Source organism: Streptomyces sp. NPDC050504, assembly GCF_044458065.1.
In the GTDB taxonomy this organism is placed as follows: domain Bacteria; phylum Actinomycetota; class Actinomycetes; order Streptomycetales; family Streptomycetaceae; genus Streptomyces.
In genome coordinates this window covers 1-57,671 of record NZ_JBITHO010000011.1, presented here as the reverse complement: position 1 = coordinate 57,671, position 57,671 = coordinate 1, and the positions used below count along the sequence as shown (strand labels likewise).

42 protein-coding genes, 1 tRNA gene and 1 pseudogene (1 of these 44 running past the window's edge) are annotated in these 57,671 nt (G+C 71.9%); 17 read left to right on the top strand and 27 right to left on the bottom strand.

What is annotated here, in order from left to right; genetic code table 11:
* The 6 genes from ACIBNE_RS33755 to ACIBNE_RS33730 all read right to left on the bottom strand — a co-directional run.
* A protein-coding gene (locus ACIBNE_RS33755) for an amino acid adenylation domain-containing protein (RefSeq protein ID WP_399278465.1) crosses the window boundary here: on the bottom strand, window positions 1-1,474 show its 5' end (the start). The gene continues 8,873 nt to the left of window position 1, outside the view; only the first 1,474 of its 10,347 coding nucleotides appear in the window; the start codon lies at window positions 1,472-1,474; the stop codon falls past the left edge of the window.
* Window positions 1,471-5,241: a condensation domain-containing protein gene (locus ACIBNE_RS33750; RefSeq protein WP_399278463.1), complete on the bottom strand. Its 3,771-nt coding sequence runs from the start codon at window positions 5,239-5,241 to the stop codon at window positions 1,471-1,473. Before ACIBNE_RS33750 ends, ACIBNE_RS33755 begins: the two co-directional genes overlap by 4 nt.
* Entirely contained in the window at window positions 5,238-11,873 is a 6,636-nt protein-coding gene (locus tag ACIBNE_RS33745; RefSeq protein WP_399278461.1) for an amino acid adenylation domain-containing protein, read from the bottom strand. The genes ACIBNE_RS33750 and ACIBNE_RS33745 overlap by 4 nt, the downstream gene beginning before the upstream one ends.
* Window positions 11,874-11,961: 88 nt before the next feature.
* On the bottom strand, window positions 11,962-12,192 hold the full coding sequence (locus ACIBNE_RS33740) for an MbtH family protein (RefSeq protein ID WP_399278459.1): 231 nt from the start codon (window positions 12,190-12,192) through the stop codon (window positions 11,962-11,964).
* The gene (locus tag ACIBNE_RS33735) at window positions 12,189-14,756 is read right to left on the bottom strand and encodes a condensation domain-containing protein (RefSeq protein WP_399278457.1); all 2,568 of its coding nucleotides are present in this window, start codon (window positions 14,754-14,756) and stop codon (window positions 12,189-12,191) included. The genes ACIBNE_RS33740 and ACIBNE_RS33735 overlap by 4 nt, the downstream gene beginning before the upstream one ends.
* Window positions 14,757-14,758: 2 nt before the next feature.
* The gene (locus tag ACIBNE_RS33730) at window positions 14,759-16,516 is read right to left on the bottom strand and encodes a carbamoyltransferase (protein ID WP_399278455.1); all 1,758 of its coding nucleotides are present in this window, start codon (window positions 16,514-16,516) and stop codon (window positions 14,759-14,761) included.
* A 264-nt stretch (window positions 16,517-16,780) separates the two neighbouring features.
* Between ACIBNE_RS33730 and ACIBNE_RS33725 the strand changes: the two genes are divergently transcribed.
* The gene (locus ACIBNE_RS33725) at window positions 16,781-18,034 is read left to right on the top strand and encodes an MFS transporter (RefSeq protein WP_399278453.1); all 1,254 of its coding nucleotides are present in this window, start codon (window positions 16,781-16,783) and stop codon (window positions 18,032-18,034) included.
* Here the strand turns inward: ACIBNE_RS33725 and ACIBNE_RS33720 are convergent.
* Window positions 17,994-18,713 carry a LuxR C-terminal-related transcriptional regulator gene (locus ACIBNE_RS33720; protein WP_399278450.1) on the bottom strand — a complete coding sequence of 240 codons (720 nt, stop codon included), beginning with the start codon at window positions 18,711-18,713 and terminating at the stop codon, window positions 17,994-17,996. The genes ACIBNE_RS33725 and ACIBNE_RS33720 overlap by 41 nt on opposite strands.
* Window positions 18,714-18,757: 44 nt before the next feature.
* Between ACIBNE_RS33720 and ACIBNE_RS33715 the strand changes: the two genes are divergently transcribed.
* The 5 genes from ACIBNE_RS33715 to ACIBNE_RS33695 all read left to right on the top strand — a co-directional run bounded on the left by ACIBNE_RS33715 (window position 18,758) and on the right by ACIBNE_RS33695 (window position 25,724).
* Window positions 18,758-19,342: a TIGR00730 family Rossman fold protein gene (locus tag ACIBNE_RS33715; protein ID WP_399278448.1), complete on the top strand. Its 585-nt coding sequence runs from the start codon at window positions 18,758-18,760 to the stop codon at window positions 19,340-19,342.
* A gap of 230 nt (window positions 19,343-19,572) precedes the next feature.
* Window positions 19,573-21,198: a flavin monoamine oxidase family protein gene (locus ACIBNE_RS33710; RefSeq protein ID WP_399278446.1), complete on the top strand. Its 1,626-nt coding sequence runs from the start codon at window positions 19,573-19,575 to the stop codon at window positions 21,196-21,198.
* A 1-nt stretch (window position 21,199) separates the two neighbouring features.
* Window positions 21,200-22,183 carry a DMT family transporter gene (locus ACIBNE_RS33705; protein ID WP_399278444.1) on the top strand — a complete coding sequence of 328 codons (984 nt, stop codon included), beginning with the start codon at window positions 21,200-21,202 and terminating at the stop codon, window positions 22,181-22,183.
* Window positions 22,184-22,304: 121 nt separating this feature from the next.
* The gene (locus ACIBNE_RS33700) at window positions 22,305-23,366 is read left to right on the top strand and encodes a protein kinase family protein (RefSeq protein WP_399278923.1); all 1,062 of its coding nucleotides are present in this window, start codon (window positions 22,305-22,307) and stop codon (window positions 23,364-23,366) included.
* Window positions 23,367-24,251: 885 nt separating this feature from the next.
* Window positions 24,252-25,724, top strand: a complete 1,473-nt coding sequence (locus ACIBNE_RS33695; RefSeq protein ID WP_399278442.1) for a LuxR C-terminal-related transcriptional regulator — start codon at window positions 24,252-24,254, stop codon at window positions 25,722-25,724.
* A 10-nt stretch (window positions 25,725-25,734) separates the two neighbouring features.
* Here the strand turns inward: ACIBNE_RS33695 and ACIBNE_RS33690 are convergent, their stop codons facing one another.
* The 11 genes from ACIBNE_RS33690 to ACIBNE_RS33640 form a co-directional block, all read right to left on the bottom strand.
* Window positions 25,735-27,306, bottom strand: coding sequence for an MmgE/PrpD family protein (locus ACIBNE_RS33690; RefSeq protein WP_399278441.1), 1,572 nt, complete (start codon window positions 27,304-27,306; stop codon window positions 25,735-25,737).
* Window positions 27,303-27,887 carry a flavin reductase family protein gene (locus ACIBNE_RS33685; RefSeq protein WP_399278439.1) on the bottom strand — a complete coding sequence of 195 codons (585 nt, stop codon included), beginning with the start codon at window positions 27,885-27,887 and terminating at the stop codon, window positions 27,303-27,305. The genes ACIBNE_RS33690 and ACIBNE_RS33685 overlap by 4 nt, the downstream gene beginning before the upstream one ends.
* 4 nt (window positions 27,888-27,891) lie before the next feature.
* Window positions 27,892-28,833 (bottom strand): diacylglycerol/lipid kinase family protein, encoded by a 942-nt coding sequence (locus ACIBNE_RS33680; protein ID WP_399278437.1) that lies wholly within the window; start codon window positions 28,831-28,833, stop codon window positions 27,892-27,894.
* A 90-nt stretch (window positions 28,834-28,923) separates the two neighbouring features.
* Window positions 28,924-30,297 (bottom strand): cytochrome P450, encoded by a 1,374-nt coding sequence (locus ACIBNE_RS33675; RefSeq protein ID WP_399278435.1) that lies wholly within the window; start codon window positions 30,295-30,297, stop codon window positions 28,924-28,926.
* A 17-nt stretch (window positions 30,298-30,314) separates the two neighbouring features.
* The gene (locus ACIBNE_RS33670) at window positions 30,315-31,643 is read right to left on the bottom strand and encodes an NAD(P)/FAD-dependent oxidoreductase (protein ID WP_399278433.1); all 1,329 of its coding nucleotides are present in this window, start codon (window positions 31,641-31,643) and stop codon (window positions 30,315-30,317) included.
* A complete protein-coding gene (locus ACIBNE_RS33665; protein ID WP_399278431.1) occupies window positions 31,640-32,809 on the bottom strand; it encodes a flavin-containing monooxygenase in 1,170 nt (389 codons plus the stop codon). The genes ACIBNE_RS33670 and ACIBNE_RS33665 overlap by 4 nt, the downstream gene beginning before the upstream one ends.
* A 12-nt stretch (window positions 32,810-32,821) precedes the next feature.
* Window positions 32,822-33,298 (bottom strand): hypothetical protein, encoded by a 477-nt coding sequence (locus ACIBNE_RS33660; protein WP_399278429.1) that lies wholly within the window; start codon window positions 33,296-33,298, stop codon window positions 32,822-32,824.
* A gap of 13 nt (window positions 33,299-33,311) precedes the next feature.
* Window positions 33,312-33,830 carry a type II toxin-antitoxin system RatA family toxin gene (locus ACIBNE_RS33655; RefSeq protein WP_399278427.1) on the bottom strand — a complete coding sequence of 173 codons (519 nt, stop codon included), beginning with the start codon at window positions 33,828-33,830 and terminating at the stop codon, window positions 33,312-33,314.
* The gene (locus tag ACIBNE_RS33650) at window positions 33,823-35,118 is read right to left on the bottom strand and encodes an aspartate aminotransferase family protein (RefSeq protein WP_399278425.1); all 1,296 of its coding nucleotides are present in this window, start codon (window positions 35,116-35,118) and stop codon (window positions 33,823-33,825) included. The genes ACIBNE_RS33655 and ACIBNE_RS33650 overlap by 8 nt, the downstream gene beginning before the upstream one ends.
* Window positions 35,119-35,126: 8 nt before the next feature.
* Window positions 35,127-36,263 carry an acyl-CoA dehydrogenase gene (locus ACIBNE_RS33645; protein WP_399278423.1) on the bottom strand — a complete coding sequence of 379 codons (1,137 nt, stop codon included), beginning with the start codon at window positions 36,261-36,263 and terminating at the stop codon, window positions 35,127-35,129.
* Window positions 36,250-37,701 carry an aldehyde dehydrogenase family protein gene (locus ACIBNE_RS33640; RefSeq protein ID WP_399278421.1) on the bottom strand — a complete coding sequence of 484 codons (1,452 nt, stop codon included), beginning with the start codon at window positions 37,699-37,701 and terminating at the stop codon, window positions 36,250-36,252. Before ACIBNE_RS33640 ends, ACIBNE_RS33645 begins: the two co-directional genes overlap by 14 nt.
* A gap of 377 nt (window positions 37,702-38,078) precedes the next feature.
* Here ACIBNE_RS33640 and ACIBNE_RS33635 point away from each other — a divergent pair, with 377 nt between their 5' ends.
* The 4 genes from ACIBNE_RS33635 to ACIBNE_RS33620 all read left to right on the top strand — a co-directional run bounded on the left by ACIBNE_RS33635 (window position 38,079) and on the right by ACIBNE_RS33620 (window position 40,805).
* Window positions 38,079-39,083: a bifunctional lysylphosphatidylglycerol flippase/synthetase MprF gene (locus tag ACIBNE_RS33635; RefSeq protein WP_399278419.1), complete on the top strand. Its 1,005-nt coding sequence runs from the start codon at window positions 38,079-38,081 to the stop codon at window positions 39,081-39,083.
* A gap of 10 nt (window positions 39,084-39,093) precedes the next feature.
* Window positions 39,094-39,178, top strand: a tRNA-Phe gene (locus tag ACIBNE_RS33630).
* Window positions 39,179-39,215: 37 nt separating this feature from the next.
* On the top strand, window positions 39,216-39,710 hold the full coding sequence (locus ACIBNE_RS33625) for an SRPBCC family protein (RefSeq protein WP_399278417.1): 495 nt from the start codon (window positions 39,216-39,218) through the stop codon (window positions 39,708-39,710).
* 39 nt (window positions 39,711-39,749) lie between these two features.
* The gene (locus ACIBNE_RS33620) at window positions 39,750-40,805 is read left to right on the top strand and encodes a hypothetical protein (protein ID WP_399278415.1); all 1,056 of its coding nucleotides are present in this window, start codon (window positions 39,750-39,752) and stop codon (window positions 40,803-40,805) included.
* A gap of 96 nt (window positions 40,806-40,901) precedes the next feature.
* Here ACIBNE_RS33620 and ACIBNE_RS33615 read toward each other — a convergent pair whose 3' ends face one another.
* From ACIBNE_RS33615 to ACIBNE_RS33605, 3 genes are read right to left on the bottom strand one after another with little or no spacing between them, the layout of a single operon-like run.
* Window positions 40,902-41,810: an alpha/beta hydrolase fold domain-containing protein gene (locus ACIBNE_RS33615; RefSeq protein WP_399278413.1), complete on the bottom strand. Its 909-nt coding sequence runs from the start codon at window positions 41,808-41,810 to the stop codon at window positions 40,902-40,904.
* Window positions 41,807-42,670: an SDR family NAD(P)-dependent oxidoreductase gene (locus tag ACIBNE_RS33610; RefSeq protein ID WP_399278411.1), complete on the bottom strand. Its 864-nt coding sequence runs from the start codon at window positions 42,668-42,670 to the stop codon at window positions 41,807-41,809. Before ACIBNE_RS33610 ends, ACIBNE_RS33615 begins: the two co-directional genes overlap by 4 nt.
* Window positions 42,667-44,115, bottom strand: a complete 1,449-nt coding sequence (locus tag ACIBNE_RS33605) for a flavin-containing monooxygenase (protein ID WP_399278409.1) — start codon at window positions 44,113-44,115, stop codon at window positions 42,667-42,669. The genes ACIBNE_RS33610 and ACIBNE_RS33605 overlap by 4 nt, the downstream gene beginning before the upstream one ends.
* Before the next feature lie 301 nt (window positions 44,116-44,416).
* On the opposite strand from ACIBNE_RS33605, the gene ACIBNE_RS33600 reads away from it, so the two are divergent.
* Both ACIBNE_RS33600 and ACIBNE_RS33595 read left to right on the top strand, forming a co-directional pair.
* Complete coding sequence (locus ACIBNE_RS33600; RefSeq protein ID WP_399278407.1) at window positions 44,417-45,979, top strand: flavin-containing monooxygenase; 1,563 nt, start codon at window positions 44,417-44,419, stop codon at window positions 45,977-45,979.
* Between the two features lie 116 nt (window positions 45,980-46,095).
* Window positions 46,096-47,547: an MFS transporter gene (locus ACIBNE_RS33595; protein WP_399278405.1), complete on the top strand. Its 1,452-nt coding sequence runs from the start codon at window positions 46,096-46,098 to the stop codon at window positions 47,545-47,547.
* A gap of 65 nt (window positions 47,548-47,612) precedes the next feature.
* Here the strand turns inward: ACIBNE_RS33595 and ACIBNE_RS33590 are convergent, their stop codons facing one another.
* On the bottom strand, window positions 47,613-48,293 hold the full coding sequence (locus ACIBNE_RS33590; protein WP_399278403.1) for a TetR/AcrR family transcriptional regulator: 681 nt from the start codon (window positions 48,291-48,293) through the stop codon (window positions 47,613-47,615).
* Between the two features lie 302 nt (window positions 48,294-48,595).
* Between ACIBNE_RS33590 and ACIBNE_RS33585 the strand changes: the two genes are divergently transcribed.
* Together ACIBNE_RS33585 and ACIBNE_RS33580 are read left to right on the top strand one after the other, a co-directional pair.
* Entirely contained in the window at window positions 48,596-49,333 is a 738-nt protein-coding gene (locus ACIBNE_RS33585; RefSeq protein WP_399278401.1) for a BTAD domain-containing putative transcriptional regulator, read from the top strand.
* A gap of 62 nt (window positions 49,334-49,395) precedes the next feature.
* Window positions 49,396-50,073 (top strand): SGNH/GDSL hydrolase family protein, encoded by a 678-nt coding sequence (locus tag ACIBNE_RS33580; protein ID WP_399278399.1) that lies wholly within the window; start codon window positions 49,396-49,398, stop codon window positions 50,071-50,073.
* A gap of 21 nt (window positions 50,074-50,094) precedes the next feature.
* On the opposite strand, the gene ACIBNE_RS33575 is transcribed toward ACIBNE_RS33580, so the two are convergent.
* Window positions 50,095-50,637, bottom strand: a complete 543-nt coding sequence (locus ACIBNE_RS33575) for a hypothetical protein (protein ID WP_399278397.1) — start codon at window positions 50,635-50,637, stop codon at window positions 50,095-50,097.
* A complete protein-coding gene (locus ACIBNE_RS33570) occupies window positions 50,634-51,191 on the bottom strand; it encodes a hypothetical protein (RefSeq protein WP_399278395.1) in 558 nt (185 codons plus the stop codon). Before ACIBNE_RS33570 ends, ACIBNE_RS33575 begins: the two co-directional genes overlap by 4 nt.
* A gap of 394 nt (window positions 51,192-51,585) precedes the next feature.
* Here ACIBNE_RS33570 and ACIBNE_RS33565 point away from each other — a divergent pair.
* The 3 genes and pseudogenes from ACIBNE_RS33565 to ACIBNE_RS33555 all read left to right on the top strand — a co-directional run.
* Window positions 51,586-51,714 (top strand): annotated as a pseudogene (locus tag ACIBNE_RS33565) (DnaB-like helicase C-terminal domain-containing protein); the annotation flags it as partial.
* Window positions 51,715-52,679: 965 nt separating this feature from the next.
* Complete coding sequence (locus ACIBNE_RS33560; RefSeq protein WP_399278393.1) at window positions 52,680-52,946, top strand: hypothetical protein; 267 nt, start codon at window positions 52,680-52,682, stop codon at window positions 52,944-52,946.
* Between the two features lies 1 nt (window position 52,947).
* Entirely contained in the window at window positions 52,948-53,703 is a 756-nt protein-coding gene (locus tag ACIBNE_RS33555; protein WP_399278391.1) for a hypothetical protein, read from the top strand.
* 635 nt (window positions 53,704-54,338) lie between these two features.
* Here the strand turns inward: ACIBNE_RS33555 and ACIBNE_RS33550 are convergent.
* The 3 genes from ACIBNE_RS33550 to ACIBNE_RS33540 form a co-directional block, all read right to left on the bottom strand.
* Window positions 54,339-54,815: a hypothetical protein gene (locus tag ACIBNE_RS33550; protein ID WP_399278389.1), complete on the bottom strand. Its 477-nt coding sequence runs from the start codon at window positions 54,813-54,815 to the stop codon at window positions 54,339-54,341.
* A 190-nt stretch (window positions 54,816-55,005) separates the two neighbouring features.
* Window positions 55,006-56,238, bottom strand: coding sequence for a helix-turn-helix domain-containing protein (locus ACIBNE_RS33545; protein ID WP_399278387.1), 1,233 nt, complete (start codon window positions 56,236-56,238; stop codon window positions 55,006-55,008).
* 299 nt (window positions 56,239-56,537) lie between these two features.
* Entirely contained in the window at window positions 56,538-57,179 is a 642-nt protein-coding gene (locus ACIBNE_RS33540) for an HAD family hydrolase (protein WP_399278385.1), read from the bottom strand.
* Window positions 57,180-57,671 lie beyond the last annotated feature (492 nt).

Below are 57,671 nucleotides of genomic sequence, written 5' to 3'. Positions count from 1 at the left end.
CCAGGGCGCTGGAGCGCCGGTTCACCTCGGCGAAGGTGAGCCGCCGCTCCCCGCAGACCAGGGCGAGGGCGTCCGGGGTGCGGGCGGCCTGCGCCTGGAGCAGGTCGGGCACGGTGCCGGAGGGGAAGGCGCGCGCGGTGTCGTTGACCTCGTGCAGCACGGTGTGCCGCTCGGCGGGGTCCAGCACGTCCAGGAGCCCGACCGGCAGGTGCGGGGCCTCGACCACGGCGGTCAGCGCCCGCCGGACGTGGGCGAGCAGCCGCTGGGGCGCCCGCGCGTCGAACAGGCCCGGGACCACGCTCAGTTCGATCCGCAGCCGGGCGCCGAGCGCGGCGCTGAGGGTGAGCGGGTAGTGCGCGGCGTCGCGCGAGTGGACGGGCACCAGCCGCAGGCCCTCGCCCCCGGGCTCCCGCTCGGTGTCGGGGTAGTTCTCGAACACCGTGACGGTGTCGAAGAGTTCACCGGTCCCGGCGATCCGCTGGATCTCCCCGAGCCCGATGTGCTGGTGGGGCATCAGGTCGGCCTGCTCGCCCTGGAGCCTGCCGAGGAAGTCCGCCACCGGCTCGGCCGGATCCAGCCGGCACCGTACGGGAAGGGTGTTGATGAACAGGCCCACCATCGTGTCCGCGCCCGGCAGCTCGGGCGGCCGCCCGGCGACCGTGGCGCCGAACACGACGTCGTCGCGGCCCGTCCAGCGGTTCAGGAGCAGCGCCCACACGCCCTGGACGACGGTGTTCACCGTCAGGCCCCGGGAGCGGGCGAAGCCGGTGAGCGCCGCGGTCTGCTCCTCGGTCAGCTCGCCGCTCACGGCCACCGGGTAGGCGCCCTGCCGCGCGCGGTCGGCCGGGGCCACCAGCGTGGCGCCGTCCACGCCCGCCAGGGCCGTGCGCCACGCCTCGCGGGCCCCCTCGCCGTCCTGCGCCGCCAGATGCGCGAGGTAGTCGCGGTACGGGGTGGGCCGCGGCAGCCCGTGCGCCCGCCCGTCCCGGTACAGCGCGAACAGCTCCCGCAGCAGCACCGGCATCGACCAGCCGTCGAGCAGGATGTGGTGGTTGGACAGCACCAGGCGGTGCCTCTCGTCCCCGGTCCTGATCAGGGTGAACCGCAGCAGCGGCGGCCGGTCGAGCCGGAAGCGCCGCTGCCGCTCCTCCCGTACGATCCGCTCGGCCTCGGCGGCCGGGTCGGCGTCGCCGCGCACGTCGAACTCCTGCCAGGGCAGCGGCACGTCGCGGCCGATGACCTGGAGCGGGCGCTCCAGGCCCTCGTGCCAGAAGGCCGCCTTCAGGTGCGGATGGCGCTCCAGCAGGCCGTCGGCCGCCGCCCTGAGGGCCGGGGCGTCCAGCGCCCCGTGCAGGTCCCAGACCTGCTGCACCTGGTAGACGTCCTCGGCCTCGTCGTCGTACAGGGCGTGGAAGAACAGGCCCTCCTGCAACGGCGCGAGCGGCAGGATGTCCGTGATGTCGGATCGTCTCATCGTGCGGTCCTCCACGCGGCTTCCAACTGATCGATCTGCTTCTGACTGAGTCCGGCCAGGGGGAGGTCGGACGGGGTGAGCCCGCCCGCGCCCGGCCCCCGCGCGTGCCGGGCCAGCGCGGCCAGGCACCGGCGCCAGGACTCGGCCAGCGCGGCGACGGCCGCCCGGTCGAGCACCGCGTCCGCCCAGGTCCAGGTGGCGCTCAGGACGGGCCCCGCGGCTTCGTCGCGCACGGCGGCCGTCAGCTCCAGCGGGTGGGCGAGCGGCATGTCCAGGTCGCTGTCCCCGCCCGGCAGGCCCTGCTCGGGAGCGGGCCCCCAGTCGGCCGTGCCCGCGGCGGACGCGGCGGAGAACCGCCCCAGGTAGTTGAAGGCCAGCTCGGGGGCGGGGAGCCGGGACAGGCCGGGCCCGGTGGCCGCGTTGAGGTGGCGCAGCAGCCCGTGGCCGATGCCGTCGTCCGGCACGGCCCGCAACTGCTCCTTCACCCGCTTCACGGCGTGCCCGGCGTCCGCGCCGCCCGCCCGCACCTCGGCGTGGTCGACCGCGCCCGCGTCCAGCAGGACCGGGTGGACGGCCGTGAACCAGCCCACGGTCCGCGACAGGTCGAGCCCGAGCCCGTCGTGCCTGCCGTGGCCCTCCACGTCGACCAGCACGCCGCCCGCCGCGTCCCGGCCCCGCTCGCCGCGCCACTGCCCGACGGCCAGCGCGAGCGCGGCCAGCAGCACCTCGTCCACGCGCGCCCGGTAGGCGGCCGGGACCTCGGTGAGCAGCGGCCCGGTGTCGGCGGCCGACAGGCTCAGGGTCAGCGAGCGGGCGGTGCGCACCACGTCGCGGGCCGGGTCGGGGGCCACGTCGGTCACCGCGCCCGCGCCCCGCTCCAGCAGCCCGCTCCAGTAGGGGAGCTGGGCGGTGACCTCCGGGGCCTCGGCGCGCCGCAGCAGGTGCCGGGCGAAGCCGCGGAAGGAGGCCGCGGGGCGCTGGAGGGCCGGTGCGCGGCCGGCCGCCGCGGCGGCGTGGGCGGCCGCCAGGTCGGCGGTGACGATCCGCCAGGACACGGTGTCCACCACGAGGTGGTGGGCCAGCAGCAGCAGGCGTCCGGGAGCGGCGTGCCCGGCGTCGAACCACACCGCCTGGACCATCACCCCCTCCTCGACGGCCAGGCGCCCCTGGGCCCCGGCCGTCTCCCGGTCGAGCACCTCGCGCAGGCCCCCGCCCGCCGGGCCCGCCACGTCGACGCGGCGCAGCACGCGCTCCACCGCCCCGGCGTCGTACGGCGGCACTTCGAGCGACCACCGCCCGCCCGCGCGCACCAGCCGTGCGCGCAGCACGTCGTGGCAGTCCAGGACCGCGCCGAGCGCCGCGCGCAGGTCCTCGCCGCGCAGCCCGGCGGGGACCTGGAGCAGCACCGACTGGTGGTAGTGGTCCACCGGGCCGCCCAGCTCGCGCAGCCAGTGCATGATCGGCGTCAGCGGTACGGCGCCGGAGGCGGCGGAGCGCGGTTCGCGCGCGATCCCCGCCCCGGGGCCCGCCGCGTCACCGGCGACGCGGGCGAGACCCGCGGCCGTGGGGTGCCGGAAGACGTCGCGGGCCAGCAGGGCGAGGCCCTCCTCGCGGGCCCTGGCCACCAGTTGCAGGGCCAGGATGCTGTCGCCGCCCAGGTCGAAGAAGTTGGCGTCGGGGCCGACCTCCGCGTCCGGCCGGTGCAGGACGCCCGCGATGAGCGCGGCCATCGTGCGCTCGCGCTCGGCCGGGGCGCCCTCGGCGCGCCGCCGCGCGGCCACCTCCTCGGGGTCGGGCAGCGGCAGCGCGGAAAGGTCCGGCGCCCCGTCGGGGGCCGACGGGATCGCGTCCACCACCACGACGACCGCGGGCAGCAGGTGGCCGGGCAGCTCCCGGGAGGCCGCCTCGCGGACCCGGTCGCCCACCGGCGCGGCCCCCGCCACGTACCCGACGATCCACGGCCTGCCGTCGGGCCGCCGGGCGATCCGCACGGCCGCCGCGCTCACCCCGGGCTGCCCGGCCAGCGCCGCCTCGATGCGGCCCGGGTCGACGCGCACGCCCTCCAGGTCCGCCAATTGCCCCACCCGGCCGTGCAGTTCGATCTGTCCCGCGGTGGTGAAGCGGGCCAGCCTGCCGGTGGGGGAGCCGTCCAGGGACAGCTCGCCCACCGCGCCCACGGGCACGGGGCGCCCGGCGGAGTCGAGGATGCGCGCCGGGTGTCCTGGCAGCGGCCGCTCCAGCACCGAACCCCAGGGGCCCAGGACCGGCAGCGGCGAACTCCCCGTCGCCGGCGGCGGGTTGCCCCAGCTTCCCCGCAGAGCCCGCTCGTCGGGGCCGCCCAGGTCGACGTCCGCGACGGGCAGCTCCGGCCGGTCCGCGCACGCCGCCACCATGCTCCGCAGGTGGTCGGCCAGCCGGGCCGCGGTCGCCCGGTCGTAGAGGTCCGTGCGGTACTCCACGACCACGGTCAGCCCCGCGTCGTCGTCGGTGACCCCGACCACCAGGTCCACGTCGACCGCCGAGCCCTCGGGGGCGAGCGGATCGACCCGCACCCCGTCCAGCCGCAGCAGGTCCATGCTCTCGGTGGTCGCGCCGTCCACCTGGAACAGCACCTGGAACAGCGGGTGGCGCGCCGCGTCGCGCAACGGGCGCACCGCGTCCACGACCCGCTCGAAGGGCGCGTCCTGGTGGGAGAGCGCCGCCAGCACGGTCGCGTGCTGACGCTCCAGCAGCTCCCCCAGCGTGGCGCCGGGCGGCACCTGCGAGCGCAGCGCCACGGTGTTCACGAACGGGCCCAGCACGTGCTCGGCCAGCGGATGCGTACGGCCCGAGACCAGCGAGCCCACCACGAGGTCGTCGGCCCCCGTCCACCGGTGCAGCACGGCGGCGAACGCCGTGAACAGCCCGGTGAACACGGTGACCCCGGCCTCCCGGCAGCGGGCGCGCAGCCGCTGCGACAGCGCCCGCTCGAAGGTGACCGTCACCCGGTCGGCGGCCGGGTCGTGCACCGGCGGCCGGGGCCGGTCGGCGGGCAGGTCGTGCTCGACGGCGCCCGCCAACTGCTCCTGCCAGTACGCCAGATGGCGCTTCCCGGCCCCGGCGTCCGCCCGCTCGGCCTGCCACCGCGCGTAGTCGCCGAACTGCGGCCGCTCCACGGCGGGCGCGGGGGCCCGCCCCCGCACCCGGGCCGCGTAGCACAGCCCCAGCTCGTCCCACAGCAGCCGCTCCGACCACGCGTCGAAGACGATGTGGTGCGCCACCAGCACGAGCCGCACCCTGCGCGGGCCCAGCACCAGCAGGGCCGCGCGCAGCGGCGCGTCCCGCGTCAGGTCGAACGGCCGGTCCGACAATTCGCGGACCAGGTCGTCGGCCCGCTCCTCGCCGTCCGCCTCCACCACGTCGAGCACCGGACCCTCGGAGGCGGGCCGCACGCGCTGCTCCCAGCGCTCTCCGTCGACCGCGAACCGGGTGCGCAGCACCTCGTGCCGCTCCACCAGGTCCCCCACGGCCGCCGCCAGCGCCGCCCGGTCCAGGTCGCCGTACAGGTCGCACACCAGCGGCACGTGGTGGCGGGCGCTGCCCGGATCCACCTGGTGGGCCAGCCACAGCCGCCGCTGCGGCGAGGTCATCGGGAACACCGGGGGAGCCCCGTCGCGGGGCGCGGCCCGCAGCTCGGGCCCCTGCGCGCGGGCCGCGAGCCGCTTCGCCAGCAGGGCCCGCTGGGCGGGGCTCAGACCGGTCAGCCGGTCCAGGGCGTCGGCGCTCACGACGCGTCCCCGATCGGCGAGAGCAGCACGTCGGCGGCCTCGGGGCCCAGCTGCTCCGTCAGGTCGCCGGCGAGCAGGGAGGCCAGCTCGGCCAGGTCGCGGGCGCGCAGCACGTCGGCCAGGGTGATCTCGATGCCCAGCGAGCGCTGGAGGCGGAAGGCCAGCTGCGTGGCGAGCAGCGAGTTGCCGCCCAGCGCGGTGAACGCGTCGTCGCGGCCGACCCGCTCCACGCCCAGCAGCTCCTCCCACGCCATGGCGAGCAGCTCTTCGAGCGGGGTGCGCGGCGCCCGGTGGACCCGCTCGTCGGCGGCCGCGCGCGCCCGGGGACGCGGCAGCGCCGAACGGTCGACCTTGCCGTTGGCGTTCAGCGGCACCGCGTCGATGCGCATCAGGTGGGCGGGCACCAGGTACTCCGGCAGCCGCTCGGCCAGGTACGCGCGCAGCTCCTCCTCGGTGACGGCCTCCCCGGTCACGTAGTAGCCGACCAGGCGCCTGGTGGACCGGTCCTCGCCGACCACCGCGGCCACGGCCTGGGCGACGGCCGGGTGCTCGGCGAGGGCCACCTCGACCTCGCCCGGCTCCACCCGGTAGCCGTTGATCTTCACCTGGTCGTCCACCCGGCCCAGGAAGTCCAGCGCCCCGCCCGGGAGCCAGCGGCCCAGGTCACCGGTGCGGTACAGCCGGGCGCCCGGCTCGTCGGAGAACGGGTCGGGCAGGAACCGCTCGGCGGTCAGCGCCGGGCGCCCCGCGTAGCCGCGCACCACGCACGCCCCGCCGATGTACAGCTCGCCCGTCACCCCGGTCGGCACCGGGTTCAGCGCCTCGTCCAGCACGTACATCGTCGTGTTGGGGATCGGACGGCCGATCGGGACCAGCTCGCCCGCGACCCGCCCCTCGGGGAAGTGGACGCTGTTGCCGACGGACGCCTCCGTGGGCCCGTACTCGTTCAGCAGCACCGAGTCCGGGTCGATGCGCCGCCAGGCCTCCAGGTTGCGGGAGGGGAAGGCGTCCGCGCCGACCGCCAGGGTCGCGGCGAGCGAGCGCGCCTGCTCGGCGGAGAGCAGCTGGCCGAGCAGGTCGAGGTGGCCGGGCGTCAGCTTGACGAAGTTGAACGGGGCCAGCTCGGCGAGCCGCGCCGCCATGTCGACGGAGTCCAGGTCGTCGTGGACCATCACCAGCCGCTCGCCCGTGACCAGCGGCGTGTACAGGTTGGGCACGATCATGTCGAAGGCGATCGAGGAGAACACCGGGGCGCCGCCCGCACCGCGCGACGCGTAGCCCTCCACGCACCAGCCGAGGTAGTTGACGACCCCGAAGTGCGCGACCTGCACGCCCTTGGGGCGGCCCGTGGACCCCGAGGTGTAGATGACGTACATCAGGTTGTCCGGCGAGCCGGTACGGCCCAGGTCGCCGTCCGCGAACCCGGCCAGCTCGTCGGCCAGGGCGTTCGTGCGCAGCGTGTGCCAGGGCCCGTCGGGCACCCGGTCGGCCAGCGCGTCGTCGGTGAGCACCAGATGGGCACCGGCGTCCTTGAGCACGTACTCCAGCCGGTCGGCCGGGTAGCCGGGCTCCATGGGCAGGTAGGCGGCCCCCGACTTGAGGATGCCGAGCAGCACCACGGCCAGCTCGACGTCGCGGTGCAGGCACACGCCGACCACCGTCTCCGGGCCCGCGCCCCGCCCCCGCAGCAGCCGGGCGAGCCGGTTGGCGCGGGCGTTCAGCTCCCGGTAGGTGAGCCGCCCCGAGGCGCCCTCCACCGCGACGGCGTCCGGCACGCGCCGCACCTGCTCCTCGAACAGCTCGTGCACGCAGCGGTCCACCGGGTAGTCGCGCGCGGGGCCGTTCCACTCCTGGAGCACCCGCCGCTCCTCGACCGGGCCCAGCGGCGAGAACTCCTCGTGGCGCCCGTCGTCGCGCACCATGGCGGCCAGCACCGCCAGGTAGCAGTCGCGGATCGACTCGGCCTGCGCGTCGGCCACCTTCGCCGTGTAGTAGTCCAGGCGCAGCAGGACGCGCGGGGAGCGCGGGTCGCGCAGGAAGCCGGTGGAGAGCGAGTAGTTGGTCGGCTCGGCGCGGTAGTCGCCGGTGGACTCGACGCGGTTGCCGAGCACCGAGACCCCGGAGCCGAGCACGTCGGCCATCACGTGGAAGTGGTTGTAGACGAAGGTGTTGTCGAACAGCTCCGGCTGCCCCAGCGCCCACTGCACGTGGGCCAGCGGGTAGCGCCGGTGCGGCAGCAGCTCCTCCTCCGCGCGGTAGACGCGGCGCACCAGCTCCCCCCAGGTGCCGCCCGCGATGTCCACCCTGATCGGCGGCATGTTGAGGAACATCCCGCACACCTCGGTGCTGTCCACGTCCTCGGGGCGGCCGTTGGCGGTGATGCCGGTGACCACGTCGTGCCGGCCCGTCGCCGCCCCGATCACCTTGAGGTGGGCCGTGAGCAGCACGGTCTTCAGCGGCACGCCCGTGCGGGCGGCGAGACCCAGCAGCCCCTCCACGACCGGCTCGGGGATCAGCGCTTCGAGCGAGCGGTGCGTGGCCGAGCGGTTGGACGTGAACCGCCAGTGCCGCACCCCGTCCTCGGTGCTCCCGTCCAGCGAGGTGTCGTCGGTGAGCGACGCGGTCGGCGCGGCGGAGTCCTCGGGCCACAGCGGCAGCGTGACGGGCGAGTAGTCCGCGTACTTCTCCAGCCAGTACCGCTTCTCGTCCTCGTCCGCGGTGATCTGCCGCTCCAGCCGGATGAAGTCGCGGAAGGAGGAGCGCGGCGTGGGCGCCGGGAGGCTCGCCGGGTCCGCCAGCAGCTCCAGGTAGCGGCTGAAGACCTCGGCGTGGAAGGTGAACAGGCTCCAGCCGTCGAAGATCGCGTGGTGCTCGGTGAGCGACCACTGGAACGTCTCGTCGGTGCGGCGGTGCAGGAACAGCCGCAGGAACGGCGGCCTGGCGAGGTCGAACGGCCGCTGGCGCTCCGCGTGGAACAGGTCGAGCAGGCGGTCCTCCTGCTCCTGCTCCGACATGCCCCGCAAGTCCTCGACGACGACCGGGAGTTCGGCCTCGGCGTGGATGAGCTGGAGCGGCTCCTGGTAGGAGCCCAGGTCGAAGGAGGCCCGCAGGATGGGGTGCCGGTCCACGGCGTCCTGCATGGCGCGGCGGAACAGGTCCGCGTCGAACGGGGCGCGCAGGTGGAAGCTGTTCAGGTTGTGGTAGGGCAGGTTCTCCCTGTCCAGCTCCATGTGGTAGACCATGCCGGTCTGGAGCACCGACAGCGGATAGGCGTCCTCCAGGCCCTCGGGCAGCGCGGCGCGGTCCTCGGCGGCGACCAGCTCGAAGGGCGCCACCGGGGCCTCGACCGTCGCGGGGTCGATCTCCCTTGCGTGCGGGGCGAGTTCGGCGATGACGGGCGTGCTGAACAGGTCCTGGAGGGTGATCTCCCAGCCGCGCTGGCGCGCCAGGCCGATCACCTGGAGGCTGCGGATGGAGTCGCCGCCCAGGTCGAAGAAGCTGTCCCGCACGCCGACCCGGTCCAGGCCCAGCACCTCGGCCCAGACCTCGGCGAGCGCCCGCTCGGCCGCGTCGCGCGGCGCCGCGTACTCCTGCGCCAGCTCGGGGCGCGAGGAGTCGGGCGCGGGCAGCGCGGACCGCTCGACCTTGCCGTGCGCGGTCGTCGGCAGCTCGTCCAGGAAGACGAAGGCGCCGGGCACCATGTGCTCGGGCAGCCACGCGGCCAGGTGCTCGCGCAGCGCGCTGGCGGTCACCTGCTCGCCGTCCGCCTGCCCGCCGGTCACCGCGTACCCCACCAGCCGGGGCGCGCCGCCGTCGGTCCGCACCGTCACCGCGGCCGCCCGCACCGCGGGGTGCCGGGCCAGCGCGGCCTCGACCTCGCCGGTCTCGATGCGGAAGCCGCGCACCTTCACCTGGTCGTCGTTGCGCCCCAGGTACTCAAGTCCGCCCGAGGCGTCGAAGCGCCCCACGTCACCGGTGCGGTACAGCCGGGCGCCCGGCACCCCGGAGAACGGGTCGGGCACGAAGCGCTCCGCCGTCAGCGCGGGCCGGTCCACGTAGCCGAGCGCCACGCCGTCCCCGCCGACGTACAGCTCGCCCGGCACCCCCGCGGGCGCCGGCATGCCCCAGTGGTCCAGGACGTACACCCGCAGGTCGGGGATCGGCACGCCGATCGGGCTGCCGCCGCGCGCCACGTCGGCGGGCGTGAGGGGACGGTAGGTGACGTGCACGGTCGTCTCGGTGATGCCGTACATGTTGACCAGGCGCGGGGCGTCGCTGCCGTGCCGCGCGAACCAGCGGCCCACGCTCGGCAGGTCCAGCGCCTCGCCGCCGAACACGACCACGCGCAGGCTCAGTCCGCCGCCGCGCGCCGCGTCGACCGCCTCCAGGGAACGGAACGCGGACGGCGTCTGGTTGAGGACCGTGACCTTCTCGCGGCGCAGCAGCTCGTGGAACTCCTCGGGCGCCCGGGTGGTGGCGTGCGGCACGACCACCAGGCGCCCGCCGTGCGCCAGCGCCCCCCAGGTCTCCCAGACGGAGAAGTCGAAGGCGTACGAGTGGAACAGCGTCCACACGTCCTCGGGGCCGAAGCCGAACCAGGGCTCCGTCGCCGACAGCAGGCGGGCCACGTTGCGGTGCCCGACGCGCACGCCCTTGGGCAGGCCCGTGGAGCCGGAGGTGTAGATGACGTACGCGACGTCGTCGCCGTCCACCTCGGCCCCGGGATCCGTGCGCGGGCGCGCCGCGACGGACTCCGCGTCGGCCGCGGGGTCAAGCACCCGCCAGTCGCCCTCGGGCAGCCGCGCGGCGGGCCCCTCGGGGGCGAGCACGACGCGGGCGCCGGAGTCCTCCAGGAGGTGGCGCAGCCGCTCGACCGGGTAGTGCGGGTCGAGCGGGAGGTAGCCCGCCCCCGACTTCAGGACGGCCAGCAGCGAGACCACCAGGCTCGCGCCGCGCTCCTCGCACACCCCGACCAGATCGCCGCGCCCCACCCCGGCGGCCCGCAGGTGGTGGGCCAACTGGTTGGCGCGGGCGTCGAGTTCGGCGTAGCTCAGGGACAGGTCGCCATCGGTGACCGCCACCGCGTCCGGCGCCCGCCGCGCCCGTTCGGCGACCCGCAGGTGCACCGGCTCGGCGCTCGCCCGGGGCTGCCCGGCCGCGGCCGTCAGGGCCGCGCGCTCGGCCGGGTCGAGCAGGTCCGCGTCGCCGATCCGCAGGCCGGGGGCGGCGACGAACGCGGCCAGCGCGCGCAGGTAGCGCTCCGCCGTCGCGCGCACGGTCGCCTCGTCGAACAGGTCGGTGTTGTACTCCAGCTCGATGCGCGTCCCGGTGTCGGCGGCTGTCACGTTCCAGGTCGTGTCGAACTTGGCGGTGCCGCGCTCGGGCACCAGCGGCGTCAGCACGGCCGCGCCGAGGCGGGGCAGCGGCGCCTCGTGCTGGAGCCCGAACACCGTCTGGTACACGGGGCTGTGGCTGAGCACGCGCTCCAGGCCCAGCGCGTCGACCATCCGCTCCAGCGGCACGTCGGGGTGGGCGTGCGCGTCGGCGACGGCGCCGCTGACCGCCCGTACCACCTGGGCGAAGGACGGGTTGCCCGCCAGCGCGACGCGCAGCGGGAGGGTGTTGACCAGCGGGCCCACCATGCCCTCGGTCTCCCGCTCGCCCCGGGCGGCGAACGGGGAGCCCACCACCAGGTCCTCCTGCCCGGTGGTGCGGGCGAGCACGGCGAGGAACCCGGCGAGCAGCACGCTGAACTCGGTGGTGCCGTGCGTGGCGGCCGCGAGCCGCACCGCCTGCGCGGTCTCCTCGGGCACCTCGACGCCCAGCGTGCGGCCCTGGAAGGTCTGCCGCGGCGGGCGGGGCCGGTCGGCGGGGAAACCGGAGAAGTGCGGGGCGTCTGCCAACCGGTCCTTCCAGTAGGCGAGTTGGTCGGCGCGGCGGCCCTCGGCCCAGGCCTGCTGCTCGTGTGCGGCGTAGTCGGCGTACTGCTCCACGGGCGCGGCCTCCCACGTGCCGCCCGCCTCCAGCGCGGTGTACGCGGCGCAGAGGTCCTCGACCAGGACGGCCGACGACAGGCCGTCGCACGCCAGGTGGTGCACCGTCAGCACCAGCAGGTGGTCCTCGGGGGCGAGTTCCACGAGCAGCACGCGCAGCGGCTTGCCCTCGGCCAGGGACAGCGGGCGCTGCACCTCCTCCTCGGCCAGCGTGGCGGCCGCGGCCAGCCGCCGCCCGGCGTCCAGCGCGCTCAGGTCGCGGCGCTGGAACGGCGTGTCCGCCACCGCGCGCACCACCTGCACGGTCTCGCCGTCCACGGTGGAGTACCCGGTGCGCAGCACGGAGTGCCGCGCCACCACCTCGGCCACGGCTCCTTGGAGGAGACCCGCGTCGAGGGGGCCGGAGATCCGGTGGGCCCAGCCGACGTTGTACGTCGCCGTGCCCGGCTGCCACTGCTCGAAGAACCACATCTGGCGCTGGGCGAACGAGAGCGGTGCGGTGGCGGACCTCCCGGGCCGTCGCCCGGCCGGGGGGTCCGTCGGGTCCTGGGCCGGGGCGTCGATGCCCTCGGCCGCGAGGAGGAGGTCGAGGATGTCCTTGTCGCTGGGCTCTTCGGACTGCCGCGTCCCACTGACCATGGTTGAAACCGTGCCCTTCAGCGTGCTGGGGAGAGGAAAATGGCGGACGGAGGTGCTCGTACGGGGTGGGGTGCCGGGGCCGGCCGGCTCACGCGGCGGCGGCCGCCGCGCGCTCGCGGACACCGCGCGGGCGCATGTCGGTCCACACGGCGTCGATGTGCAGCAGGCACCGCGACTTCGGGCCCCGGGTGCCCTCGTCGCGCCACCCGGCCGGGTTGGCCCGCTCGGCGGGCCACACGGAGTACTGCTCCTCGTCGTTGACGACGACCTTGTACTGGGCTTCGGTCCCGGCTTCGGTCTGGGCTTCGGTCCGGCTCATCGTGATGACTCCCTGTCGTGGTTCGTACGGGTGGGCGCGGCGGCGCCCCGGTCGGCTCCGGCCAGCAGGGCGCGGCGCTGCTGCGGGGTCATGTCCCACATGCGCAGCACCGCCCCGGCCACGCGCCGGACCAGCCCCGGGTCGTCGGCCGCCGCCAGGACGGCGCCGGCCTGCCCGGAGACGGTGTGGGTGCGGAACAGCGCGGCCACGGGGACCGCGGTGCGCAGGGTTTCCCGCAACGCGGCCCGCAGGCGGGTCACGTCGAGGGAGCGGCCGCCGAGGGCGAAGAACTCGCTGTAGGGGCCGAGCGATTCGGCGGGCACGGACAGCACGTCGGCCCACAGCCGCACGAGCACGCGGACCACGGGATCGTCGGCGCCCGCGCCCCCGGTGTTGTCGGCCCCAGTGCTTTCGGTCCCGGCGCCACGCAGCACCGGCGGCGCCCCGAGCGCCCGGACGGCCAGTGCGGCGACCCGCTCCCGGGGTCGGTCGAGCAGGGACTCAAGCAACCGCTGGAAGTCCCGCGCGAACCGCTCGGCCCACGCGCCGTCGAACAGGTCGGCCGCGTAGGTCAGCAGCCCGCGGACCTCGCCGCCGTCGAGCGTCACCGTCAGGATCAGGTCGAGCTTGGCGGCGCCGGTGTCGACGAGGTCGTGCGTCCACTCCAGGCCGCAGGGCGCGGCCACCCGGGCCTGCTCGGCCAGCTCGAACGCCACCTGGTACACCGGCGGCCTGCCCTGCCCGCGCACCGGCGCGAGCTCCCCGAGCAGCGTCTCGAACGCCACGTCCTTGTGCGCGAACGCGGCGAGCACCCGGGTCCTGGCGCGGTCCAGCAGCTCCTCGAAGTCCGGCTCGCCGGTGGCGTCGCCGCGCAGCGGCAGCATCGTGAACAGCGGACCGATGAGGGACTCCGTGTCCGTACGGTCCCGCAGCGCCACGTTCGTGCCGACCGCAAGCCGGTCCTCGCCCGTGCGGTGGTGCAGCAGCGCCTGGAACGCGGTGAGCAGCACGCAGTACGCCGTGGTGCCGTGCTCGCGGGCGAAGTCCTCCACCGCGCGCGCCAACGGCGCGTCCAGGGCGAACGGCACACCGGCCCCCGCCCCGGCCGCCGCGCCGGACGGCGGCTTCCCGGTCGCCAGGTCGAGCAGCGGCGGCACGCCCTCCAGCTCGGCCCGCCAGAACCGCAGGGCCCGCTCGCGCGCCTCCCCGGTCAGCTCCGCCCTCTCGTGGGCGGCCACGTCCCCGTACTGCACGGCCGGTTCGGGCAGCCGCACCGCACGGCCCTCGCGCGCCGCGTCGTACGCCTCGGCCAGCTCGCCCAGCAGGACGCCGAACGACCAGCCGTCGTGCACGAGGTGGTGCAGGTCGAGCAGGAGCACGTGGCGCTCGGGCGCGAGCCGCAGCAGGCGGGCCCGCACCAGCGGCCCCGCCGCGAGGTCGAACGGCTCCCGCACGAGCCGCGCCATGAGGTCGCGGGCCGCCTCGTCGGGATCCTCCTCGCCGCTCAGGTCGTGGCCCTGCCAGGGCAGCGCCACCTCGTCGACGACCTCGGCCCTGGGCACGCCGCCGTCCTCGACGAAGACGGTCCGCAGCACCTCGTGCCGCCGCAGGACGACGGCCAGGGCGCCGCGCAGCACCTGGGCGTCGAGGGCGCCGCGCACCGCGAGGGCCCACGGCATGTGGTACGCGGACGTGCCGGGCACCGTCTGCTCGTGCAGCCAGATCCGCTCCTGGGCGTACGACACGGCGGGCGGCGTCCCGGCGGGCCGCGGCAGCGGGGCCGCGGACCGCACCTGCCCGTACCGCGCGCCCAGGGCCCGCTCGACGGTCTCGGCCACCGTGCGCACGGTCACCGCCGTGGACATCAGCTCCCGGGTCCGCTCGATGCCGAACAGCTCGTGCAGCCGGTTCGAGGCCCGCACCGCCGCGAGCGAACCCCCGCCCAGCGCGAAGAAGTTCTCGTCGCGGCCGATGACGCGGAAGTCCTCGAAGCCCAGCAGCGGCGCCCACAGGCGGGCCACGGTGCGCTCCACGGGCCCGACGGGCGGCTCGGACGGGGCCGCCGCCTCCGGGGCCGCGACCGGCTCGGGGACCGGGACGGCGCGGCGCGCGGCGAACGGCGGCCGGTCGGTGCCGGTGTGGCGGGCCGACCGCTCCCGGGCGGCGACGAGGTCGGCCAGGAAGTCGTCGATGCCCGCGCGGGTGTAGCGGTCGCTGTCGTACTCCGCGGTCAGCGTGTCCGCCTCCAGGAGCAGCACCACGGCGCTGTCCAGCGCCTGGGCCCGCTCCCGCAGTCCGGCGTCCGCGTCCCGCAGGTCGGCGACCACCAGGGGGGCCGCAGGACCCGTGCCCCGGGCCCCGTCGGCGCCGAGCACGTCGACCACGGCGTCGGGGCGGCCGGTGTAGTGGCCCAGCACGGCCCGTACGGCGTCGGCCAGCGGCGCGCGGTCCGTCTCGACCCACGGGGTGGAGCTGCGGTCCCTGAAGTGCTGCGGCGCGAGCGGCGCCGGGCGGTCGGGGGGCAGCGCCACCGCCGTGCCGCCGGACGGGGAATCGGCGCGCACGCTCAGCGCCCCTCGTCCGGGTCGGCCGTGCGCGTCACGAGGACGTCGCCCAGCACCAGGTGGTCCAGGCGCGAGCGCAGGTACGTGCTCAGCGCCAGCGCGGGGTCGGCGATGACCGGCTGGCCGCGCAGGTTGAAGGAGGTGTTGAGCAGGACGGGTACGCCGGTCAGCGTCCCGAAGGCCCCGATCAGCTCCCACAGCCGCTCGTTGTCCGAGCGCCGCACCACCTGGATGCGGGCCGTGCCGTCCACGTGGGTGATGGCGGGCAGCGCGGAGCGGAACTCCTCGCGCGTGCGGACGGTGAACAGCATGTGGGCGTGGCGCGCCGACTCGCTCCGGGTGATCTCGAAGTACTCGTGCGCGTCCTCCTCGCGCACCACGGGGGCGAACGGGCGGAAGTCCTCGCGCTGCTTGATCAGCCCGTTGAGCCGGTCGCGCATCTGCGGGTCGCGCGGGTCGGCGAGGATGCTGCGGTTGCCCAGCGCACGGGGCCCGAACTCCATCCGGCCCTGGAACCAGGAGACCACGTCGCCGTCGGCGAGCAGCTTCGCCACGTCCGTGACCAGGTGCGCGCGCTCCTCGTAGGGACGCGTGACGCACCCCGGAGCCCCGGCGAGCAGCGCGTCGATGTCGGCTGCCGGGAACTCGGGACCCCAGTAGGGCATCGTCATCCGGCCGGGCGCGGCCGTCCCGGGCTGCGACTGGTGCACGTGAAGGGCCGCGCCGAGCGCCGAACCGTCGTCACCGGCGGCGGGCTGGACGAAGACGTCGTCGAACAGCCGGCTGCGGGAGATGACGCCGTTGGCCGTGCAGTTCAGGGCGACCCCGCCGGCCAGGCACAGCCTGCGCAGGCCGGTGCGCTCGGAGAAGTGCCGCAGCACGTGCGTCAGCGCCCGCTCCAGGGCCGTCTGCACGGCAGCCGCCATGTCCATGTGCCGCTGCTCCAGCGGCTCGCCCTTCTCGCGCGGCGGACCGAAGAGCCGGGTCAGGCCGCGCAGCGAGCCCGCGTGGGTCTCGTGCTCGCGCCAGTCCCGGTTCTCGCCCAGCAGCGGCACGGAGAACGTGCCGTCGGGGCCGAGCCGCACCAGCTCGTCCAGCAGACCGGCGTGGCGCTCGCGGTCGCCGTACGGGGCCAGGCCCATCACCTTGTACTCGTCCATCGCGAACTCGAACCCCAGGTGCAGGGTCGCCGCGCCGTACAGCGAGCCGAGCGAGTGCAGCGCGGGAACGGTGTGCAGCACCTCCAGGTCGCGGCCCCGCCCGGCGGCGACGGTCAGGCTCTCCGTCTCGCCCATGCCGTCGGCGACCAGCACCAGCGCCTCGTCGAAGCCGCTCAGGTGGAAGGCGCTCGCCGCGTGCGCGAGGTGGTGCGGGACCGGGACGAAACGCGTCTCCCAGTCCAGGTCGGGCCAGCGCTCCGCGAGCTGGGCCCGCATGACCTCGGGGGAGTACACCTCGTCGAACCTGCGGCGCGTGTACGCGCTCGCGTCGTCGAGCTCGGAGGGCCGGTAGTCGAATCCGTACGCGACGCGGTCGACGTCCGCCATGTCGATCCCCGCCCGGCGCAGGCAGAATTCGATGGAACGGACCGGAAACGCACCGGTCGCCTTCTCACCGGTGAACCGCTCCTCGGCGGCGGCGGCCACCACGCCGTCCTCCGTCACCAGGGCCGCCGCCGAATCCAGTCCCTGGACAATTCTGTAATGCCGCGGATCGAGCCCCGGCAGCTCCCGCCTCTTGAAGGCGATGCCGTTTCCCATTCCGCTGATTCCGATAACTCGCATGGGTTCCCGCCTCGTTGTCGACTGACGGGGCCGACAGTAGGCCGACGGGAATGCGCCGTCCCCCGTCTCAAGACGGGGACGGAACTCCACCTGTGGAATGGGGCGGCGCCCGCACCGGGCGCGTTACTTTCGGCCGTCGGCGGCACCGGGCCGCACGGACCACCCGCGTCGGGCGCACGGCCAACGGCCGAGCGCCCCCGGGTACTTCAGCCTTTCAGCCGAGAACCCGGAAGGAACCGCATGGTCACCGAATCCCCGCCCGAGACAGGTGCGCCGACCACACCGCGACGGGGCGGGTTCGCCCGCCTGTGGACCGCCACGACCTTCACCGCGCTGGCCGACGGCCTCTACCTGATGGTCCTGCCGCTCGTCGCGCTGGACCTCACCCAGTCGCCCAGCCTCGTCTCCGGCATCCGCGTCGCCCAGACCCTCGCGGGCTTCGCGATCGGCCTGATCGCCGGGTACCTGGTGGACCGCTACAACCGCAAGCGCCTGACCATCCACGCCAACGTCGTCCGCGGCGCCTGCATGCTCGCCCTGGCCGTCGCCGCGGGCGCGGACGGCCTCACCCTGCCGATGCTGTACGCGGCGGCGTTCCTGATCGGGGTCGCCGAGACCATCACCGACACCGCCGAGCAGGCGCTGGTCCCGATGGTGGTCGACAAGGAGCGGCTCGGCCGGGCCAACAGCCGCATCTACGGGGCCCAGACCGTACTGAACGACTTCGTCGGCGCGCCGCTGGGCGCGGCCCTGCTGGCCCTGTCCACCGCCGTCGCGCTCTACACCCCGGCAGGCCTCTACCTGGCGGCCTGCGTCGTCCTGCTGCCGCTGGCCGGCCGGTTCACCGCCCAGCACACCGAACCGCTCGGCTCCATCTGGACGGGCATCGGGGAAGGGGTCCGCGAACTGCGCAAGGACCGCGACCTGTTCGGCCTCGCCGTGTTCCAGAGCGGCACGCAGTTCGTCAACATGGCCTTCTTCGCGGTGTTCGTCGTCTTCGCGGTCGGCTCCTCGTCCGCGATGGGCCTGTCCGAGTTCGGCTACAGCCTGCTCATCACGGCCGCCGCGGCCGGCGCCGTGACGGGTTCCGTCTGCGCCGACCGCGTGATCGGACGACTGCCCGGCCGCACCGTCCTGCTCCTGATGACGGGCGGCCTCGCCCTGTGCTTCGGCGTACCGGCCGCCTCGTCCCAGCCCCTGGTGGTCGGCGCCGCGCTCGCCGTCTCCGGCTTCGTGACGGCGGTCGGCGGCATCTTCACGATGTCCTTCCGGCAGGCCCTCGTACGCGAGGAAATGCTCGGCCGGGTCACCGCCGGAAGCCGGATGCTGTCGCTCGCGGCCCGCCCGCTGGGCGCGCTCGCGGGCGGGGCCATCGCCCAACTCGCCTCGCCCCGCGTCCTGTTCGTGTTCCTCGCGCTCCTCATGGTGGCGGCGGTCCCGCTCGTGTGGCGGATCACCGCCGCACTGCGGTCATTTCCGGGCTCCGCTCCCTGACCAGGTAGTCCGCGATCCCGTGCCGGTACGCGAACGCCGCCGCCTGGAGCCGGTTGCGCAGATGGAGCTTCCGCAGCATCTGCGACACGTGGTACTTCACGGTCGGCTCGCCGATGAACAGCTGGGCCCCGATCTCCACGTTCGACAGGCCCTGCGCCACCAGGGCGAGCACCTCCCGCTCGCGCGGCGTGAGCACCTGCGCCACACCGCGCGAACGGGCCCCCTGGCTCCCCGAGAGGTGGGTGAGCAGGAAGCCCGCGACGCGCGGATCGAGATAGCCACCGCCCTCCAGCACGAACCGGATCGCCCGCACGAACTCCGGCGCCCCGCCGTCCTTGAGCACGATCCCGGCCGCCCCGCTGCGGGCGGCCTCCAGCACGGAGGCGTCCGGCTCCCTGACCATCAGGATCGCGCGCGGCCCGCGCTCCCGGGCGGCGGCCCCCGCCGCCCGCACCCGCCGGGTCAGCTCCACCCCGCTGACCCCCCGCAGATCCGCGTCCACCAGCAGCACGTCGGGCCGCAGCGCCTCCACCAGGGCGAGCCCCCGCGGCCCGTCCCCCGCCACGCCCACGACATCGAGCTCCGGCACACCGCCCAGCACGGACGAGATTCCCGCCCTGGAGATCTCGCTGCTGTCGCACAGCAGGATCCGCGTCGTTCTGCTCATCGTCTCGTGCACGGCAAACCTCTTTTCGAACTATGGATTCCAAGGAGCGGGAAAACATGTCCACGACCGTTTCCACCGTCAAACGCATCGGTGTCCTGTGCGGCACGTGCCGCCCCGGAACGGGACGGAAATACGTAAGGGCCGCCCACGAACTGGGCGAAGAACTGGCACGCCGTGGAGCCGGCCTCATCTACGGAGCCGGCGGCACGGGAATGAAGGACGCGATGGTGAAGGCCGTGGTCGCGGGAGGCGCCCCGGCGACCGGAGTGTTCCACAGGGAGGAAGAGGTCTCCCCCGTACGCGGGGAACTCTTCATGGTCCGTACGACCCAGGAACGCACCGCCCTCATCCACCGCCTCTCGGACGCTTTCGTCGCCCTGCCGGGCGGTTACCGGACACTGGACGAACTACTGGAGATCATGGTTCGCAATCAGCTGTGCCTCCCGCGGAAGATGACGGTCCTCCTCAACGTCGACGGCTTCTTCGACCCGCTGCTGGCGATGATCGACCGGATGGAGACAGAGGCCTTCTCCTCTCCGTCGGACCGGATCGCCTTCCGTGCGGTGGCCACACCGGTCGAGGCCCTGGACGTCCTCGGCCTGAGGAGCACCGGGAGACGCGCGGAACCCGTCACGGTCTGACCGGACCCGCCCGCGCCGCCGGTGCGCCCACCACCGCCGCGAACGCCGTCACCGTGCCAGCGCGGCCTCTACGCCCCATCAACGCCACATATACGCACAGCTCATTCGATGCCGGTCCGGGCCGGGTCCGGAGCCCCGACACCCGCATGTGGCAAGGGCGTAGAGATCACGATCCCGCTGCCTGAAGCGACCTGTACCTGACATCTACACGGCACGTACGCTCCCGTGCCATGGGGGAATATCCAAGAAACCGCGGCCTCAGATCCGCCGCTGTCGGCACCGCCGCCGCCACCGCCACCGCCGCCGACACAGCCACCGCCGCCACCGCGACGGTCAACGACTCCATCTTCGACGAGAACTTCCGGTTCCCCGCCGACATGATCGACGCCCACCGCTCGCCCGGTGGCCGCGTCGCCGTCGTGGGCGGCGGGATATCGGGCCTCGCCTGCGCCTACGAACTGTGCCGCAGGGGACTGGACGTCACCGTCCACGAACGCACGGCACGGCCCGGCGGCCGCATCCGCACCCACCGCTTCTGGGACGGCACCCACGCGGAACTGGGCGCCATGCGCATCCCGTCCAACCACCACACCACCATGCACTACGTCCGCCGCTTCGCCCTGCCCACCAGGACCTTCGTCAACGCCAACGAGGACGCCTGGCTCCACGTGAACGGCTCCCGCGTACGGGCCCGCGACGCCCGCCTCCTCACCCGGCACCCCGACCTGGGCGCCGCCGAGGACCGCGACCCGCGCGCACTGCTGGAAAAGGCCCTGCACGAGGTCTGGTTCGGCTTACGCCCCGAACAGCGCAAGGCCGTCCTCGCGGGCGAGACCCACGACCCCGAGCTCCAGCGGCTCGCCGCCACCTCGCTGTGGCAGCACGTCGGCAGGCGCTTCACCCCCGCCGCCTGGGAGATCGTCGGCCACATCAGCGGCCTCGCCCACTACGAGCACGCCTCCCTCCTCGAAGTGCTCGTCGACTACTTCGGCCTCTTCCACGTGGCACAGCTCGAACTGACCGGCGGCATGGACACCCTGGTCGCCGCCTTCGCCGACCGGCTGCCGCCCGGCACCCTGCGGCTCTCCTCCCGCGTCCAGCGGATCCACGTCGGGGGCGAAGCCGCCGAAGACGGCGTCACCGTAGGCGGCCACGGCCTGTCCGGCGCCTTCACCGAACGCTACGACTGGGTCGTCTGCGCCCTCCCGGCCCCCGCGGCCGACCAGATCCGCTTCGAACCCGACCTCCCCGGCGAACAGCGCGGGGCCCTGCGCGGCATCCACTACGCGAGCAGCAGCAAGACCCTCCTGCACGTGGGGCGCAGACAGTGGGAACTCACCGACGGCGTGTACGGCGGCGGCAGCTTCACCGACCTCCCGATCCAGCAGTGCTGGTACCCCTCCGACAACGCCCGGCCCGACCCGGCGCACGACCGGTGGCGCCCCGTGGACGCGGACCGCTCCCACGAACCGGCCGCACTCACCGGCGCGTACCTCTGGGAGGCCAACGCCCGCCGCTTCGCCACCCTCCCCGAACAGGACCGCACGCGCCTGGTCCTGGAGTCCCTCGAACGCCTCCACCCCGGCATCGCCCGCACCGTCGACGACGTCGTCCACTGGAACTGGGACGAACAGCCCGGCATCGGCGGCGGCGCCTTCGCCTACTTCGCCCCCGGCCAGCACGGCCGCTACTTCGCCCGACTGGGCGCCCCGCACCCGACGAGCCGCCCCCGGGTCTTCTTCGCGGGCGAACAGCTCTCGGTGGCCCACGCCTGGATCCAGGGGGCGCTGCAGTCGGCCCTGACCGCGGTCAGGGCCGTACTGGACCGCGCCGAGGCCCGCCACCAGGGCCTCTGAGGTGCCGGGCGACGGGAAGTCGCCTCCCGGCGGGCCCGCGTCCCCCACGGAGGCCGCGACCGGCCCGAGCGCCCCCGGCAGCCGCTGGGCCCCCGCGACCCTGGCCGGGGTCAGCGCGGTCTGGGGCGCCAACTACACCGTGAACGCCTGGGGACTGCGCGACTTCACGGTGATCGGCTTCAACGCGCTCCGCTTCCTGCTCGCCGCGCCCCTCCTGATCGCCCTGACCCGCCGCACGGAAGGAGCGCTCCGCGTGGACCGGGGCCACTGGCCCCGCCTCCTGCTCTCCTCGGCCGTCGGAATGGTCGGCTACCAACTGGCCTTCACGGCGGCCGTACGCCTCACCCTGCCCGCCACCGCCGCCGTCCTCATCGCACTGTCCCCCTTCTTCACCGCCGTGTTCGCCCGCCTGGCGGGCGAACGCAGCACCCTGCCCACGTCCAGGGCCGTCACCGCGGGCACCGTGGCCTTCGCCGGAGTGGTCCTGGTGGTCCTGGGCACCCCCACGACGAACACCCAGGGCCAGAACACCTGGTACGGAACGGCGTCCGCCCTGCTGGCAGCCGCGCTCTGGGGCTGGTACCCGGTGATCACCCGCCCCCTCCTGACGCACCACAGCGCCCTGCGGATCACGGCCTGGACCTCCACGGCGGGCGCCGCCGCCCTGCTCCCCCTGGCAGCGGCCACGGGCTTCACCCAGCACGCCGCCATCGCCCCCAGGAGCTGGTTCGCCCTCGCCTACTCGGTCGCCTTGGTGACGGTCGCGGGCCTGGTGCTCTGGTACCGGGCGGTGGCCCGAGCGGGATCGGCGCCCGTGATGCTCTGGATGTTCGCGGTCCCGGTCACCGCCGCCCTCTTCGCCGCCCTCACCGGCGAACAACCCCTGACCCCGCCCCAAGCCGCGGGCTCAGCAGCGGTGCTCCTGGCCCTGGCCCACGCCCAACGACCCGCACCCCGCCCCACCGGAGGGGGAACTCCCCGGTGAGGCGCCACGTTCTCGTCACCGACATCGACGGGCACTCGCACTCGCACTCGCGCACGCGCCCGCGCACGGGTACGGAAACGAGGCGGGCACCTTGACGCACACGGCGGTCGAGCGCCCCGACATGTCGCACGACGCCCGCGTCGCCGCCTACGGCACGCTCTCCACGTCCCTCGCCCTGCGGAGCGACCGCCGACTGGCCGAGCTGGTGGCCGCCGCGGTGCCGCTCGGCTCCGGCATCGGCGGGAAGTCCGCGCTGCTGGAGGTCGAGGGGAAGCCCGTCTTCGTGAAGCGGGTCCCGCTCACGGACCTCGAACTCCTGCCGGAGCACGCACGGTCCACCGCCAACCTGTTCGGGCTGCCCGTCTTCTGCCAGTACGGCGTCGGCGGGCCGGGCCCGATCGCACCCGCCTTCGGGGCGTGGCGGGAGCTGGCCGTCCACACCATGACGACGAACTGGGCCCTGGAAGGCCGGTACCAGGGGTTCCCGCTGATGTACCACTGGCGGGTACTGCCGGACTCCTCGGAGAGTTCCGGGGAACTCCCGGACGTGGAAGGGATCGTGGACTACTGGGGAGGCGGCCTGGAAGTGCGCCGCCGCATCGAGGCCGTCCAACAATCCACCACGAACCTGACGCTGTTCCTGGAGTACGTCCCCCGGACGCTCCACGAATGGCTCACCGACCGTATACGGGCCGGCGAAGAGTCCGCCGACCGGGCCTGCGCCCTGGTGGAAAGCGAGCTGGAGGCCGGCACGTCCTTCATGAACGCCCGCGGACTGCTGCACTTCGACGCCCATTTCCACAACATCCTGACCGACGGCCGACGCCTCTACTTCACCGACTACGGCCTCGCCCTCTCCTCCCGCTTCGACCTCTCGCCTTCCGAGACCGGCTTCTTCGAACGGCACAGGACCTACGACCGCTGCTACACGCGCAGCTGGCTGGTCAACTGGCTGCTCACACACCTCTACGGCCACGAATACAAGAGGGAGGAACGCCCCGCGCTCATCCGGGCGTGCGCGAAAGGAGAAGTCCTGCCGGACGGCCCGCGCGAGGCAAGGAGGATCGTCACCCGCCACGCCCGGCTCGCCGCGGTGATGACGGACTTCTACGGCAAGGTCCAGTGCGAGAACAGAAAGACCCCGTACCCCTCGAAGCTCCAAGACCTCACAGCAACCGCATGAGTTCCACCCGCGTCTCCTGAGTGTCCGCGCTCCTTGGCCGCTCACCCCGGTGAGCGCTTCGTCCTGTGACGCGCGCGGGGCCGGGCAGCGCCACCGGCAGCGGGAAGCCCCTGCCGCGCCCGGCCCGGTCGGCAAGCGGGCGTACTCGGCCGGTTCCGGAGGCGAGCGGGCCGGGCCCGCCGAGCAGGGCAGCGACACTCCCGGGCGAGGGACCGGAATGCGCCATGACCGAAGCAGCCGGTTTCGTTCGGCGAGGGTGTCGCGTACATCACGCAAGGGTCAGGTAATTGAATCCTTGATGAGGGGAACGGGCCCCCGGGGAGAATGGTGCCCTTCGGCCTTCGTGGGACAAGGCGTCCTTGTGCGTCAGTAGCGCTCAGCCGGTGTCGAGCCGTGCGATTCGAGCCCCCCGGGTCCGCCCGCCGTCGCAGCTCACCATTCCCGGAGAACCGTGTAGACATCAACAGATCGGAAAAATTGCGGCAAGGCGGTGGAATGCGCCACCATCCAGCCCAGTCCGGGATCGGAAACCAGCCATGCCGCACCCGGGGATTCTCCATATGGACGGGACGCCCCGCGATCTCCGTGTCTACCGTGCTGACCTGCGAAGACGTTGTATTCCGGGGGAAGTGTACGAGTTTGCCGCCGGTGGGGGCCGGGGTGACTCATGGGTGGGTCTGGCATTTGAACGTCTGAGCGATTTAGGGTTGCCTCGGCGGTACGGAAATGAGTCGGCGCGGAGAGGGGTCTCAGCCGCGCGGGAAATTGTTGAAACCCGGTCCGAAACCTCGATGCCAGACGGGGGTCCCGATGGAGGTACCGCAAGGCAGCACGGAGCGTAGGGCGAAGAACTCACCCGGCCTGGAAGCCGGTCAGACGTCTTCCATGAGCGATATTCTGTACCTGATAAATTCAAACTACTCCGGATCGTTGCCGTGCGAAGCCCTCCAGGCGCTCGACGATGCGCGGATCGCCTTCATCAGAGGCGATATCAAAAATGCGCTGGCTTCGGTGGACCTGACGCTCGAAGGGTTGGACAGGTCGGTTCCCGGATATCGCGATGTCATCGCATTCCGGCTGTTCATGGGTTCTGTGATCGGCGTGGACTCGAAGCGGTGGATGACCGAACCGGTCGAGAGGACCGTCACCGAGCCGGATGCTCTGCGCATAGCTTCCCTGTGTGTCGAGTCGGATGAAAAGTGGCATTCCGGGAGACTTTTCCAAGGGCTTTCCCTGAACCGGTACGCCGTCGACCACTCCCACGAGGCGGTTCCGATATGGCGCCTGTATGCGAACCTCCTGTTCGCCAAGAAACTCAGCGACATTCACATACCGCTCCAGGCGCACCGCGTCATTCGGGACCTGGACAATCTCATCGGCGAATCCGGCCTGCACGTATTCGGCGCATTGCCCGAGGCGCTGCGTTCGGTGCTGCACCTCCAGGCCGGACGGTTCGACCAGGCGACCGAAGCGGCCAAAAAAGCCGTGCACGTAAGTGACGAGCACAACTCGGCAATTGGCGTGAAGCTTGCCCTTTCGGTCGCTGCGACCGCTCAGTTGGGACGTGGTGACGTGAGCCGGGCGGCCGACCTTTTAGAGTCATTCCACGCGAGAACCGACTGCTACGCACTGCCCGACTCGGTCGCACGGGTCGCTTTCGCGGAAACGGCCCTCGTCGCCGCGCACGAAGGGCCGAGCGCGGCCGCGGAGCAGATGCACGCCAAATGGCCCCTGCTCCACACGGATTCGGCATGCTTCATCGAGGATCCCGCACGACCGGCGTGGCTGATCGGCGTCGCACAGCAAGCCGGTGACACCGCCCTGGCCCAACGCGTCCTCGAAGCCGTGGAACGGCTGGCGGGCAACAACCGCGGGTTCACCCTGCTGGAGAGCGCCGCGCGGAGCGCGCGGGCCGCGCTGGTGGGCGAGAAACCGGAATTGTCATCGATCCTGCGCCTCGGCGCTCCGCCACTCCCGCGTCCGCCCCGGCCGACCGGTCCCGCGCCCTCCGCGCCCTCCGCGCCCTCCGCGCCCTCCGCGCCCTACGCACCCCCCGTACCCCCCGCGTCCCCCGTGCGGCCACCGGCCGCCGAGCACGACCGTGAGCGCGCGACCGCGGCGGAGGCCGCCGCCACGCCCCGGCAGCCGGGGCCGGTCGCCTCGCTGAGCCTGCGGGAGAGCGAGATCGCCCGGTTCGTGAGCCGCGGCATGACGAACCGCCAGGTCGCCAAGCAGCTCAGCCTGTCCCCGCACACCGTGAACTACCACCTGCGCAACATCTTCCGGAAGCTCTCGATCTCGACGCGCGTCACCCTCGGCGCGATCATCGCGGAACTCGACCAACCACCGGACCCCTAGAGCGCCCGGGTCAGTGCGGCTCGACACGCACCGCACGGCGCAGCACCCGGGCCGTGCGGGACGCGTCCAGCCGGTCGATGGACTCAAGGTCGGACAGCACGTCGTCCGCGCCACCGACGGATCGGAACTTCCCACCCACGATGGCGCGGTGGTCGCGCCGCGTCGCCGCGCCCGCCGAGCCGACGAACGCATCGCATTCCTCGGTCACGACGGTGCCGTCGGCCAGTTCGACCTCGACCCTGGCCCCGATGGCCATCGTCGCGTTCTCCAGCGTCTCTTCCGGCGCGCCCAGACCGGCCAGGATGCGCGAGACGACCTCACCGTCCCAGGCGCGCAGCTCGGGCCAGGCCAGGGCGCGGTCGCCCGCCTGACGCAGCGCCTCGCCCAACGGGGACGTCGCCCGCACCATCCGCTCCGACAGCCGCATGTCGTGCTCGACGGTGACCTTGTCCGCCAAGGACCAGCGGGCCCCGTCGCCGATGGCCGCGGCGGTGAGGTCCTCGACCCCGAAGGCTCCGGTCAAGAGCAGTGTGGCGACGCCGTACCCGACCGACAGGGTCGCGGTGGAGACGGCGGTGCCCGGTCCGTTCAGGGCCGGGGCCACCTTCCGCTCCATCTGCCAGGTGAGCAGGGAGCCGTGGACGACGACGCGCCGGACACGGGACGCGTCGACCGCGCCCAGCCGCCGGTGGAGGCGTTCGGCGCAGTCGAAGGCGGCGTGCAGGTACGCGCTGCCCGGGAACCGTTTGTACGTCAGCGTGTCCGTGTGCCATCGCCGCCCGAGCCCCTCGGTCACCGCATCGGGGAGGGGCACGGCCGACAGATGGGCGAGGAGCCCCTCGGGGTGTTCGAGGATCGTGTCCGGGCCGGCCAGCCCGTGGGCCGCGGCGTCGCAGGCGTCAAGCGCCAACCGGATCGGTGCCGCCGCGCTGAGCGCCTTGACGTCACTGGTCACGACCCCGTGATGGAGGGGAACGGCCAGGATCCCGAACGCCATGCCCAGTCCGGCCGCCCACTCGCGCGGGGAGGCGCGCCGCGCGTGGAGCCGGGCCGCCGCCGCGCTCGCCAGGTGGCAGTGCGTGTTCGTCTGGCCGCGGAAGAAGGGGCTGAGGATGGTCGCAGCCGAGACGCGTGCCGCGCACTCGTTCGCGACGACGATGGTGGTCAGGAGGGACTTCCCGTCGAGCCGGTTGCGCTCCGCCTCCGCGATCGCGACGTTCACCGCCCCGGCCGACACGTGTCCCGAGTAGGCCACCTCGTCGAAGTCGAGAGCCGTCGCCAGCGCCGCCAGGACGTAGGCGGACCGGCCGGGTTCGGGCTGGAGCGGAGGCCCGAACGCATCGACGATCTTCTTGCCGACGGGGTGGTTCAGCGAACCGCGGACCGCCGCGAGGTTCGAGACGAGCTGGCTGCGCGCCGCCGCCAGGGTGTGCTCGGGAATGTCCCGGTGGGTCACCGAGCGCGCCCAGGCGGCCAGTTGGGCGGTCAGACTCACGACCGCGTCACCGACCGGCGGCGCGGACACGGTGGCCGCGGGCTGCGGGGACGTCGTGTTGGCTCTCCCTCCCCGTGGGGACGTCATGTCCGTGCTCCCTCGCCCTGCGGCGGCACCGGTCGCGCGTGCGCCGTGCCGCTCGGGCGACCGGCCTGCTCCGCCAGCCCGCGGTAGCGGCGGTCGTGCCACAGGAGCGGAGGGCCGTCGCCGGTCCGCACGGCGGTCAGCCGCCCGTAGACGACGACGTGGTCGCCGACCTCTTCGAGGGAGTGGAGGTCGCACCAGCCGACCGCCAGCACCCCGCCGATCGTGGGGGCGCCGCGGACCAGCCGGACCTCGTGCCCCAGGTCCTCGAACCGCGAACCGTCACTGGGTGGACTGCTGAACCGGTCGGCCAGGTGCGCCTGGTCCTCGGCCAGCAGGTGAACGGCGAAGCGCCCGGCGTGCAGGACCGCCGCCACGGTCCGCGAGCCGCCGGAGACGCAGCACAGCACGATCGGCGGAGCCAACGACACGCTGGTCAGGGTGCTCACGGTCGTGCCCGACCACCCCGAGTCGCCGCACGCGGTCACGACGGCGACGCCGGCCGTGAGCCTGCGGAAGTACGCGCGGCACGAGGGGGCGCTGAGCGCCGACTCCTCTGGCCGCAGGGAACCGACACCGGCCACGGGATCAGTCCTCCCCGAACCACGGCAGCGCGTCGGCCGAAGTCAGCACCGTCAGTGCCGCGGGGACGACGTGGATGTCGTACGCCGCCGTGGCCCTCGGCATCACCTCGCCGTCGTGCTCGTACAGCACCGGCTGTCCGTCGGTCCTCTCGACGGTGATCCGTTCGCCGCGGCCCCAGACGATGCCGGGGACGGAGTGGACGTCGCCCTGGACGGCGGCCTGCGCGAAGGTCCGCATGTCCACGCTGGAGGTCACCACCGTGATGTCGAGCCTGCCGTCGTCGAGGACGGACCGCGGCACCAGGTTCAACAGCCCCCCGCGGTAACGGAAACCGCCGACGATCGTCTCCACGACGCCCCCCTCGTGGAGCACCTCGCCGTCGATGGACACGCGCCCCGGATACGGCCGACTGCGTTCCATGGCGGCCACCGCGGCGGCCATCAACAGGTCCCGCCCCCGTCCGGGCAGGTCCCGCGCGGACAGCAGCGTCTCGGCGAACAGCCCGCTGCCCGACCCGAGCACCACCATGTGGTCGTTCTGCTCGATCCGGGCCAGGTCGATGGTCCGGGTGGGGGCCCCGCCGCGCAGCGCGAGCGCGGCCACCTCCTCCCACGGCTCGTCGTTCCACAGGCCGCGGTACACCGAGTTCCCCGTGCCGCCCGGCGCGATGAGCAGCGGGGGAACCGCCTCGGCACCCGCCTCGCGGGCGCGGAAGAGGCCGGTGGCCACCTCGCAGACCGTGCCGTCGCCCCCCACGCTGACGACCAGGTCCGGTGGCGCGGCGGTGACGGCCAGCTTGTACGCCAGGTCGCGGCCGTCGCCGGGCCCGGCCGTCCGGACGGTGCGGACCTCGGCGTCGGCCGCCGCCAGCCCGCTCGCGATCCGCTCCCCGTCGCCTCCTGCTGCCGGATTGACCACCACGGCGACGCGCAGACGTTGTGCCATGTTCCCGTCCCTCCTGACGCTTGTTGCCGACCGGTTCCCGGTCGGACCGGACCTACGGCCTCGGCCTGCGCACCACGGTCGGCCCGCGCACTACGGCCTCAGCCTGCGCACGACACCGACGCGCGAGCCCTGCTTGGGGATCATGGTGATGTGACGCATGGAGCTGCCCTCGTCACGGGGATCGACGGCCCTCAGCTCCACGGCCCGCAACACCCCCGCCAGCACGGTCTCGACCTCGACCTGGGCGAACACGGCGCCGATGCAGCGGCGTACGCCACCGCCGAACGGGATCCAGGCGTTCTGCGGCGTGCTGCCCTCCAGCCAGCGCTCCGGCCGGAACCGCCGCGCGTCGGCGCCCCACAGGCGCGGATCCATCTGCACGGCGCCGACGGACGGCAGCACCGCGACTCCGGCCGGAAGCCGGTAGCCGCCCAGCTCGATCGGCTCCGTCAGCCGCCGGGCCACGTTGTGGATCACCGGCCGGACCCGCAGGGCCTCCTTGAAGACCGCCGTGCGGTACGCGTCCTTGGGATCGTCGAGGCCCTCGCGCACCCGCGCCAGGACCTTCGGATGGCGCAGCAGGCGCTCGAAGAGCCAGGCGAGCGCGACCGCGGTCGTCTCGTGCCCCGCCACGAGCAAGGTCATGACCTCGTCCCGTACGACCTCGTCGTCCGTCTCGCTCTCCACCAGCATCGACAGGACGTCGGTGCGGTCCGAACGCCCGGGGTCGCGCCTGCGTGCGGCGATCTCCGCGTAGATCAGGGCGTCGGCGTGTTCGAGGTTGCGCACCACGTTGCGCCACGGCCAGACCTTGCCGAGCTCCGGGCGGATCCACACCAGGATGTCCGACAGTCCGATGTCGGACACCTGGCGCAGGGCGCGGCTCAGCTCGTCCGCGCGTCGCAGGTCGTCGACGCCGAACACCACCCGCACCATGATCTTCAACGTGAGCGCGTAGGCCCGCTCCAGGAACTTCACCGGCTCGCCCACCGGCCAGCTGAGTGCCTCCTGTTCGGCGATCTCCCGCATCGTCGCGGTCAGCGCGGCGATGCGGTCGTGGTGGAACGGCGGCATCATCCGTTTGCGCGCGGGCTTGTGGTCGGGAGCGTCGAGGGTCAGCAGCGAATGCCGCCCGACGATCGGTACGAGGAGCGAGTTCCCCTCGCCCGCGTGGAAGACCTCCGGTGCGCCCCGGAAGACCTCCTTGATGTGCTCGGGGTCGCGCAGGATGACGAACGGGCCGCCGGGCACCACCCGCAGGGTGACGACGTCCCCGAACCGGTCGTGCATCCGCGGCAGGTAGTGCTGGCGCCCCCGCCGGAAGCGGATCGTCTGCCTCAGCACGGATTCCGAGGGTCCCGGAGGCATCCGGCCCATCGAATCGGTGATCGACACGGCGCTGATCGAAGCCGACGACGCCAACCGCTCGTTGGCGCTCGTGGTGTCGCGTCCGACGCTGCTCATGCGGGTCTCTCCGTCCTTCATGCGCGGCCGCCCGGCCCGGCCGGGCCGGGGCCCGGGGCGTACGGCCGGCCGGCCTCGGCCGTCAGGTGCGCCAGGTAGCGGTCGAGCACCCGGTCCACGAGGCGCCCCCGGGGCATCCACGGGGCCTTCGGCCGCATCCACGGCAGGGCGAACGACAGGTCGTCCCCGTCCCCCTCGAAGATCTGGCGCGCCAGCCGCGCACCGTGGTACGCGGAGATCGCGAGCCCGTGCCCGTTGCACCCCCCGACGTGGTGCAGCCCGGGGTCGTCGCGGTGGGCGCCGACGACCGGAAAGCCGTCGCGGGTCATGCCGATCGGACCCGCCCAGGAGGATTCGATCTCGACGTCGGCGAGCACCGGGGACAGGGCCCGCACGGCATCCTGGAGCAGGCCGGGAACCGGCGCGCGGGAACCGCGGGGGCCGCGCCGCACCGCTCCGCCGCCGACCATGACCCGCCCGTCGGGCGTGAGCCGGAAGTACGGCGACAGCTCCCCCCGCTCGATCAGCGGCTCCGTGCGCAGCCCGTCCAGCGCCGCGAGCGCCTCGGAGGAGAGCTTCCCGGTCACCCCGGCCTGCACCCGCAGGCCGACCACTCCCGTCGGCGCCCCCGGCGTCGCACCGAACGCGTTCACCGCCAGCACGACGTGATCGGCGACGATCTCGCCGTCGTCGGTCGACAGCGTGCACAGCAGCCCCCGCCGCAGGCCGCGCACGGGGCTGCGCTCGAAGACGGTCAGCCCGCGCTGCTCGCCGATCCGGGCGAGCTGCGTGGTGAGCGCCGCCGGATCCAGCGTCGCGGCGTCGGGGTAGCGCAGCGCGCCCGCGTAGCCGGCCGCCACGGCGGGCAGTTCGTCCCGCCCGACCAGCGAGACGGGAAGGCCGAGCGCGTCCGCCGCGTCGGCCTCGCGCAACTGCTCGCCGGCGGCCTCCTCCCCGCGGGCGACGACGAGTTGACTGCCCGGGGTCAGGTCGCAGGCGATGCGGTGGCGCCGCACCAGCGCGAGTACGTGCCGCACCGCCGCGATCGACCACAGGTGCGAGGCCCGCGCCACGTCGTCGCCGTACCGCCTGCGGGCGACGCTCAGCTCCGGCCCGATCCTCGGCCCGAGCAGCCCGGTGCCCCGGCCGCTCGCCCCCGATGCCACGTGGTCCGCCTCCACCACGACCACCCGCAGGTCGGGATCGAGTTCGAGCAGCTCCACCGCGGTGGCCAGACCGGTCAGCCCCGCTCCGACGACGGCGACGTCGCAGCGGCGGGTGCCGTACAGGCGGGGGCGCGGAGTGAGGTGCGCGCTGCCCGCCCAGGAGGTACCGGTCGCGTTCATCGGCGCCCCTGCCGCAGGCCCGCGAGCGCGAACCGCCGGGTACCGGTGATGGCCCGGGTGATCGCCCGCGCGTCGGTCGCCATGTCGGGCAGCTGGCCGGGCGGCAGCCGGTAGCCCTGGAAGTACAGGCCCGGCGCGTGCGGCGCGGTCTTCCCGCCGTGGACGACCGGCCGTCCGCCGGGCTGCGCCAGCACACCGAGGTGCCCCAGGAAGCCCTCCATGTCGGGCCGTTGCCCGGTCGAGGCGATGACGACGTCGGGCTTGATGCTCGTACCGCCCTCCAGCAGCACGGCCTTGCGGTCGAAGCCGGTGACGCCCGGGACGATCTCGATCGCCCCTTCCCTGACGGCGGGGATCAGCCCGCGGTCGATCGCCCCGTACGAGTGCCCGATGCGGGCCACGCCGGCCATCGTGCCCTCCTTCGGCGCGGCCAGACCGTAGGCCGACAGGTCGCCCCACTGCATCTTGTGCATCAGCAGACTGGCCCGGTTGACCAGCGCGTCGGGCAGCGGACCGTGCTTGATGGCCTGGCACAGCAGGGACGTGGTCGGGCTCAGCTTGAACAGCACCGGCATGTTGCGTATCGACATGCGGACCCGGGACGCACCGGCGTTCGCCGCGGCCACGGCGATGTCGATCCCCGTCGGTCCGCAGCCGACCACCAGGACGTCCTTGCCCACGTAGGGATCGGGCACGGTGTAGGACCGCGCGTGCAGGAACTCCCCCTCGAAGCCGTCCAGTCCCGGCCAGTCCGGCACGAAGGGCTTGCGGTGCAGCCCGGTGGCGACGACGACGTTCCGCGCGGACAGCTCTTCGCCCGAGGTGCGGACGGTCCACCGGCCCGCTTCCCGGTCGACCCGGTGGACGTCGGTCTCGTACAGGACGTCCGGGTCGAGGACCTCGACGTACTTCTTCATGTACGTGAGGAAGTCGTTGCGCATCGGCCACGGGCCGAACTCCGCGGAGAGCCGCATGCCCGGCAGCGAACTCAGCCGGCGCCACGAGTTCATCCGCAGCGACGGATAGTAGCTGTGCCAGCTGGAGCAGGCGTGCCTCTCCCGGTCGATGAGCAGGGGGTCGAGACCTGCCTCCTTCAGCGTCCAGGCCACCGCGAGGCCGCCGGGCCCCGCGCCGATGATGATCGGGCGTTCACTGCTCTGGGACATGTGTTCCTCACCTCAGACCCGTGCGGGTGTCGGACGTTCCGCGCCGCTCTGCGCGACGACACGCTTCTCGAACTCCACGAACGCCGGGACCGCCACCGGCTCGAACCGCACCGCGAAGGACTTCAGGAAGTTCCCGAACAGCGCGCGGTCGCCGCACAGGTGGATCGGTACGGCGAGGAAGGCCCACTCCGGGCCCCAGGCAGCGGCCCAGACACCGAGCACGACGGCGTGCGTGAGGAAGCTGTGCATGGTGTTGTAGAGGACGTAGTAGACCCGGGGAATGCGGCCGTCGCCCGAACGCCGGAACGCGACCGCCCCCGGGAGGTAGCCGATCAGGTCGATGTAGAGGAAGAGCAGCACCGCGGCCCACCAGCGCACCTCGGACAGGTGCAGGAGGAAGAGGACCGCACACGCGAGGAGCGCGACGCCGTATTCGAGGCGCAGCAGCCGGAAGGTCACCCTGCTCTCGAAACGGTTCACGTGGTCCATGGCCGCCCTCCCCTCACGCCGCGGGGGCGGCGTCGGACACGTGCCGCGCGCCGAGCCGCGCGACCAACGCCCTGGCGGTCGCCGGGTCGTCGACCACGTGCGCCTCCCCGAGCAGCCGGTGGACGATGGTGGCTATCGCCTCCTTGAGGACCTTCGTCGCGATGGGGTCGAGCACGCCCGCCAGGCTGGGGATGCCGAAGTCGAAGGTGGCCTCGAAGGTCACCTCGCAACCGCCCGCGACGGGATCCACCTGCCAGGAGCCGCGGAAGACCTCGAAGTCGCCCGTGGTCTGCTCGAAGACGATCCGGCGCAGGTCGGGCTGGAAGTAGTCCACCTCGGACCAGCGCAGGGGACCGTTGCGGAAGAGGATGTCCCACTCGCTGACGAGCGGCTCGTCGTCCTTGTCGCCCTGGACGACCACCGAGCGCACCTCGTCCACGAACTCCGGGTACTTCTCGAAGTCGGTGATGCGCCGGTACGCGAGGTCCGCGTCCGCGGCGGACGACCGGAGTTTCAGTTCCAGGCTACGCATCTGCCAGCACCTCGTACTCGGGGTTCCGCTCGGCGACCGTCACGGCCGCCCGCTCGAACCGCTCGAAAAGGAACGCCACGTCGGAATCGGTCATCGTCGCGGGCGGCGTGAGGCGCACGACGTGGTCCGAGTTGAGCGACAGGTTCGCGATGACGCCGTGCGTGACGAGCGCCATGAAGAGGTCCGCCGCCATCGCGGGGTCCGCGAACTCGATTCCGATCAGCAGACCGGCCCCGCGCACCTCGCACGGATGGTGCGGCAGGCGGGCGGCGACGATCCGCTCCAACTCCGGTGTCAGCCGGGCGCCCAGGGCGGCGGCCCGCTCGACCAGACCGTCCTCCCGGATGGCCAGGACCGCCCCGCTCACCGCGGCCATCGCGATCGGCGCCGCCGAGAACGTCGAGGTGTGCAGGATCGGGTCCCGGTCGAGTACGCCGAAGACCTCCTGGGTCGCGACGGTCGCGGCGACCGGCAGCACCGCGCCGCCGAGCGCCTTGCCCGAGAGGAGGACGTCGGGACTGACGCCCTCGGCGTCGCACCCCCACCACGCCCCGAGCCTGCCGAGGCCCGTCTGCACCTCGTCCACGACCAGCAGCGCACCGTGTTCGGTGCACGCCGCGCGGACGGCCCGCAGGTAGCCCGGCGGCGGGATCACCACGCCGCCCTCGCCCTGCACCGGTTCGACGACCACGCACGCCTCGCCCGGATGCCGGCCCAGCACCTCCGCCAGCGCGGCCGCGTCCCCGAACGGGACGTGCTCCACGTCGGGGAGCAGGGGCCGGAAGGGCCGCTGGAAGGTCTCCCGGGCGGTGAGCGACAGGGCGCCCATGGTCTTGCCGTGGTACCCGCCGGTCATCGACACCAGACGGTGCCGCCCGTTGAGGCGCGCGAGCTTGATCGCCGCCTCCACGGCCTCCGTCCCCGAGCCCGAGAAGTGCACGCGCTCCAGCCCGGGGGGCGTCACCGACGTCAGCAGCTCCGCGGCCCGCGCCGCCGCGGGGTCCAGGAAGATCCGGGTGCCGATGGGGTGCGCCCGCAACTGGCGCTCCACCTCGCGCACGACGGTGGGATGGCGGGCACCGGTGATGAACACCCCGTACCCCCCGACGTTGAGGAACCGGTGCCCCTCGGCGGTGGTGAGCCAGGCACCGGACGATTCCACCTCCACGTGGCCGCCCAGCACCTCGGCCAGCCGGGCGCGGCCCGAACTCATGCTGCGCCGGTAGGCCGCGGCCACCCGCCCGCCGTCCGTCACGGGGGTGTTGTCCAACGCTGTGTTCCCGGGCATCCGATACCTCACTCGAACCTGAGTACGTCGCCGGAGAAGTTCGCGGCGAGGGCCCCGCTGGTGCTGGGCCTGGAGGGCGGGTGGAAGCTCACGCAGTGGCAGGCCGCACCGAGGTACGCCACGTCCGGCGAGGCGATGAAGGCCATTCCGCCCAGCGCCTCGACCGCCCTCTTCGAGGCGTCGACGATCGCTTCCTGGGCGCCGTACCGGGCGATCATGGCCTTGGTGAGGGCCGCGTTGTCGCCTTCCTTCGCCATCAGCTGCCGGGCGATCCCCTCCAGCAGCTGCGCCGCCGTCTCGATGCGGATGCCCAGGTCCGCCACCTGCCCCGCGCCGAGCTTCCCGCTCGCCAGCGCCCGTTCCACCAGAGCGCTCGCCATGCCCAGGTAGCAGGAGGTGATCAGCATCTCGAACCACATGAACCCGACGGTCTGCAACTCGTCGAGCTCGCCCCGCTCACCGGTGTCGAGGGGGACGACCAGCCGCTCGTCGACGAAGACGTCGGTCAGCCGGACTTCGTCGCTCTCCGCGCCGGCCAGCACGTTGCTGCCCCAGAACGGGTGGACGGAGACGCCGGGGGTGTCCGCCGGGATGAGCATCAGGACCGTCTCGGAGCCGCCGCCGTCGGCGGGCACCGAGACGCTGGCCGACAGCAGGTCCATGGACCGCGAGATGCTGCAGGGACGCTTGGACCCGTTGACGACGATGCCGCCGTCCTTGCGCACGCCGCCGACGGTGGGGGACAGGATGCCCTGCCCCGGGTTCCCCTCGGCGAACCCGGAGGACACCAGCAGGTTCTGCCCGGCGATCCCCTCCAGCAGCGCCCATTCGACGCCGCTGGACCGCAGGCTCTCGGCGAGGGTGAAGACGGTCGCCACCGAGAAGTGGTGCATCGTCGACGCCACGGCCAGGGACGGGGCCGCCGCCCCGATCGCCCGGGTGACCTGGATCGCCTCCAGCGGGGACGCGCCGGAGCCCGCGTACGCCTTCGGGATGACCAGGGCGGGCCCGCCGCTCGCCCGGAAGAGCTCCAGGCCGCGGTTGCCCGGCTTCTCCAGCTCGGCGAGGGGGATCCGGGCCAGTTCGGACAGGAGGCCGGGGAGGTGCTTCTCGCAGACCGCCCGTGCTTCGTCAAGAGTGCGCATCGCGCTCCTCCTCCCGCTTCGCCCGCGGCGCCCGGGGGGAACCGTGAGCGACGATGGAAACTCCTTGGACGTGCGTGGTCCTCAGGACGGGGTAGTTGGCCTCGCCGAAGGCGCCGCCGGTCAGTCCGGTGCCCCCGTGGGAGGGCAGCGGGGCGGTGAAGGCGATGTGCGAGTCGTTGACCTTGAGGAGTCCGCCCTTGACCGTCTCGGCGACGAACCTGTCGATCACCTGCTCGTCGCCCGCCCACAGCGAGTTGCGCAGCCCGTAGAGGTTCGTGTTGACGAAGTCGACGAAGCCGTCGAGCAGGGTCTCGTCGTCGGCGGGTTCGGGGACGACGACCGGCAGCAGGGGGAAGAACGTCTCGTGCTTGACCACGTTCGACGCGCGTGCGTCACCCAGGCCGTCGATCCGCAGGACCGTCGGTTCGAGGAAGAACCCGGAGCTGTCCCGTTCCCCGTCGATCTGCATGCCGTTGCCGCCGGTGACGACGGTCGCGCCGTGCTCGACGGCATCGGCCAGGAAGTCGTTGAACCTGTCGTGCCGCAGCACCGGTGACAGGAGCACGCCCGGCTCGTCCGGGTAGCCGGGGCGCAGTGCCTTCGCCCGCCGCACGAGGCGGGCTATCAGGTCGTCCGCCACGTCCGGGTGGACCACCGCCTGATTGGGGATCATGCACAGCTGCCCGGAGCCGTAGAAGCTCTCCGTGAGGGCGTCGGCGGCCCGGTCGAGGTCCGCGTCCTTCCAGACCAGGACCACGTCGTTGCCGGCCAGTTCGAGGATCGGCTTCTTGCCGGCCTCGACGCACCTGCCCTCCAGCTTCAGGCCGTTGGGGACGTCGCCGAAGTACATGATGTCGTTGACGTGCGGACTGTCGATCCAGTCGTCCAGCATCGGACCCGGGTGCCCGCACACGATGTTGAGCAGGCCCGGCGGGGCGCCGATCTCGTCGAGGATCGGGACGATCAGGCGGCGCAGCGCGTGGGTGACCCCGTACGGCGCGGTGCGCGGCGCGCGGACCACGGCCGCGTTGCCCCCCGGAATGCACATGGTGCCCAGGAGCGCGCTGACCAGCGGGGCGTTCGCGGGCGGCGCGATGCACACGACGCCGTCGGCCTGGCGGCGGACGATGTTGCGGCGGCCGTCGACGGAGAACTCCTGCCACAGCTGCCCGCGCAGGTAGTCGGTCGTCTCGCTCCGCGTCAGCTCGCGCATCCCGGAGATCTCCCACTTGGCGAGTTCCAGGGGGTGGCCCTCAAGGGTCAGGAGCCGGACGAGCTCGTCCCCGTGCTCCAGGACCGCGGCGCGCAGCAGCTCCATCCAGGCGTCGAACCGCGTCGTGAGCGGTACCGCGCGCCAGACCAGGCTCGCCTCGGCCGCCGCCGCCAGCGCGTCCAGCTGGGTCTCCCTGTCGGCCTCGGCGACCCGGCCGGCGATCACGCCCGCGGGTACCTCGCCCGGAGAGATCCGGCCGGACTCGAGTTTCCTTTTGAGACTGAGGCTTGCGAACGAATCGTCCAGGACCGCACGGGGCGAGAGCACGTAGACCCACCGGCCGCTCTCCACGTCCTTTCCGCGTACGTAACTGCTCAATGAAGGTATGCGATGGGCCTCGGCGTGCGCTGTCAAGAGCGGCCTCCGCAATCTTGATTCCGGCGGCCATGTGATGTCCGGCCGCCTGTGTCGGTGATGCGTAGCCGAAGTATTGGCGGCGGCTCTGAAACGCCCCTGACGCCCCGTGGGCCGTGAAGTGGGCGGGGCGTCAGAGGGCATCGCTAACGTTCTTTCCAACGAATTGCCGAACGTGGGGACAGAGCATGAAGGTGCCCGATCCGACACAGCCGGGGGTCCACAGCGCGACGCTTTCCGCCCTTGAGCTGTATGCGGACAATCCGAGCGCGTTCCTCGTCCTCAACCGGGGCAACGAATACTTCACCGCCGCCGGTCTGGAAGGGTTCGTCTGCTACCGGCCGCACGGCCGCAGGTGGATCCAGTTCGGCGGGCCGTTCACCGACGCCCCGCACAGGAAGGAGCTACAGGCCAGGTTCCTCGAACACGCGCACGGCAGCGGCCGCCGGGTGGTGGCGGTCCAGCTGCAGCGCGAGGACGCCGAACTCTGCGCGGAGCTGGGCCTGACCGTGAACCAGGTCGGGGCCTCCTACGCCGTGGAACTCACCGACTTCAGCCTCCGCGGGAAGCGGTTCGTACGCCTGCGGAACAAGATCTCCCGCGCACACCGCGCGGGACTTGAGGTGTCCGAGGTCGACGCCGAGAAGTTCGCCGACGACATCGGAGCGATCGACGCGCGGTGGCTGCGCGAGAAGGGCAGGCACGTCAAGGAGCTGACCTTCCTCATCGGCGAGGTCGGCGGCCCCTGGCAGCCGCTGCGCAAGCTCTTCGTCGGGAAGATCGACGGCACCGCGGTCGGGTACGTCTCCTACGCGCCCGCCTACGGCTCGCGCCCGGGATGGCTGCACGACCTGAGCCGCCGTCTCCCGGACTGCCCGCCGGGCGTCATGGAGGCGATCAACTCCCACGCCATCGACCGCGTACGGGAGCTGGGGGCGCCCTGGCTGCACTTCGGCTTCACCCCGTTCACCGGCCTGGACGACGCGCACCGGCTCCCGACCGCCAGCCGGGCCGCCGCCCGGATCGTCCGGCTCATGGCCGACCACGGAGACCGCGTGTATCCCGCGAAGAGCCAGCTGGAATACAAGTCGAAGTGGTGCCCGACAGCGGTACTGCCCGAGTATTTCGCATTCGACGGAGGGATATCGCCGCGCTCGCTCTGGAGCGTGGTCCGGGTGACGAACATCGTGTGAGAAAAACCCTGGAAGGGTACTCGAAGCGGCCTAACGAGGACCGGGGAAACCCGGTCGGGTTCACACCCACGCAGGTTCGAATCCTGCTCCTTCCGCGCATCCTCATCATCGATCACAGAACGGATTCCCGCCATGACCGAAGTCCGTTTCACGGCGACCTGCGATGCCCCCCTCGACATTACCTTCGAGTACCTCGACGACTACCGGAACGTGACCGAATACTGGCACGGGATGGAGAGTTATCGACCGGCCGGGGCCCTGGACCACGGTCCCGGATCGATGTACGAGGCGGTCTCCAAGATCGGACCCTCCACGCTGAAGTCGACCATCGAGACGGTCGAGTGGGAGAAGAACACCCGCATCGCCTACAAGTCGGTCGCCGGCATGGACTCCTCCACGACGTTCGACTTCGCCGCCGTCGACGCCGCCCACAGCACGGTCGAGTTCCGCATCGAGTTCCGGCTTCCCGGCGGGATCGCGGGCCGGGCCATCGAGAAGTCCCTGGAGCCGTTCGTGGCCACCGCCGCCAGGAACACCGCGGCCAACATCTCCAAGCGGGTCGCCGAGTACTACGAGACGGTGCGCGCGGACGCCCGACGCCGGGCCGCCGACCTCCCCGACAAGTAGCGGCGACCACGCCCCCGCCCGACGGAAGGGAGCGCCACCGTGCCTGTCCTGGCCTGGAGGCTTGAGGGCGAGTTGGACGCCGGCGCACTGACGCGGGCCCTCGACGCGCTCGCCCCCCGTGAGCGCGAGGACACCCGTCGGCGCGAGGACGCTCATCGGTGCGAGGACGCTTCCGCACCCCTGACCCTGACCGCCCGCGACGTACCCGACCTGGACGCGCTGCGCGCCCTGCTGGCCGCGCGCCCTGCCACCGGACCGGACCCCGCCACCGGACCGGACCCCACCGCCCCGGGGCAACAGCGCGCCGAACTGTTCCGGCTCGGGACGCGGGACCACGTCCTGCTGGTCGCCCCGGCGTACCGCGGTCCGCGCGACCCTTCCACCGCCGCTGTGGTCCGCCACCGGCTGGATCCTGTGGTGCTCGCGAAGGCCGCCGCCCTGGCCGACCGGTGCGGTGTGCCCCGGTCCGCGGTCCTGCTCGCCGGGCTCGAAGTGCTGCTCGCGCGCTGGCCGGGGTCGGCGGATGCCACCGTCCTCGTGCGGCTCGACGGAGGCGAGGGTCCCTCGTCGTACGAGCACGCGGCAGAACCGGCCGACCGGGTCGTGCCGCCGCACAGCGCCTATCGCCCCCATGAACCCTTCGCCGCGCTGCTCCTCCGCGAGGCCGCCAGGCTGGGCGCGTACGTCACGGACGGGAACCCGCAGGCCGACGCCGCGGGCCCGCTACCGGTCCGGTTCTCCTTCCGGGTGACGGGAAGACCCGTTCCGCCGAGCCTTCCCGGAGTCGAGGTCACGGAGATCACCGCACTGCTCGTGAGCGGCGGTCCGCCGGGGCCGCGGTGCGTCCTGTCCCTCGACGCCACCTCGACGGAACTCGTGCTGCGCCACGCCGAGGGGCCGTCCGACGCGGCCACGGCACGACTGTTCGCGCGCCGCTACCGCGACCTGCTCGCCGCGGCCGCGGCCGATCCGTCCACAGCGGCAGGCGCGATCCCCCTCGCCCCGCCCGCACCGGTGCTGCGGGCGCCGGGCATGGCATCGCGACTCGCCGAGGTGTGGGCCGCGAAGCTGGGCCTGGCACCGACGGGACCGTGAGCAAAGGGCCCGCCCCCGGCACAGCGCCCCCGGCACAGCGCCCCCGGCGCGCCCCCCGGCACAATGCCCCCCCCGGCACGGCGGCGCCCCGGCGGATCACGCCCGCTGGAGCGACCAGTTCGCCGTCAGGAACGCACCGATGTCGCGCAGCGACTCGGCCGCCTCCCTGACCAACCCCGCCTGGGCCTGGGCCGCGTGCCACAGGACGGCGCTCTCCGCGAAGCGCAACGGGACGCCGCCGCGCCGCAGGGACACCGCGAGGTCCAGGCACTGCGCGTACAGGAGTTCACGGGTGTTGGTGTGGAGGTAGGTCGGCGGCAGTCCGGCCGACGGCCCCAGGAGCGGGGCGTAACGGGGATCGGACGGATCGCCCGCGCCGAGGTGGGCGGCGGCGCAGGCGAGCGCCCACCGGCGGTTGATCACCAGGTCGCGCTCGCGGTCGGCCACCTGGGAGGGGTCCACCCACGGGGAGATCAGGACGAGTGCCGCGGGTCCGGGCCCCCGGTCCGCGGCGAGCTGCTGCGCCGCCGCCAGGGCGATGCCGCCGCCCGCCGAATCGCCGCCGATGACGATCGACTCCGGGGCGTGCCCCTCCACGGCGACCAGGGCCCCGAACGCGTCGAGCGCGTCCGTCGTGGACGCCGGGCAGGGGTGTTCCGGGGCGAGCCGGTAGTCGAGCAGGTAGACGGGCCGGTGGATCTCGCGGGCCAGGTGCGCGGCCAGGGACCGGTGCGTGGCGGGCGAGCCCACCGTGTGCCCGCCGCCGTGCAGGTAGAGCACGGCCCCCGCCCCGGAGACTGCCCCGACGGTGATCCGCTCGGCCGGCCGGTTCCCGAGGCGCAGCGCGTGGACCTTGGTGCCCGCGGGCAGCGGCTGCACCCGGGCGACGAGGTCCAGCAGGACGCGCTGCGCCCGCCACGGCAGACGGTGCTGGAAGACCAGGCGGAACCAGGGGTGCAGCACCGCGCGCGCGAGCGGCACGGGCAGCGTCGGCACGGCCTTCACGCGGTCCTCCCGGGGCGCGGGGCAAGCCTGATGAGGCGGGACATCCAGGTGCCGAACCGCTGGGAGCCCGTGGGGCTGATCCGCCCCAGCAGGTCGAGTGCCTTGGCCTCCGCGCCTATGAGGACCCGCGCGCGGTGCGCGGCGACGCCCTCGACGATGGTGTCGGCCGCCATCTCGGGGCTGTGCAGCGCCAGGCGCCGGTCGAAGGCGCGCGCGATGCGGGCCGCGTCCATGCCCTCGGCGGCCGTGGCGTTGCGGGCGACGGCGGTCCTGATGCCGCCGGGGTGCACACAGGTCACCCGGACCGGGTGCCGGGCCAGCAGCATCTCCTGGCGCAGGCACTCGGTGAACCCGCGCACCGCGAACTTGGAGGCGTTGTAGGCGCTCTGCCCCGGATAGGTGATCAGCCCGAAGAGGCTGGAGACGTTGACGACGTGGCCGTCACCGGACGCGATCAGGTGGGGCAGGAACGCCTTGGTCACGTTCACCACGCCCCAGAAGTTCACGTCGAGAACGCGCTCGATGTCCTTGAACGACTCCCGCTCCACTTCGCCGTAGTAGGCGATGCCCGCGTTGTTGTACACCTGGTTGACCGTGCCGAAGTGCGCGCGGATCTCCTGCGCGTACGCGAGGACGGCCCGGCGCTCGGTCACGTCGAGCCGGTCGGTCCGCACCCGGCCCCCCAGGCCCTCGCACCGCACGGCGGTCGCCTCGACGCCGTCGCCGTCGACGTCGCACAGGGCGAGGTCGGCGCCGAGACCCGCCAGGCGCACGGCCAGCGCGCGGCCGATCCCCGACCCCGCGCCGGTGATGACGACGGTCTTCCCGCTGAAGCTGACGTCGTGCGGCTTCCTGGTCACTGTGGTCCTCCGGTCGAGACGTGGTAGGCGCCGATGTCGAACTTCCGCGTGATCCGCCGGAACCCGTACGAGAAACCGGGCCACATCGTGGTGTTGGCGCCGTGCTTGTCCAGGTACCAGCTGGCGCAGCCGCCGACGTTCCAGACGGTCCGCGACAGCCGCTGCTGCAACAGCCGGGAGAAGTCCTCCTGCGCCGACGCGCGGACCTCCACCGAGCGCAACCGCCCGCGCTTGATGGCCGCGACCGCACCTGCCAGGTAGTTGACCTGGGATTCGATCATGAAGATCATCGAGTTGTGCCCGAGGCCGGTGTTCGGGCCGACCAGCAGGAACATGTTGGGGAAGTTCGCGATCGCCGTGCCCTTGTAGCACTGGCGTCCCACGGTGTCGAACACCTCGCCCAGGCTCCGGCCGTCCCGGCCGAAGAGCCTGCGGTACATGGGGGAGTCGGTCACCTGGAACCCGGTGGCCAGGACCAGGGCGTCGACGTCGCGGACGGTCCCGTCGGTCGTGACCACGGACTTCTCGCGGACCTCGGCGATGCCCTCCGTGACGAGCGTGACGTGCTCCTCCCGGAAGGCGGGGTAGTACGTGTTCGACAGCAGGAGCCGCTTGCACCCGGCGCGGTAGTCGGGGGTGAGCCGCCGGCGCAGCACCGGGTCGGGCACCTCGCGCCGCAGCTTCGCCCGCGCGAGCAGCCCGACGGGCCGCATCAGGCCCGGCTTCTTCGCCAGGGCGATGGCCTGCGCCTCGTGCGCCCAGTAGATGCCGCCGCGCATCAGGCGCTGGTAGAAGGGCACGTACCGGCACGCGAGGCGCTCGAAGGCGGAGTAGCGCCGGTCGAGGCGGGGCAGCACCCACGGGGCGGTGCGCTGGTAGACGTGGAGTTCGGCGACCCGCGGCGCGATGGCGGGCACGATCTGGATCGCCGACGCGCCCGTGCCGATGACCGCGACCCTCCGGCCGTCCAGGTCGCTGTCGTGGTCCCACCGGGCGGAGTGGAAGACCTTCCCCGCGAACCTGCGGATCCCCGGGATGTCCGGCAGCGAAGGCTCGCAGAGCGCTCCGAACGCACCCACCAGGACGTCGGCGACGAACCGCCCCCGGGTGGTCTCGACCTCCCACACGGCGTCGCCCTCGACCCAGCGGGCGCTCAGCACCTCGCACCCCAGGACCTGCCGGTCCCCGATGCGGTAGCGGCGCGCGACGCGGGTGATGTACTCCTGGATCTCCGGTTGCGGGGAGAAGGACCGGCTCCAGCCCGGATTCAGGGCGAAGGAGTAGGAGTAGAGGTGCGACGGCACGTCGCACGCCGCGCCGGGATAGGTGTTGTCGCGCCACGTGCCGCCGACCTCGGCGCCCCGGTCGAGGACCAGGAAGTCGTCCCACCCCTCGCGGCGGAAGCGGACCGCGGCGGCGATCCCGGCGAGCCCGCCACCGATCACGAGGATGTTCGTGCGCCGCGGCGGACCGGCCCGGGAGCCGTCCCGGGCGGCCGCGCCGCGAGGAGCACCTGCCGTTTCGTTCTGGTCTGTAGGACTCAAGGGGGATCGGAGCTCCCATCACACCTGGCCCGGACGGTGAACACCCGGATGCTTCCAGACGGGCTCTGACGGGGCCCTGAACCGGCCCAGGGCACAGGGCAGAACGGTGTCAGAACCGTCGCGGATGATGGGCCGTCCCGGACACCGGACCGCGTCCCGCACGTCCCCCGGCTCGGCAACCAAGCAGGCAAGGAGATGCCCGATGAGTTCCACACCGGCGAAATCAGAGGCATCGGAGGCGGTCGAGACGCCGGACGTGCTGATCGTGGGGACCGGGCTCGCCGGCCTCGGCATGGCGATGAAGCTGCTCGCCGCCGGCCACTCCGACTTCGTCGTGCTGGAGAAGGCCGACGGGGTGGGCGGCACCTGGCGGGAGAACACCTACCCCGGCTGCGCCTGCGACGTGGCGAGCGTCATGTACTCGTACTCCTTCGCCCCGAACCGCGCCTGGAGCCGGATGTACGCGGCGCAGCCGGAGATCCTCGACTACATCAAGCGCGTCACCAAGGAGCACGACCTCGACTCGCACATCCGCTTCAACACCGAGGCCGTCTCCTACGAGTTCGACGAGGAGACCGACCGGTGGTCCGTGCGCACCGCCTCGGGCCGCGAGTACCGCGCGCGCATCGTGGTCCTGGCCCACGGATCGCTCCACCAGCCCAGCGTCCCGGACCTGCCCGGCATGAGCAGGTTCGAGGGGAAGCTGTTCCACTCGGCGCAGTGGGACCACTCCGTCGACCTGAAGGGCAAGCGCGTCGCGGTCGTCGGCACCGGGTCGAGCGCGGCGCAGTTCATCCCGGAGATCGCCGGCACCGCGGCCCACGTCGACGTCTTCCAGCGCAGCGCGCACTGGGTGCTGCCGAAGGCCGACAGGCCGCTGAGTTCCTTCGAGCACAAGATGTTCAGGGCCCTGCCCTTCACCCAGCGGCTCTACCGGCTCGCCGCCTACTGGACGCACGAGGTCCCGGTCCTCGCCTTCCTGAACCCGAGGTTCCTCGGCCTCCTGGAGACCGCGGCCCTGCGCATGCTCGAGAAGCAGGTGCCCGATCCGGTGCTGCGCGCGAAGCTGACGCCCGACTACAAGATCGGCTGCAAGCGCATCCTGCTGACCAACGACTACTACCCGGCCCTCCAGCGCCCCGACGTCGACCTGGTCACCTCCCCGATAGCGGAGTTCACCGAGTCCGGGATCAAGTCCGCGGACGGCGATCTGCACGAGGCCGACGTCGTGATCCTGGGCACGGGATTCTCCACGGAGAACCGCTGCGCGAGCGAACACATCGTCGGCCGCGGGGGGATCACCATCCAGGAGGCGTGGCGCGAGGGAATGACGGCGCACCTGGGCACGACGGTGGCGGGGTTCCCGAACATGTTCATGCTGATGGGCCCCAACTCCGGGGGCGGCGCGCAGTCGATCCTGTTCGTCATCGAGGCGCAGCTCCACTACGTCGTGGAGTGCCTGCGCCTGATGAGGGCGCGCCGGGCCACGCGCATGGAGGTGCGCGCGGACGTCCAGCGCGCGTTCAACGCCCGCCTGCACGACAAGCTCGGCCGATCCGTGTGGAACACGGGCGGCTGCCACAGCTGGTTCCTGGACAGCACGGGGAGCAACCGCCAGTCCTGGCCGGGAACCGGTACGTCCTACTGGCGGGCCACGCGTCGGCCCGATCCGCAGGCGTTCGTCCTGTCGGCCCGCCCCGAAGGCCGGCGGCTCGTCTCCGTCCCGCGGCCCGCGGCAGCCGGTCGCGCCCGGAAGCGCGGCTGATGTAGACATACGGTCGTGCGTACACCTATCTTGAGTGGGGCCCCGAGCGGACTTGCTGCGTTGCTTCACGGGCTGTCGTATGCGGCACGGAGCGGAGACGAGAAAGGGGTGCACTCGTGACGAGTGCCGAAGTGGGAGCCGTCTCGGCGGAGCCGGAAGCCGCTCCAGCGGTACCGTGGCCCGCCGTGTCGGTCGTCATGGTCGGGATGTTCATGGCGATCCTCGACTCGTTCATCGTCGTGGTCGCCGGCCCCGCGATCCAGGCCGACCTGGGCGCGTCCGTCGGCCAGTTGCAGTGGATCCTCGCGGGCTACCAGCTGAGTTACGCCGTATTCATGATCACCGGCGGCCGGCTCGCGGACCTGTACGGACGCAAGCGGATCTTCGTCACCGGCACCGCCGTCTTCACGCTGGCCTCGCTGGCCTGCGCCGTGGCCCAGAATCCGGAGACCCTCATCGGGGCCCGCATCGCCCAGGGCCTGGGCGCGGCCCTGATGGTGCCCCAGGTCTTCGCCGTCATCACGCTCGCCGTCCCCGAGCAGGCGAGGCACCGGGTGTTCGGCACCCTGGGCATCGTGATCGGCCTGGCGACCATGAGCGGCCAGCTCGTCGGAGGCCTGCTGATCGGCGCCGACCTCTTCGGCAGCGACTGGCGGTCGGTGTTCTGGGTCAACGTGCCGATCGGGATCGTGACGATCGTCTGCGCGTCGAAGTACGTACCGGAATCCCGCGCCGAAGGCACCCGCAGGCTCGACCTTCCGGGCGTGGTGGCCCTGAGCGCCGCCCTCCTGCTGCTCACGTTCCCGCTCATCCAGGGGCGCGAGGCGGGCTGGCCCTGGTGGACCTGGGCCTGCCTCGCCGCCAGCGTCGTCGCCTTCGCCCTGTTCGGCGTCCTGGAACGCGGCATCGGAAAGCGCGGCGGAGACCCGCTGCTGAGGCTGAGCCTCTTCTCACAGCGCTCGTTCTCGCTCGGGATCGTCCTGGTCCTGGCCGTGTACGCCCTGCTGACCTCCTACTACCTCGCCCTGTCCGTCTCCATGCAGGAGGGGCTCGGCATGTCGGCGTTCCGCGCGGGGCTGGTCTACACCCCGGCCGCGGTGACCTTCTTCGTGTTCAGCAAGATCGCGGGCAGACTCGTACCGAAGTACGGCCGACGCGTCCTGGAAGTCGGCGCGGTGGTGCTCGCGACCGGCTACCTGACCACCGCCGTCGTCCTGCTCTCCGGACCGAGGCTGACGCCGCTGCTGGTCATCCCCACCCTGATGCTGCAGAGCGTCGGCGGCGGACTGCTCATCACGCCCCTGCTGAACACGGTCCTGAGCAGGCTGGCCCCGGAGACCGTGGGCATGGCGTCGGGGGCCCTGTCGACCGCCCAACAGGTCGGCGGCGCACTGGGCGTGGCCGTGATCGGAGCGGTCTTCTTCAACACCTTCCACCCCGAGGAGGACGGCCGGGTCGAGGCCGCGGGCCATGCCTTCGCCATGTCGTCCCTGACCACGTTCGTCATCGCGGTCCTGGCGGCCGTACTGGTCTTCATGCTCCCGAAAAGGCCGGCGTCCGCAGGCTGACGCCCCACGACAACGCGAAGACGCCGATGCGGCGGACCCTGAACGGGCCCGCCGCATCGGCGTCGTCAGGAGCGCGGAGCGACGAGCAGGCCGTCGATGATGCGACGGGCCTTGCCCACCGCACCGGTGTCCCCGGCCTGCAGGGCCGTGTTCGCGGCGCACAGCAGCGCGTCGATCTGGAAGACCGCGAGTTCGACGTCGAGCTCGGCGATCTCACCGTTCTCCACGGCGTGGCCCAATTCGGCCGCGATGACCCCGTGCCACTCCCGCTGATCGTTCAGGAGCGCATCGCGGACCGGCCCGGGGTGACTGTCGAAGTCCGCGAGGTTCGCCGCCCTGAAACACCCCCCGGCGAAGAGCGGAGTCTCGGCGTACACGGTCCAGTGATCGAGCAGGGCGCGCAGCCGGGCGACACCGTGAGGTGCCGATCTGGCCGGTCGGATGACGGCGTCGATGAAGAGCTCGCGCGCGAATTCGACGGCTGAGACCTGAAGGATCTCCTTCGTCTTGAAAAGGGTCTGGATCCCGGCCTTGCTGAGTCCGGTGGCCAGCGCGAGATGGCCGAAGCTGATGCTGCCGAGCCCCTCCAGCGAGGCGACGTCGACGGCCTGGCGGAGCACGATCTTCCGCGTACGGGCACCGCGCAGAAGGCGCTTGTCCGTGACCCCCGACTGCTCCGGGGGCAGGAGCGCACGCGACCCGAGGGCACTCGAACGTGCGGTGACCGGCTCCGTTGCACTTCCCATACGGTCGATCGTACAGCGTTTGCCGCCAGATGCACCGGTCTGTTCCGCACATCGCACCGGCCCGCCGCCCCGCACGTTCGAGTGGTCCCTACTCACACGCGAGAGGGAATGCCGAGCGGTGCTACTTGAACGTGGGGCTACATGGACAACATGCGAACCCCGTAAGATCTCCCTGTCGTTGTCCCGTGATTCCGAAGAAAAACGTAAGCGCTGATCTCTTACTACAGGAGAGAAGGACAGTGAGCGTCGACGGAATACATATTCTAGGCCCACAGCGAATCGTTCTCAAGAATACCGAAGCAATGTTGAGCGGGGCGAAACTGAGAACGATTCTCGCCGTTCTCTCCCTCCGCGCGGAAGGCGAAGTCCGCCGCGACGAACTGATCGAGGAACTGGACCTCGTCCGGACCGCGGGCGACGCGATCAACGCCGTGCACGCCCACGTCGCCCGGCTGCGCCGCTGGCTGCACCGGCACGGCGGGAACGCCGGCCTCGTGGAGACCGTCCACTGCGGCTACCGGCTCAACATCGACCGGGACGCCGTGGACGCCAACCGGTTCGTACGGCTGGTGGAGCACGCGCTGAACCTGGCCCCGAACACCCCTTCGGTCGTCGCGACCATCCTGGAGGACGCCCTCTCCCTGTGGCAGGGGGACGCCCTGATCGACGCCCTCGAAGGCCCCCTGGTCACCACCGCGGCGGACGAACTGTACCGATGGCGGGCCGCGGCACGGGCGACACTGATCGACGCGTGGCTGGCGCTCGACCACAACCAGAAAGTGGCCCTCAACGCGAGGAAGTTCATTTCCGAGGACCCGCTGAACGAGTCGATGCGCGCACGGCACATCATCGCCCTCCAGCGCATGGGCCGGTACGCCGAGGCCGTCGAGGCCTACAACGACGCGGAGCTCGTACTGAGCCGCGAACTGGGCATCAGGCCCGGCACCGAACTCCGGGCCACGCACGATCCCGCCACCCAGTACACGATCCCCTCGGCCGTGCGGCACCGGGAGCGCGCCATGACCGACGCACGGCTCTGACACCGCCGCCGCCGGACGACCCGACCCTTGCCCATACATACGATCGACCGTACTCTTTCGGCATGACTTCGACCCGCCTCACCGAGGAGTCCGACCCGTACTGCCTGCCACCGCTGGAGGCCGCGGCACTGCTCTTCGACGCCCCCTGGAACAGGTTCGCCGTGATCGGAGACAGCCTGTCGGCAGGCACCGGGGACCCCAGTCCGGGCTACGAGGACAAGGGCTGGTCCGACAGGTTCGCCGACGTCCTGCGCCGCGTCCGGCCGGACCTGGAGTACCTGAACACGGCCGAGATCGGCGCGACGACGACGCAGACCCTGGAGAACCAGATCGACCGGGCACTGGAGTTCGCCCCCGACCTCCTCCACCTGCCGTGCGGCGCCAACGACCTGGTGCGCCGGGAACCGAACTTCGAAGAGATCGAGCGCAACCTCCGACGCATGTACGACCTGGCGTCGAAAACCGGGGCCCAACTGACGACCTTCACACTGGGCAGGGCGTACGTCATCCCCGTCTTCCCGGACTGGAGCGAACGCGTAGCGAAGATCAACGACATCACCCGCGGCCTGGCCGCGGAGTACGAGGCCGTAGTGGTGGACATGTGGGACCACCCCATCAACACCCGGGACGACCTGCTGAGCCAGGACCGCATCCACTTCTCGACCTCGGGCCAAGCGGTGATGGCAACAGAAATGGCCAAGAGCCTGAGCCAAAGAATCACCCAAACCACAACCACCTGACCCGAAGCCCACACGGTGTTCCTACGGCACGGTGACCATGTCGTTGCAGCCGGGCTGGAGACGCTCGGGATTCTGGTGGGCAACGGCGTCCTTCCAGCGCTTCCGCTCCACCTGGAGCCGCGCGCCGTCGGCGCCGGTGGCGAAGAACGCACTGCGGCCGACCGTCGTAGAGCCGTTCTCGGCGCTCCAGTTGTGCACGCCGATCACGTACCGGTGGCCTGGCACGAGCGGCTGCTGCTCGAACCGCGGGTGTGCGCGGTCCCCGGCCCTCTGGTCGATGGGCATCGTGGGCGGAAGGGAACCCTTCAGGACCTCGTCCACCGCGACCTGCACGGTGACCTTCTCGGCACCGTCGGAGGCAGGTACGGGCCGGGACCGCCCCGTGGCGGTCACCACGGCGACGTGGTCGACGACACCGGCCTTGTCCCGGTCGGTGTCGAGGACCGGCACACAGACCGCGCTGACGGTGACGGCGCCACCCTGGAGGACCACGGCGGCGGTCGTCGCCGACCCGGCGAGCACGAGGGCCCCGGCGAGCGACAGAAGCACGGTGCGCTTCATCATCCCCACAGCTTCAGGTAGTTGGCCTTGTCGACGACCGTCGGGTACTGCGTCGTACTGACGCCCGTGCGCAGAGCGCTGCTCACGCGGTCGCTCTTGTGGCAGAGGCCGAGCGCATGGCCGAGCTCGTGCACGACGATGTTCCGGCGCATCGACGGTTCGTTCCTGTAGTAGCCGTCGATCTGATACTTGTTCAGAAAGATGTAGTCCGTCTGGGCGGTCCCGCCGTGGCGCTCGTAGTAGGCGGCGGTCGCGGTGTTCCTGGAGTAGTCGCGGAACTCCAGATCGTTGACGGTGGTCGCCCCGTCCGGTGTGATGTCGACCTTCCGGAACGCGTTCCACGCGGTGATCGCATGCGTGCGGAGGTCGTCGAATTTCGTTGTCTCCGTGTAGCGGATCTCGCCGTCGTCCACCGCGGACCTGCCCCGGGATTCGGTCTCGCCCCTGACGCACGGCGCGGCCGCGACCGCCCCGGGAGCGCCGTAGGGGGCGTTCGCGGAGGCGAGCGCGAGGACGGTCGCCGTAGCCATGGCCGCGGCGGACTGCGGAAACGCCATGCGTTCTTCCCTGATTGTGCGAGCGGATCCCCGACGCTAACGGCCGACCAACCACGCCGCGCCGCACAAGCCGAGAAATCACCCGCACGGGCTCCGCGCCTGCGGAGCGAACCTTTTCGTTCTCGCCATGAGTGCGGCGGCCACCGGACATCTCCGCGCCCGGAGAACACCCATGGATTGCAGGGTATGAGGCGGCCCTCGTGATCCTGAACTCTCCGACGAGAGACCGGAGTTCACCAGGAAGGCCGTGGGGCGAGTGTGCAGGCACCGGTCGGCAAGCGGGATGGATCCTCGGAACTGTCACGCTTTCGGACGGCCTTCTACGGATGCCTGTCCACGCGGGCCGACGCGTGGAAGCTGCGTCAGGCGATCGAGGCCGGACCCGCGTCACGCCGCCGACGCCGTCGTGCTGCTGCACCGCGAGGACTACTACGAGCCCGAGCACGAGCGCGCGGGCGAGATCGACCTCATCGTCGCCAAGAACCGCGAAGGCAGCACCGGGATCGTCTCCTGCGCGTTCTAGGGCAGATTCTCCCGCATCCGGGACATGGGCATCGGCCCGTAGACACCCGAGAACCGTGCTGTACGGCGATCTCCCGCGCGTTCGCCTCGTTTCCCCTCCCGGGGCGCCAAGGGCGGAGATCGCCGCACAGTGCGCACCGGCGGCCACCGCCTGGTCCTCGGGTGGTACGCCTGGTCTCAACGAGCTGTAGGCGGCGCTGAAGATCCGCAGAAGAGGTCCGCAGTTCCGTCGGTGACACATCGAGGGGCAGACCGCCGAAGGCGATGCGCTTCAGTTTGGAGAGCGACCACTTCGTCTTCGTCGCCTCGCCCTCCAGGGAGGTCTCGGCCCACTTCTCGCCCAACGAGTAGGGCCAGGCCAAGGACAAGAGGATGCCCTTGTCGGCGGGCCGCCGTGCCAGGGGCTTTTGCCGTGATGATTTCGGGTGCCGAAATGCGGAGAGCCCGCCGGAACCGGCGGGCTCTCACGCGACGTTGGCCACCGGGCTCCCGGAGGGAGCCACCCTCCGGAACGCCCGATGATGCTGAAGTCCAGGCGAGTTCAGGGCCCATGTCCAGCACGAAGTATGTAACCGGGCTTACTGCCGAGTTATGCCGCAGTTTTACGGGTTCTTCTCCCATCGAGCGGCAGAATCCGTAAAAGTATGGGTCTTGCGGCACGGAAAACTTGATTCTGTGTTGACCTCGTCACACTCCGTGTAATCTCAACGATCTACTCGTTCACATGCGCTAAATCTGATCGATTTCCCCCACGGATATGGGTTGTTGGGCGTCTGCGGCGCGGGTCGGTAGAGTCCTTGGACACCGGTCGCAGAAGACCGCCTCTTGGGGCAGAACTTCGACTGGTGATGCACGAAGTCCAGAAGAGTTCATGGCGGTCTCCGGCTCTGTGCCGGGCTCGGCTGTCTCCCCTCGCCAGGGAAAGACAGCCGAGCAGCCGACCGCCCCTTACCCATAGGGGTCCGCTTGTCCACGCCCGCGCTGATCACAGCAGTGGCGCTGTTCCTGACCGTGTTCGGGACCGCCTGCTACGCGATCTTCAACCTCAAGTCCACACCCGTCCGCATCGCCGCCGTCCTACTGGCCATGGGCAGCCTGATCGCCGCGATGGTCCCCATCATCCGCATCCTCGCCGAACCCGCCGCCACGCCGCCGACCCCGGCCTCCGCCCACGCGGCCGCCAGCCCCTTCTCCACGGCCATCCTCGACGGCCGTGTCCCGAAGGGGAACTGACATGGCGACGCCCAGCGACGAGACCCGCCCCCGCAGCAGCAACGTCGAGGTCCGCCTCGGCCGCTACTTCGGAATGCTCGGCGTGGCCGCCGAGGCCGCCGCGGCCTTGGCCTCCGGCAGCTTCCTCATCCGCAACAACCCCGGCCGCGTCAGCCCGAGCACCACCGGCCGCCACGCGTACGTCGACATCCTCATCGACGGCGTCGTCCTCGACCTCGACGGTGGGGACCGGCTCTGGGCCGGCGCGCACTGGGTCGGCGACCTCGACATCTTCCGGGAAACGGGCCTCCCCGCCCGCCGTACCTGGGTCGAATACCTCTGCGTGTCCTGGAGCATTCGAGTCTCCCGCGACGTCCTCCGCAGCTGGGCCGTCCGCGACTTGACGGTCCAGCGCATGCTCTACCACGTCCTCACGGACCACCAGGGGGTCATGAACCTCGTCTACGGACTGGACCAGCGCCCCACACTCGCCCGAGTCGCACAGCTCCTCCACTACCTCTCCCACACCCCGGAACTCCTCGACGAAGTCGGCTTGGTCCCCCGGGGCGAGGCCATCGTCCACGGACCGACGCAGAAGCACCTGGCCGACGCGCTCGGCCTCAGCCTCGCCTCGGTGGAGAAGAGCATGAACCTGCTCCGCAAGCACGAGGTCCTCGCCTCCGACGGCTCGGGCAGGGCGCACCGCACCTACCGCATCGAGCGGTCCCAGCTGCTCAACGCGGTCGCCCAGGGCCACACGCTCCCGGTGGCGGCCTGACCTTCCTTGGACACCACGGAGCCGGTGGCCGGTTCTTGATCAGCTGACCAAGAACCGGCCACCGGCGTTTCTGCCCCATGCTTGCGCTCCGTGCCCTCCGCCCCGTCGTCCGCCAGGCCGACGACGCAGCTCTCGTGCACGCTGCCCATCTGCAACGAGCACTCCGCCGCTGCTGGCCTCACGGCAGCTCGCGAAGGGGCACGCGCCGCCCACGACACGCTCGCCCGCACGGTCGACTTCATCGTCAAGGTCGTCGTCCGGAAGAAGAGGCAGGGGAGGAACGGGCGCGGTGCGCCCCTCGGGGGCCCGAGGCGCTACCGGTCTCTCGCGCGCGGCGCGGCCCCCTGTGTGCCTCGTGGCGCTCGGGGCCGTTCTCGTTCTCTGGGGTGGGGAGGGGTGCTGTGAGGCCGTCAGATCGGCGTCCAGCTCCGCTTTGTCGGCGGTCGGTGGGGCTGAGCGGTTGTCATGCTGGTGACCTGGGGTTGTGCAGGTTGGTTGTTCGGGTGGTGGGGTGGGTGTTGTGTGGTGTTCGGGGCAGGCGTACACCGTCCTTGGTGGTCCCGACGCCGCATCTACGTAGGCCATTACGCGTATGTCCTGAGAGCTGCCGCAGTGTGTGCAGCACGGTACCTCGATCACAGTGTTGTCCCTGTTGTTCGCTGTGTTCGTTCCAGTAGTCGCACCACGTCTGCTGCTGTGCATGTGGCGCCTACCCGGGTTGGTGGTACGGCCCAGGAGATTCCGCAGGATGTCCATGTCGGGTGGGGGACGTACAGCCAGGTTCCGTCGCTCACGCATTGCGCGTCGGTACGTGTCCAGGTCTTCTGTGTGCCGAGGGGTACGAGGGCGTGGTACCAGCGGTAGCCGTCGGTGAGGACAGGTCCGCCGCTCAGCAGCTCCTCCAGTACGGGGGTGATTTCGGGGTCGTTGTCGCTTCCGGCGGCGGCGCGGATGAGGCCGATCGGGATGCGGATGGCGTCGAAGTGCACGCCGAGTGGGAGGAACGCGACTCCGCCCAGGGGCGTGGTCCAGTCTTCGTGGGCGGTGTCCGGCGCGGGCGCGGTGGACGCCAGCCACGCGGCGACGGCTTCGGGGGTATCGGTATGGGTCATCGCTGTGCCGCCGGGGCGTACGTGCTTGAGGGTTCACGGATCTTGCCTGCCACGGGTGCACCGCGTTGTAGTGAGATGTCCGAGGTCGGAGGCATGGCCGCTCCTTTTGGTGACTTTCGTGGAGCGGTCACCGTAAAGGAGCTACCGGCAGGTAACGGGGACAGGATGTCCCCGTAGCCCACCATGTCCCCTAGCTCACTGCCTGGAGCCCGATCTGTTCAGCGAGTGTTGCTGCCTCCGGACGCAGTGCGCGCGGTGCGTCCCGCCACAACTCGGCTGCCGCTGTCCGGGCGGCCGGGGTGTATTTCACGGTCTCCGCGCCGATCTTCACGGCGAGTTGCATCACGTGCAGTGCCGCTGTCCGGTCGCCCCGTTGGAGGTGTCCGCGTGCGACCTCGACCCACAGTCGGGCCCGCCGCTCGACGGACGGCATCACGTCGGGGTCGAGATCGTCGGCGATGGACAGCGCTTTGCGGGACGTACGCAGGTCAACGGCGACGGACACCTGGTGGAAGTCCACGTTGGCCCGGCCGAACACGGTCGAGGGGTGGACGTACGACGCGGGCAGGGACTTCGCGACGCGGTTGCCCGCGTCCCAGTACCGCCACGCGTCACCCTCACGGCTGGCCCGTGCCGACGTCACCGCGGCATGGAGTTGCAGCGCGCCGTAGATGCCGTGCCAGTCATCCGGAGCGGATTCCAGGTGCGGGCGGATCAGATCGGCTGCCTCCGTCACCACTTGCAGCGCTTCGTCGGGGTAGTCCGTCTCGCGCAGGATGTTGCCGAGGTTCCAGGCGGCGGCCGCTATGGCGGCGGGCTGGTCCGCATCCTGTGCTGCGGCAAGCGCGCGGTCCGCCACGACCCACGCCAACTCGCTCGGGACGATGTACGCGGTGGCCTGCCCGGTGAGCCGGTACGCGTCGGACGCGGCGACCAGGGCGGCCCGGCGCCCGTCCCCGTCGAGGGCACGCACGGCACCCTCGGCCGAACGGATCAGCTCGGGCAGTAGGGCCAAGACCTCGGTGCGGTTCGACGAGGACGAGTGCCACACCCGCCATGTCTGATCCACCCGGCCCTGGAGCGCAGCCACGTCGCCCGTGTCCGGTACGGGGGCGGGGGCGAGGCGGCGCGTCATGACCGCGTCCCAGATCGCGGGGAGGCCAGGGTGGTGGAGCCGCCCGAGGGCGATGGCCTGTCCCACGCCTTGCGACCCGGTGAGCACGGACGCATCGGTGAGCTGGAGGGCGGCGGCAACCTTCATGATCAGAGCGTGCTGCCGGAGGTCGCGCTCGCCCGTCTCGATTTTCTTCAGCCAGTCCACCGAGTGGGCACACATCCCGGCGAGCACCTCACGGGACATGCCCCGGCTCTCCCGGAGGAGCCGGATGCGCTCGCCAATACTCAGGTCGTCAGGGACGTTCACGTACCCTCCAATGCCTGTCGATTCAGCCAGCGTACGACTGGTGCAAGCAAGGAGGGAACTAGCGTCTTGCAGCGCGGAGTTGAAGACCGTCGTCTTTGCACGAGCACGGAACGGCGTGGTCAGTATGCGGCCCAGGAGCCGGCCTGCCCCCAGTTCGGTTGGCTGTAGGCCGTTGCTGTGTGTTCCCTCTTGGATGAGACTGCTGAAGGCTCGGCGACCTGCGATCCATCAAGGGCCGTGTCGGGTTTCGCCCCGACCATGGCAGTCGGGTGGGACCCTCCACCTGCTGCGCCCCGGGCCTACTCCCCGATGAGGTCGGTGAGTTCGGTTAGGGAGCTGATGCGCCAGTCGGCTGCGGCTATTACTTCTGGGTTGTCTGCCCATAGGTGTCCCCAAGGGCCACGGTGCAGATGCGCGGCCCGAAGCCCCGCCGCCTTCGCTGGGAAAACGTCGTTCTGCGGGTGGTCACCGACATAGAGCGTGTGTTCCGGGCGGCTGCTGGTCTCGACGAGGAGGCGTTCGAAGAACCGCGTGTCTGGCTTGGCGATCCCCCACTCTCCTGACGTCGCGATCAGGTCCGCGGGAAGATTTAGCGACCGCAGGAGGCACCCTGCCTTGACTGTCTGGTTTCCCGCGACCACTACCCGGATGCCTCGCTCGCGCAGGGCTGTGAAAGTGGGACGGACGTCCTCGTACAGGTCGGTCTCGTCGAGCTGCTCGCCCTGGCCCGCTGCCTCTCGGGCCGCGTACTCCGCAGCCACATCGATCCCTGGGCGCAGCAGGCGCAGTGCGTCCGCGTTGTCACGGCCCTGTGCCACTACCGCGCCTACCAGAGTGGAGACCGTATGCCGTGACTGGCCGAGCCAGTCGGCCCACGAAAACCAGTACCGGTCATCACGCGTGACCGTCTCACCCACATCGAAAACAACCGTATCGATCACACAAACAACCCTACGGCCCACGCCGAAGAGGACGCATCCAGTGGAAGAGCCCTTCGCTCGGGCGAGGTATCGCCGGTCGGTGGAGCTGAGTAGTCGTCATGCTGGTGACCTGGGGTTGTGCGGGTTGTGCGGGTTGGCTGGGTGGAGTGACGGTCGTGCGGGCTCGTTGTGTCTGCGCGGGTTGGTGGAGCACTGTGCAGTTTCACTGGTTCGCGACGAGCGGACTGGGTCTGCTGTCCGAGAGGGTGGATGCTGTGATCTCAGAAGCTAGCTTCGACTTATTTTGAAGCGTAGGTTGGGGTGGATCGTCACTTTGCGGAATTGGAGGCGCTGTTCACCATTTCTGATGAACCATCAGGTTTGCCTGATGGTTCATCAGACAGCCACCGACTCCAGACCAGGAGACGGGCCCCTTCACCCCTAGCTAGCTGCTTTTTAGGCCGGATCGCGGAGCGATCCGAGCCGGGGACGGCGGAGCCGGCCCTCTGGGCC

What these genes read in the sequence shown, in the direction of transcription:
- ACIBNE_RS33645 (WP_399278423.1), bottom strand. Translation starts at nt 36,263, where the DNA reads ATGCGCACTCTTGACGAAGCACGGGCGGTCTGCGAGAAGCACCTCCCC.
- ACIBNE_RS33635 (WP_399278419.1), top strand. Translation starts at nt 38,079, where the DNA reads ATGAAGGTGCCCGATCCGACACAGCCGGGGGTCCACAGCGCGACGCTT.
- ACIBNE_RS33650 (WP_399278425.1), bottom strand. Translation starts at nt 35,118, where the DNA reads ATGCCCGGGAACACAGCGTTGGACAACACCCCCGTGACGGACGGCGGG.
- ACIBNE_RS33670 (WP_399278433.1), bottom strand. Translation starts at nt 31,643, where the DNA reads ATGAACGCGACCGGTACCTCCTGGGCGGGCAGCGCGCACCTCACTCCG.
- ACIBNE_RS33725 (WP_399278453.1), top strand. Translation starts at nt 16,781, where the DNA reads ATGGTCACCGAATCCCCGCCCGAGACAGGTGCGCCGACCACACCGCGA.
- ACIBNE_RS33740 (WP_399278459.1), bottom strand. Translation starts at nt 12,192, where the DNA reads ATGAGCCGGACCGAAGCCCAGACCGAAGCCGGGACCGAAGCCCAGTAC.
- ACIBNE_RS33730 (WP_399278455.1), bottom strand. Translation starts at nt 16,516, where the DNA reads ATGGGAAACGGCATCGCCTTCAAGAGGCGGGAGCTGCCGGGGCTCGAT.
- ACIBNE_RS33665 (WP_399278431.1), bottom strand. Translation starts at nt 32,809, where the DNA reads ATGTCCCAGAGCAGTGAACGCCCGATCATCATCGGCGCGGGGCCCGGC.
- ACIBNE_RS33675 (WP_399278435.1), bottom strand. Translation starts at nt 30,297, where the DNA reads ATGAGCAGCGTCGGACGCGACACCACGAGCGCCAACGAGCGGTTGGCG.
- ACIBNE_RS33715 (WP_399278448.1), top strand. Translation starts at nt 18,758, where the DNA reads ATGTCCACGACCGTTTCCACCGTCAAACGCATCGGTGTCCTGTGCGGC.
- ACIBNE_RS33580 (WP_399278399.1), top strand. Translation starts at nt 49,396, where the DNA reads ATGACTTCGACCCGCCTCACCGAGGAGTCCGACCCGTACTGCCTGCCA.
- ACIBNE_RS33600 (WP_399278407.1), top strand. Translation starts at nt 44,417, where the DNA reads ATGAGTTCCACACCGGCGAAATCAGAGGCATCGGAGGCGGTCGAGACG.
- ACIBNE_RS33660 (WP_399278429.1), bottom strand. Translation starts at nt 33,298, where the DNA reads ATGGACCACGTGAACCGTTTCGAGAGCAGGGTGACCTTCCGGCTGCTG.
- ACIBNE_RS33680 (WP_399278437.1), bottom strand. Translation starts at nt 28,833, where the DNA reads ATGGCACAACGTCTGCGCGTCGCCGTGGTGGTCAATCCGGCAGCAGGA.
- ACIBNE_RS33700 (WP_399278923.1), top strand. Translation starts at nt 22,305, where the DNA reads ATGTCGCACGACGCCCGCGTCGCCGCCTACGGCACGCTCTCCACGTCC.
- ACIBNE_RS33570 (WP_399278395.1), bottom strand. Translation starts at nt 51,191, where the DNA reads ATGGCGTTTCCGCAGTCCGCCGCGGCCATGGCTACGGCGACCGTCCTC.
- ACIBNE_RS33690 (WP_399278441.1), bottom strand. Translation starts at nt 27,306, where the DNA reads ATGACGTCCCCACGGGGAGGGAGAGCCAACACGACGTCCCCGCAGCCC.
- ACIBNE_RS33575 (WP_399278397.1), bottom strand. Translation starts at nt 50,637, where the DNA reads ATGATGAAGCGCACCGTGCTTCTGTCGCTCGCCGGGGCCCTCGTGCTC.
- ACIBNE_RS33625 (WP_399278417.1), top strand. Translation starts at nt 39,216, where the DNA reads ATGACCGAAGTCCGTTTCACGGCGACCTGCGATGCCCCCCTCGACATT.
- ACIBNE_RS33555 (WP_399278391.1), top strand. Translation starts at nt 52,948, where the DNA reads ATGGCGACGCCCAGCGACGAGACCCGCCCCCGCAGCAGCAACGTCGAG.
- ACIBNE_RS33550 (WP_399278389.1), bottom strand. Translation starts at nt 54,815, where the DNA reads ATGACCCATACCGATACCCCCGAAGCCGTCGCCGCGTGGCTGGCGTCC.
- ACIBNE_RS33585 (WP_399278401.1), top strand. Translation starts at nt 48,596, where the DNA reads ATGTTGAGCGGGGCGAAACTGAGAACGATTCTCGCCGTTCTCTCCCTC.
- ACIBNE_RS33695 (WP_399278442.1), top strand. Translation starts at nt 24,252, where the DNA reads ATGAGCGATATTCTGTACCTGATAAATTCAAACTACTCCGGATCGTTG.
- ACIBNE_RS33710 (WP_399278446.1), top strand. Translation starts at nt 19,573, where the DNA reads ATGGGGGAATATCCAAGAAACCGCGGCCTCAGATCCGCCGCTGTCGGC.
- ACIBNE_RS33590 (WP_399278403.1), bottom strand. Translation starts at nt 48,293, where the DNA reads ATGGGAAGTGCAACGGAGCCGGTCACCGCACGTTCGAGTGCCCTCGGG.
- ACIBNE_RS33655 (WP_399278427.1), bottom strand. Translation starts at nt 33,830, where the DNA reads ATGCGTAGCCTGGAACTGAAACTCCGGTCGTCCGCCGCGGACGCGGAC.
- ACIBNE_RS33745 (WP_399278461.1), bottom strand. Translation starts at nt 11,873, where the DNA reads ATGGTCAGTGGGACGCGGCAGTCCGAAGAGCCCAGCGACAAGGACATC.